Consider the following 40,659-nt stretch of genomic DNA (forward strand, 5'->3'; position numbering starts at 1 on the left):
TCAAGCACCGGCGGATTCCAAGGTCCCCTTCGGAAAGTTTTCTCCTTCCTTCCCCCGGGCAGGTTGTCGACGGGACTGAAGACTCAGGGAAGGTTGTTGCCCCGTCCGCCGGCTTCAGGGGCTGATTGTCTCTTTCGTCAAATGGGGGGAAGGTATTGTCGCGGCCACTATGTAGTTGCGAACTCTTTACATTTTTTAGGTATTTAGGACTGAATTCAGTGAAAAATCCAGAGATCATTTTAATGATTAAATTTAATCATTGAATTCTATGATTGAATTATTAAATTTCGATGTGACATTCAAGGATATATAGAGAGCTAAAAAGCAGATCATAATTTAAAATGAAAAAGAAGACATTCTCGCGGCATACGAAGAAACGTAGTGACCGCGAGAATGTCTTTTCCCGTTTAAAAAAATAGAACAAATCAGTGGCCGCAGGCCGGGATTCGGGATGGCGAAAACCTTCGCGTCTTCAGTCCCGGGTCATAACCTTCTCGTGGGGAAGGAGGGAGAAAAAGATTCCGGAGGGAACCTGAAGTTCATCGGCACTTACCGAGGTTTTTTCGAGGTTAGTACCGTTATGCACTTCGAAGAGCGCAAGCGTTTCCCGCAGGAACTTTTTCTGCCCGGATTCTCCACCCGCGACAACCTAAAATCCGGGACTGAAGACTCATAGTCTCCTCTCACCATTCCGAACTCCGTCCGTCCCGGCGCAGTTCTCTTTCCTAAATTACAGTGCGAAAACAGGCGCCAATGCGATCCCTGCGGCTGCTGAAGACGCAATATACACGATGGGATGCTTTTTTAATTTTTTGATTAGAATAAAAATAATGATAAAGTAGGCAATTTTCCCCCATGAAATCATGGAAAGAACATTTATCAGTGTAGGGACGGCGGCGGATGCCTTAAGCATTGCTATTTTGAAGACATCAAATCCAGCGGCCGCGATTAGTCCCGTGACTGCGGGGCGCAGACCGTAAAAGATATTGTCTATCTGCCGGTTATTGCTGAATTTCTCCAGTGATTTTGACACGAGGGTGACGATAATCATGGCCGGGAGGATTTCTCCCAGGGTGGCGGTTATGCCTCCGGCGATGCCGGCTATATTGTAGCCGACATAGGTTGCCATATTGATTCCAATCGGGCCTGGGGTAGATTCTGAAATTGCAATCATATCGGTTATCAGTTCCATGGGAAACCATCCCGTATTAAGGCTCAACTGCTGGAGAAAGGGGATGGTCGCCATGCCTCCGCCTATGGCGAACAGGCCGATCTTGAAAAATTCTAAAAATAAGTTGATGAAAATCATTTTACCACCTCTTTTTTGGTCAGTATCCAGTTTTTAAGGATTACTCCCGTCAGACCGGCGCCCACGATCACAAGGATCGGGGAGATGGGACTGAATTCGGTGAGAATAAACACGAGCAGACAGATGGCAAGCCCCCAGACATCCCTGACGCCTTTTTTCCAGAGTCCCAGGACAGCGTCCAGGATCAGAGCCACCACACAGATGGAAACACCGGTCATGGCCTGCTTTATAAATATGTTATCCTGAAAATTGGACAGGAAGGCGGCTATAATACTGATTATGATAATACAGGGAGTCACACAGCCCAGGGCTGCGGCAATACCGCCGAGGAATTTTTTGCGGTGGTATCCGATAAAAACAGATACATTCACAGCAATGATTCCCGGAAGCCCCTGGCTGACGGCATAGTAATCCATCACCTGTTCTTCGGTAATCCATTTTTTATTTTCCACACATTCCTTTCTCAGGATGGGGAGCATGGCGTATCCACCGCCGAATGTAACGCTTCCCATCTTGAAAAAGGAGATAAAGATTGAAATTAATTCCTTCATAATTTTTCTGCAGCTCCTGTAATGGTTGCTTCTGTTGGTTGATTTTAAAGCTGATAATATTTTTTAAAAAATTTTACCAGGCGGCGACTGTTCCGTCCGTCCGGGGTTCGGTTGCTCCGGTCAGTGTTCCATTTTCGTCTCTCCAGATAATCTGTCCGCGGCCAAAATTCAGCGATTCCGGCAGTACCTTAATATTATGGCCTCTTCTGACCAGTTCCTCGGTGAGGGCGTACGGGAATCCGCGTTCCACTTCAATATCCTTTCCGCCGGTCCACTGCCATCTGGGAGCGTCGAGCGCCTCCTGCGGGTTCATATGGAAATCAAGCGTATTGGTAATTACCTGTAAATGCCCCTGAGGCTGCATAAAACCGCCCATTACTCCGAACGGGCCGACGGCCTCGCCGTCTTTAGTGAGAAATGCAGGAATAATGGTATGGAATGCTTTTTTACCCGGTGCGAGACAGTTGGCGTCTTCTTTGTTGAGAGAGAAGCTGTATCCTCTGTTCTGGAGGCTGATTCCGGTTCCCGGAATGACAATGCCGGATCCGAATCCCCAATAGTTGCTCTGGATGTAAGAAACCATATTGCCCTCGCCGTCCGCAGCGCACATATATACGGTACCGCCGCATTTAGGATCGCCTGCCGACGGCATGATGGCATTGTGGCCGATCAGGGCGCGGCGTCTGGCAGCATATTCTTCGGACAGCATTTCTTCGGTGGTAACTCTCATGGCCGTTTCGTCGGATACGTAATGTTTACCGTCGGTGAAAGCGAGTTTCATGGCCTCTAACTGTTTATGTATGGTTTCTGCCGTATCTCTCTCGGTAAATTCAAATCCCTTTAAAATATTAAGAGCCATCAGTGCGATAATACCGTTGCCGTTGGGCGGCATTTCCCAGATATCGTAACCGCGGTAGTTGGTGTGGATTGGTTCCACCCATTTGCACCAGTAGTCTTCCAAATCCGATTTTCTGATATAACCGCCCGTTTTTCGGGAAAATGCATCGATGGCGTCGGCCAGTTCTCCCTGATAAATGGCCTTTGATTTTGTGGCGGCTATTTTCCGGAGCGTACCGGCCAGTTCGGGGGAGTTCCACACTTCACCCGGTGCCGGCGCATGGCCTTTTGGTGCGAATGTTTGAAACCACGGTTCATACTCTTCACCGGTAAATTCGGCTGAGAATTCACGGTAGGAATTGTCCCAGAGCCTTGAAATAATCGGGGAGACGCCATATCCTTCTTCTGCATAGGCGATGGCGGGTTTCAGAACTTCCTCAAAGGGGAGCCTGCCGTATTTTTCCGATAATTCGGCCCAGGCCGATGGAGCTCCGGGCACCATTACCGGGATCCATCCTCTTCTTGGCATGGAGTTATGGCCGAGACCTTTCACCGTATCAATATCCAGGGACATGGGGGCTTTGCCGCTGGCATTTAAGCCGTGCAGTTCTCCCTTTGTCCATACAAGGGCAAAGGCGTCGCTTCCGATTCCATTGGAGGTTGGTTCCAGCACGGTCATACAGGATGCCGTTGCAATGACTGCATCGATGGCGTTTCCTCCCTTTTTTATCATATCAAGTCCGGCCTGGGCGGCGAGAGGCTGAGAGGTGCATACCATTCCTTTCCTTCCATATACCACGCTTCTTCTGGATGGGTAGCTGTTTTTTAACGCATCGTAGTTCATAAGATTCTCCTTAAAATAAATATTTTTTATTATGTTAAAGCCGGATTAAAGGAAGTTGACCAGGACTCCGGCAATAATGATGGACAGGGATGTGACGGAAACAAACCCTGACACGACAAAGGCAGGCGTCAGCTTTGTAATCACATAATTTTTTTCTTCTTCGGTTTCGGATACAGCCAGGGCCACCTCGTTAACAATTAACTGTGTGGCAGGGAAACCTAATAACTGGGCCATAGCGCAGCCCATTGCCTTATTCTTGGAACCCACGATTTTCCATAATGGAAGAACGCGCAGGCAGAAAACGCTGAAAATAAGTACGGCGGCAAATACCAGGACGGTCTGAAAACCGATCTGTGCGATATTTCCCAGGTTTACATTGGCAAGGGCTGGAATGATATCGGCAAACATGGCCATCATTACAATTCCCATAGAGTTCCCGTAATTTAAAATACGGGTCGGGATAAGTCCGAGGCAGTTAGCCCCGCATCCGAATATAAGTGCCCAGATTCCGTAGTTGATGCCGGGGGTGTGCGCCGCAACCAGATAGGAGAGGAAACCGCCGCAGGCCGTGATGGCAAGACAGGTATAATCGGTATAATATTTTTTGTGTTTCTGGAAAAAGGTCTGTTTGTGGCCGTTTGCATCATCGCTTTCCGATGAAACATCTTCAAGGCCTTTTAAAAGATCGATTCCCTGGGACTTCTTTTCGCGGTATTCATTAACCAGGAGAAATCCCTCCTGACGGCCGAAATAGGATGCAGGAATGGTTCCCACAAATTTCTGGATGGCATAGATAAATGCGCCCAGAGCCGCTGCCGTGGTGAGGCCCTTTTCAAGCGCTCCCTCGGTCATAATCTGTGTTGCATTGATTCCTCCGTTTACAATCGGAATTGATACAAGGGCAGACTCCCTGCCGATGAACGGGATAATCACAAGGACGCCGACGAGCGCTACGGCCATAGCTACCAGGGACATGATAACGACGCGCCATTCCTTTTTCAACTGTGCCAGGTTGATTTGTGAGCCGATACTGAAAATGATGAAACATGCCGACCAGCGGCTGAATTCAGTAAGTCCCGCCTGATCGATGATATCTTTTGGAAAGATACCCGACATGAACCCGCCCAGAAATATCATGAAGATAATAAATACGGATGATATTTTTGCTTTGGTGAACACCCCGAAAAAATCACCAATGGCAAAGCAGAGCAGGACAATAAACAGATACTTGGTCATTACTAACATGATGGAACCCTCCTCAAATAGTTTTATACCGTTATATAAAGCATGAACCGTGCCAAAAATTAAAAAATGGGGGAAAAATTAAAAAATAGATGAAATTTTCCGCTGATCCGAAAGAAAAAGCTGTTTTTATAAAGCTATTTTATATCATGTATGGGTTAAAGTTCTACCTGAAAATAGATAAATTAATAAAAGATGGGGATTATAAAATGGTTTTATAATAATTGAGAAGTGAAAATATGATTATAATAAAACTATTTTAATGTTAATATTGTTATGTTTTGAGCTTAATGTTATAGTGAAGGTAGAAATATACTGTCATTAAATGGTACATTTCTATAATTCTGTTTATCGTAGAGTAAACCGATATTTGGAGTAAGGGAGGGGAAAATTATATATGGAGATTTTTAATATGACGCGGGAACGCATTCCTGCAGTGGCAGAGCTGATGAGCACGATAAAACCGGAGTGGTGGGATTATGAAGGCGCCTATGGGCAGCTGAGTGATATCAATGAGTCCATTAAAACAATCGGATGGTATATGGGGGAAGATGCAGAACATCCCGCGGGCTGGATTCTCTGCAGGGAGCTTGTGGGACTCCGGGCAATCGAGCTGGAATGCAGCGGTTTTAACGACAACGGGGTATTTAAGCTCGAACATAAACTGGGACGGCTGATCGATACGGCGGCAGGATATGCAAGGGGAAAGGGGTATTTGACATTCAGAAACGGCATCAGTTCCGTTGGTTTTAATATTCATGGAAAGAAGATTGATAACATTGCCGATGCCATCCGTGATCTCAAATGTGACAGAGTCGATTACAGGTGGATGCTGGATTATGGATTCAGGGTGATCGGGATTCAGCCTAATGCCTATGAAAAGGGGTTCCATCTGATTATGATGGCAAAGGAGATATAAACCATATGAAAAAAATGGTACTATTTACATACCGGCCGGAAATAGGGAAAATTTATTATGATGATCTCTGCACTCTGTTTGGCGAATATATGGAGATTCACACATGCTCCCTGAATAAGGAAGAACCGTCCAGGGAACAGCTCGCCCATGCCGATATTGTGCTGGTAAGCAATGCGGAGATCATCAATAAAATCCACTATTTGATCGAAGAGCAGACAAAGATTGTGACGATTGATTTCAGTTACCCGGAGATGAATATTGAACAGATGAGAAAGTACCCGGCCGGCACCTATGCCCTGATGTGCTTTGATCTGTTTGTATGCAGAAAAATGGTCAGTCTGTTATATGAGCAGGGAATCAATAACTTTATCTGGCTTTTTCCCCAGGAAAACGGCGAGGTTCCCACTTCGGGGTATGATGTCGTTGTAATGGATGACTATTCCCCGCATCTTGTGCGGAAGGATAAGACGGTCATGAGTCTGGGAAAGAGGAAGATTGCGTTTTCAACCCTGCTAAAAATTGCCCAGGAGGCGGATATCTTTAATAAGGATCTGGAAAATGAGTTATTTCGGTACAGCTACAGTTATAAAGGGGCGTCGACTCTGGTTAATACGATATACAGTGATATGTCCTCCTTCCATTTACAGATAAAAATGATACTCAATTATATCGACAGCGGAATCGTGATCCTAAGCGACCGGCACGAGATTATTGAATATAACACGCGGTTTATGGATATGTTTCATGTTACCGGAGAACTGTATGGGAAAAAAATCAGGAGCGTGGAAGGAACGGACGAATTTCTGCCGTATCTTGACAAAGGAAAAGCCGTCCGCAATGAACTGATCGTTTATCCGGACGGAAAATCCTCCCTTGTTTTCAATATGGAATGCATTGTAAAGGGAAATAACCAGGGCTGTATTTATATGCTGATCCTTCAGGAAGCGGAGGAGATTGAGAACAAGAGCCATTCACTGAAACGCCAGCTCAGCATGAAGGGATACACCTCCAAATACCGGTTTTCCGATATCAAGACGGAGAGTCCGGTCATGATTTCCTGTATTAAGAAAGCGGAGAAGATTGCCAGGATTGATAAAACCACGCTGGTGATGGGAGAGAGCGGAACGGGAAAGGAACTGATGGCCCAGTCACTCCATTCGGCGTCCAGCAGAAGAAATTATCCCTTTGTCAGCATCAACTGCGCGGCAATTCCGTCTTCCCTGCTGGAGAGTGAACTGTTTGGCTATGTGGAGGGTGCGTTTACCGGTTCTAAAAAGGGCGGCAAAATTGGGCTTTTTGAGATGGCGAATTATGGGACCCTGTTTCTCGATGAGATAGGGGAGGCCTCCCTGGAAGTACAGTCTAAACTATTGCGCGCCATTGAAACAAAGGAGATTATGCGTCTTGGGGGAGATAAAATTACTTCTGTGGATGTGCGGATTATCGCCGCGACGAACCAGAACCTGAAAGAACTGGTGGATAAGAAGGAATTCCGGCTGGATCTTTATTACAGGCTGAATTCAATCATTATTAAAATACCGCCGCTGCGGGAAAGAAAAGAAGATATCCGTTATCTGGCCGAATATTTTATTTACAATGAAATTCATAAGAAACGGCAGGTGGAAGCCGAACTGTGGAATTTCATGGAGCGCTATGCCTGGGAGGGAAATGTGCGGGAGCTGAGAAATGTCATGGAATATATGGTAAACATCACGGATGCGCCGCTTAAGATATCCGATCTCCCTGACTATATCAGGGATGAGATGGAAGAGAGCCGGACCGCTCATGATGGGGCCTCCGATTCAAAAAGGGGTATGGCAGATGGGAAAGCCGGTAAGGAAGAAAATACAGTTACCAATATAGAAGAAAAGCCGGCTGAAAATACAGCAGAAAATATAGAAATGATCCTGTCCAACCAATATTCCCTGAGAGAAAAAAGAATGATAATGAGAATATTGTCCCTGATAGAAAGCGGAGTGAAAAGCAGGAAAGAAATAGGAGCCGGACTGAATGCTGCAGGGGACGGATGTACCGGCTATAAACTGAAGAAAATCCTTGAAAATCTGCGAAGTTTGGGACTTATTTCCTTTTCCAGGGGTCCGGAGGGGATTATTCTGGAAAAAAAGGGCCGGGAATTTATAAAAACACGCGAAAAATCTTGATTTTCTTATTGACGAAGTGATTTTTCTTCTATATAATTGAGAAGATGTTTAATTTAGAATAGTCTAACTATGTTAAGATGATTTTTCTGAAGATATATTAGAGTACAAGGAGGTGTTTGCAATATGAAGATGACATTTCAGCCTAAAACAAGACAGAGAGCGAAAGTTCACGGCTTCAGAGCTAGAATGAGCAGCGCAGGCGGAAGAAAGATTCTGGCTGCAAGAAGAGCAAAAGGAAGAGCAAGATTATCTGCTTAATGAACCAGGGCCGCAATTTTGATTGTGGCCTTTTGTTTATTGAATATGAAAATATGAAAAATGAAGAAATTTAATTCGATTAAAAAAAACAACGATTTTCAGAAAGTGTACAGGACGGGGAGATCATTTGCCAACCGGCTTTTAATCATGTATGTAATGAAGGCGGAGAGGGAAGACACAAGGATAGGAATATCCGTGAGTAAAAAGGTCGGGAACAGCGTTGTGCGCCATCATGTTACAAGACTCGTAAGAGAGAGCTACAGGCTCAACAAGAACAAAGTTAAGACAGGGTTAGACATCGTCGTTGTAGCGAGAGCTGCAGCAAAAGAATCAGATTTCAAAAAAATCGAAAGTGCATATATGCACTTGTGCGGACTTCATAACATATTAGAGAATCGAAGTGAGAATATTGATTAAAAAGATCTTTATAATGATGATTCGGGGGTATCAGAAATTTATTTCCCCGCTTACAGGACCTCACTGCAAGTACACGCCTACCTGCTCTCAATACGCCATTGAGGCAGTACAGAAGTACGGCGCGTTTAAAGGTATGATTTTGGCCTGCAAAAGGATACTGAGATGTCATCCATTTGCAGAAGGCGGTTATGATCCAGTTCCGTAGAGGATGAGGAGGTAATTCATTGGAATTTATAGTAGCTACTAAGGCGGGGTCCATCATGGGGCCGATTATCAGCCTGTTTGGGTACATCATGGACTTTCTGTTTCGGATCACCAGTTCTTTTGGTATCTTAAATCTCGGTCTTTGTATTATCCTTTTTACAATTATCACAAAATTGCTTTTATTTCCGCTGACGATTAAGCAGCAGAAATCGTCAAAACTGATGTCTCTTATGAATCCTGAAATTCAGGCGGTTCAGAAGAGGTACAAGGGTAAAACAGATCAGACATCCATGGCAAAGCAGCAGGTGGAGATGCAGGCCATCTATGAGAAATATGGTTCCAGTCCGACCGCGGGCTGTCTTCCCATGTTAATCCAGTTTCCAATCATCATTGCATTATACCGTGTTATCTATAATATTCCCGCCTATGTTCCGTCGGTAAGGGTATTCTTTGATAACGTAGTGGAACCGCTGCAGAAACAGCCTGATTTTATTAACAAGATTTCAGAAATCGCCAGCGGCTATGGTTTGGCAATTGATAAAATAGACTATACAAATGCAGATAAGGTCGTAGATTTATTATATAAATTTACACCCGCCAACTGGCAGCACCTCGGAGAATTATTCCCACAGATTTCAACTGTTATTGCCGACAATGCAGGCAAGATTGAGCAGATGAACTCCTTCCTGGGAATCAACCTGGCAACACAGCCGTTTACGGGATTCACCAACATTACAATTGCATGGCTTATCCCAATCCTGGCAGGCCTTACACAGTGGTTCTCCACAAAACTTATGAACACCAACCAGCAGATGGATCCTGATGCGCCTGGTGCACAGACAATGAATACGATGATGATGACAATGCCTCTGGTATCCGTATTCTTCTGTTTCACTTTCCCGGCAGCAATCGGTATTTACTGGGTAGTGCAGGGTGCATTCCAGATTGTACAGCAGTTAGCTGTAAATGCTTACATGAATAAAGTGGATATGGACGAGCTCATCCAGAAGAATGTTGAGAAGATGAATAAGAAGCGCGCCAAAAAGGGACTTCCTCCGGCAAAGGTGAACCAGAATGCCAGCGTTAATCTTAAGAATATCCAGGCTCAGACAGAAAAAGAAGAAGCAATCAGACAGGAAAAAATGTCAAAGACCGACAAACTGGTGAAGGAGTCAACGGAGTATTACAACTCCGATCCGAAACCGGGCAGCCTTGCATCCAAGGCAAAAATGGTGCAGAAGTATAACGAGAAGCACAACAAGTAGGAGGGGTGCCGTATGGATATGATAACAGTTACCGCAAAAACAGTAGATGAAGCAGTGACAAAAGCACTGATTGAACTTGAAACAACCAGCGATAAGTTAACATATGAGGTAGTTGAAAAGGGAAGTGCAGGGTTCCTCGGCATCGGTTCCAAACCGGCCATTATCCGTGCAAAGAAGAAGGAAACACTTCAGGATAAAGCGATTGAATTCCTTGAGCAGGTATTTGACGCAATGAATATGGCGGTTGATATCAGCGTAGAGTACAACGAGACGGAAAAAGAGATGAATGTGAATCTGAAGGGTGAGGATATGGGCATCCTGATCGGTAAGAGAGGACAGACTCTTGATTCCTTACAGTATCTTGTAAGCCTTGTTGTAAATAAATCCACCGGTGACTATATCCGTGTAAAACTGGACACGGAGAATTACCGTGAGAGAAGAAAAGAAACGCTGGAGACTCTTGCTAAGAATATTGCCTATAAAGTGAAAAGGACAAAACGTTCCGTATCTCTGGAGCCGATGAATCCTTATGAGAGACGTATCATTCATGCCGCTCTTCAGAACGACAAATATGTTGTGACGAGAAGCGACGGGGAAGAGCCGTTCAGACATGTTATTATTTCTTTAAAGAGAGAAAACAGAAGAGATAGAAATGACAGATATGACAGAAGCGACAGAAATGAAAGACCAGACAGAACTGACAGAAGTGAAAAGTAAGTTATAAGCTGTGATATAAAAAATGTTCAAATAGATGTCTTTTTACAAAAAAGCCCCTGTTTGAACATTTTTTTAAATCAGAATATAATCAGAATCAAAGTAAAGATATAAAGCAAGGATATAAAGTAAGGATATAAAGTAAGGATTTAATTTCGGCAGCTTCTAAAACCCAGTAAAAAATCGAGGAATGAAAAATATGATGACTTCAGATACAATAGCCGCCATTGCGACGGCGCTTACAAATTCGGGAATTGGTATCATAAGAGTCAGCGGAAATGAAGCATTTGATATAGTAGATAAAATATTCCGCCCCAAGAATGAAAAGAAAAAATTAAAAGAGGAAAAAACATATACCGTCCACTATGGCCACATCTGCGACGGTGATGAGATAATAGATGAAGTTCTTGCGATTGTAATGAGAGGACCGCACAGCTACACGGCTGAAGATACGGTGGAGATAGACTGTCACGGCGGTGTCCTTGTTATGAAAAAAATATTGGAGACGGTAATCAAATACGGCGCCAGGATGGCAGAGCCGGGAGAGTTTACGAAACGCGCCTTTTTAAACGGCAGAATTGATCTTTCCCAGGCCGAAGCGGTCATAGACGTCATCAATTCAAAAAATAATTATGCCCTGAAAAGCTCGGTCAGCCAGCTCAGCGGCTCGATGTCGAAGAAAGTGAAGGAACTCAGGGAGAAACTTCTTTATGAGATTGCCTTTATCGAATCGGCGCTGGATGATCCGGAACATATTTCCCTGGAGGGATATCCGGAAAAACTGAAAAAAACGGTTACAGACCTGGAGGGAGAGCTTCATAAAGCGCTTTCCTCATTTGACAGCGGCAGAGTTCTGGCCGAGGGGATCAGGACCGTAATTCTCGGCAAGCCAAACGCCGGTAAATCCTCTCTGATGAACGTACTGGTAGGGGAGGAGAGGGCGATTGTGACAGATATAGCGGGAACGACCAGGGATACTCTGGAGGAAAATATCCGCCTGCATGGAATCAGCCTGAATATTGTGGACACCGCGGGAATCCGTGACACAGAGGATGTCGTGGAGAAGATTGGAGTGGACAGGGCCAGGGCCAATGCGGATGACGCAGACCTGATTATCTATGTCGTAGATGGTTCATGTCCTCTGGATGAAAATGATTATCAGATTATGGAGCTGATTAAAGGGCGCAAATCGATCGTTCTTTTAAATAAGACGGATCTCGAAACGGTTCTTACACCGGAGGAGGTTGAGAGTAGAACCGGCAGTGAGGTGATTGCCGTGTCGGCGAAGGAGCAGAGAGGGATCGACCTGCTGGAACAGAAGGTAAAAGATCTGTTTTTAAATGGTGAGATCGATTTTAATGATGAGCTCATGATCACGAATGTGAGACATAAAACTGCTATGAGCGAGGCGTTAAAGAGCCTCGAACTGGTGGAGCAGAGTATCGAGGATCAGATGCCGGAAGATTTCTATTCCATTGATCTGATGAATGCCTATGAACAGCTTGGAACAATTGTGGGAGAGTCTCTGGAAGATGATTTGGTAAATGAGATCTTCAGCAAGTTCTGTATGGGGAAATAAAAGGATTTGACCGGGAAAGCAAATGTGGACGACAGAATTAAGAGACTGTTATTTATAGAAAAGAGGAAGTTAGATGCCGTGTTTAACAGAAAATTATGATATTGTGGTAGTAGGCGCCGGACATGCGGGATGCGAGGCCGCCCTCGCCGCGGCGAGACTTGGATTTGAGACAATTGTATTTACCGTAAGTGTGGACAGTATTGCCCTGATGCCCTGCAATCCGAATATAGGAGGAAGTTCCAAAGGCCATCTTGTCAGGGAACTGGACGCCATGGGCGGAGAGATGGGAAAGACGATTGACAAGACGTTTATCCAGTCGAAGATGCTCAACCAGTCTAAGGGACCTGCCGTGCATTCCCTGCGCGCCCAGGCGGACAAACAGGCATATACAAGACAGATGAGAAATACGTTGGAAAACACGGATCATCTGACCGTCAGGCAGGGAGAGGTATGTGAGATTCTGGCCGAAGATGGTAAAATTCAGGGAGTTAAAACGTTTTCAGGGGCAACCTATTACTGTAAGGCCGTAATCCTGGCTACAGGTACATATCTCAGAGCCAGATGCATTTATGGGGATGTGAGCAACCCGACGGGGCCGAACGGACTTCAGGCGGCCAACCATCTGACGGATTCGCTGAAGAGCCTGGGAATTGAGATGTACCGGTTTAAAACAGGTACACCGGCCAGAGTAGATAAGAGAAGTATCGACTTTTCAAAAATGGAAGAGCAGTTCGGGGATGAGAGAGTAGTGCCCTTTTCCTTCTCTACGGATCCGGAGTCCGTACAGAAAGAACAGGTTTCCTGCTGGCTTACTTATACAAATGACAGCACCCACGAGATTATAAGGGCAAATCTTGATCGGTCCCCACTTTTCTCCGGCGCGATCGAGGGAACAGGGCCGAGATACTGTCCGTCAATCGAGGACAAGGTGGTGAAATTTCCTGATAAGAACCGGCATCAGGTGTTTGTGGAGCCGGAAGGTCTTTATACAAATGAAATGTATCTTGCAGGAATGTCCAGTTCCCTGCCTGAAGATGTCCAGTTTGCCATGTACCGGACCGTATCGGGACTTGAAAATGTCAAAATTGTTCGAAATGCTTATGCAATTGAGTATGATTGTATCAATTCCAGGCAGTTAAAGGCTTCACTGGAATTTAAAAAGATAGAAGGATTGTTCAGCGGCGGCCAGTTCAACGGCAGCTCCGGTTATGAGGAGGCCGCGGTTCAGGGATTCATGGCGGGTGTTAATGCAGCCAGAAAGCTTCAGGGAAAGGAACCAATCGTCCTTGATCGATCACAGGCATATATCGGTGTCCTGATCGATGACCTGGTGACAAAAGAGAGCCATGAGCCTTATCGTATGATGACTTCCAGGGCCGAGTACCGCCTGCTTCTGAGACAGGATAATGCAGATCTGCGCCTGAGGGCCATTGGGCATGAAATAGGCCTTATAAACGATGAACAGTATGAGCGTGTCATCTGGAAGGAGAAAGCCATTGAGGAAGAAGTAAAACGGCTTGAAAAGAAAAGTATCGGTGCCACGAAAGAGGTTCAGGCCTTTCTGGAAAAGAATGGAAGCACGCTGTTAAAGACAGGTACTACGCTTGCAGAACTGGTGCGCAGACCGGAACTTGACTATGTTATGTTAACTGAATTGGATCCCGACAGGGCGGAACTTCCGGACGACGTGGTACAGCAAATTAATATTAATATCAAATACGACGGTTATATCCGCCGTCAGAAACAGCAGGTAACACAGTTTAAGAAGATGGAAGGCAAAAAGCTGGATGAGAACTTCGATTATTCAGAGGTAAAGAGTCTGAGAAGAGAAGCGGTCCAGAAGCTGAATCTTTATAAACCGGCAAATATAGGCCAGGCATCCAGAATTTCAGGGGTTTCTCCTGCCGATATCTCGGTGCTGATGGTACACTTGGAGCAGATGAGATACCAGCGGGATAAATAGATTGGGAAACGGTAAAAAGAAGGAAGCTGAGGATATTATATGAAAGATAAATTTGCTGTCCAGTTGAAAGAGGAAGTCGGACAGATAGGGATCGAGCTGACCGATTATCAGATTGATCAGTTTTATGATTACTATGAACTGTTGATTCATTGGAATTCCATGGTGAATTTGACGGCTATTACACAGATGGAAGAGGTAGTGACAAAACATTTTGTGGATAGTCTTACTTTGAAAAAAATAATTGTGGATATCGATCAGAAACCGCTCAAATTGATCGATGTTGGGACGGGAGCCGGTTTCCCCGGAATTCCACTAAAAATTGTTTTTCCGGAGCTGGAGGTAACACTCCTGGATTCACTTAATAAAAGAGTGAAGTTTCTCAATGAAGTGATAGAGAATTTGCAATTAAAGGGAATTACTGCCGTACACGGCAGAGCAGAAGATATGGGGCGTGATAAAGTTTCACGTGAAACATATGATCTCTGTGTATCCAGGGCGGTAGCGAATTTGGCCACATTATCGGAGTATTGTATGCCGTTTGTAAAAACCGGCGGCTACTTTACTCCTTATAAATCGGGAAAACTGGAAGAGGAACTGGAAAATGGAAAAGGGGCAGTCAGAAAGCTGAATGGCGAGATAGAAGATATTCTTACCTTTACACTGCCGAATGCCGATGAACGTTGCCTTGTTAAAATTCGGAAGACCGGAATTATGAGTAAGAAGTATCCCAGAAAAGCAGGAATGCCTTCGAAGGAACCGTTGAAATAAGAGAGTTGGCGATATCGAAATGTAATAATAAAAGTTCATGATAAAAATAGTGACGACTAAAAGGAGAGCAGAAAAGAAAAACTGCCTCCTTTTATTTATGGTAACCGAAATTCAAGAGTTGCTGTTCACAGGCAGTATTCCGCGAGGTGTTTTTTGTGAGTGGAGCAAAGCGAAAGTCACAGAAAACCCGAGGGTTACGGCGCGAAACGGTGCTTTTTGCCGTTTCTGTGCATCGCGAAGCGTGTTGCTGGGCACGGAGTGAACAGTAACATTCAAGAAGCTGCTGAGATATGAGGCGATATTTATTGATTGTATTTATTAGAAAAATTGGATAAAATAGCGGTAAGGTATTATTTGTATATGGATTTTATAGTTAAATGCCAGGTTTAGCAGTATTAAGTCAATAAGTACAATATCACAAGCCGGTTAAAAAGCGGAGCAGAGAGGAAAATAATATGTCGCAGAAAAAAGCCGATGTAGTAATAAGAGTTGTAACAGAAAATGATTACAGTGAAATATATGATTTTGTAGAGACTGCATTTAAGACAGCAGAAGTCAGTGACGGTACGGAACAGGATTTTGTGCTTGAACTGAGAAAAGGAGCCTATCTGCCGGAACTGGAACTCGTGATGGTGGACGAGACAGGAATTATCGGTCATGTCATGTTTACAGAGCAGAAAGTGAATGTTACGGATAAGAGTGGGGTAGAGTCTGTGTTTACCGGCCTACTTGTTGCTCCGTTGTCTGTAAAGTTGGAATACAGAAGCAAAGGCGTCGGTGCAGCATTAATGAATGAAGGATTTAAACGGGCGCTGGAGAAGGGATATAAGGCCGCCTTTTTGGTGGGAAATCCCGAATATTATAAACGGTTTGGATTTAAAGAAACGGGATGCTATGGAATAAAAAATGATTCTGAAATACCGGATCGGTTTGTACTGGGATGTGAGATAGTAGCAGATTCATTAGCGGGCTTGACCGGCAGTATAAAAATTGTCTAAAAGCTTGGTGTTAAATCTATAAGAAAAAAGAGAGGGGTAATGTTTCACGTGAAACATTACCCCTCTCTTTTTTTCCCAATTAAAGGAAGATATCGTATAAAGGAAGATATCGTATAAAGGAAGATATCGTATAAAATAAGATATCGTATAAAGAAAAAATTGTGTAAAGAAAAAATCGTATAACGAAAGATTAAATCCATACCATGTTAAAAATCCACAAATTCACATGTTCACTAATCCAGATATTAAGCAAAGAACATAGAGATAACATCCAGTAATTTACCTGGAGTTTCCAACTGCGGAAGATATTTTGTTTTACTGATAATGGAAGATTCAATTGCAGAGTTGTAAAGTTTATACTCCTCTATATTATCGGTGATACAGAGAACCTCGGCTCCTCCAACAATAAAAATACTGTTATCAATCTTCTTCAGCGCATTGATGATATTACATTTAGTAAATTTGCATTCCATACTGGAGAATACGGCTTTTGGACATTCCCCTAAATGAGCCGATTCAAAATAGTGGTCAATAAAGATTGGCTTTGCCGAATACGGATTATAAAAGTATTTCTCTTCAAAGGCTTCTTCGATCAGATTACGGCTGCTTGCAATGTGATAGAGAAGTGTACCTATGATTGGTAAATCCAGGATAAGTTTATACAGCTTTGCATTTTTCCCCGGAATTTGGCTGCAGTTCATCAGGCTGTCCGGGTTAATTAACATAAGCTGATCAAAAAGCTCAGGTGAGTTGTTGCATGCCATAATAGCCAAAGCGGCAGATTCTCCGGTAGCTATAATATTGGTTCTATGTCCAATTTCTGATTTGATAAAATCACAGATAAGCTGCACATAGAGATAATTGGTATAGGTAAGATTCGGTTTTTCCGAACGGCCGCAGCCAAGCAGGTCAATGGTATAAACGGTGTAGTTTTGTTTCAGCTTGTCAATCAGAAGACACCACTCATAGCCGCTGGATGAAAAATTGAGATCATGTACCAGTACAAGCGGTTTTCCGTTCCCGGTCTTAGTATAATGAATATTGCCGAGACGCCATTTATAGCAGAGTGGATGAGGCTCACTCATTAAGTTCTTTGAGACAGCGGAAAATTTAATGTATTTATTAAATAGAGCAGTGGCGGCGGCTCCACCTGCCGACAACGCTAACAAAGTCATTACTTTATTCTTTGTATTCATTGATGCCTCCTGACAAAATAGATAGTAGGTAAACTGTTAATATCACAGTATAAAAGCTGAAGCTTTTCGTAGAAATATCGTCAAAGCTCTTTCTGAACGTATTGCAGTCAATGGTAGTAAGGGCTTTATCTTTAATAAAGAGTATGTTAGAATCTACAGGTATTTTATACCACAAATTATACCACAAATATAGGTATATGTGCATTACAATATTCTTAAAGAAAAGGCCGTTATGACTAGTGTATGCAGCTTTGGTAAAATTAAAGATGTTTCACGTGAAACATTTAGAGCCGGTTGCCAAATTGAATATAAGCAATATTTACAAAAAAACAGATGTTTCACGTGAAACATTTTAGCAAAGAAAATGGACTTTTTTCTATAAAAAGTAGGAAATAGAATTTATCTGTGATATACTATAAAATGATGCGTAAGAGAAATACGTTTTAGAAAGGAAACATCATGGGACGTACAATTGCGATTGCAAACCAGAAAGGCGGTGTCGGAAAGACAACGACAGCGATTAATCTCTCTTCCTGCCTGGCCGAAGCAGGACAGCGGGTTCTGACGATCGATTTTGATCCGCAGGGGAATGCTACCAGTGGTCTTGGGTTAGAGAAAGGCCAGATTGAAGATACAGTATATGAAATGATGCTGGGAGACTGTACTTTTGAGGATTGTCTTCAGCAGGATGTTCAGGAAGATCTGGATGTACTCCCTTCGGATTCTAATTTATCCGGCGCTGAGATTGAACTTCTGGATATAGAAAATAAAGAGTTTGTTTTGAAAAATCATCTCGACAGAGTAAAGGATGATTATGATTTTATCATCATTGACTGTCCGCCTTCCCTGAGCCTTCTGACATTGAATGCATTGGTGGCAGCCGATACGGTGCTCGTTCCCATTCAGTGTGAATACTATGCGCTGGAAGGTTTAAGCCAGGTACTGCGCACGATCAATATTGTTAAGAGGAAAATGAACTCATCATTGGAGATGGAGGGCGTCGTATTTACGATGTATGATGCCAGGACAAATCTTTCTCTGGAAGTAGTGGAAAATGTAAAGAGCAACTTGAATGAGAAAATTTATAAAACGATTATTCCAAGAAATGTGCGTCTTGCAGAGGCCCCGAGCCATGGAATGCCGATCAATATCTACGACAGCAAATCCACAGGTGCGGAGAGTTACCGGCTTCTGGCCGCAGAAGTGATAAGCAGAGGAGAAGAACTGTAAGATACATAAAAACAACCTGCGGAATGCGGTCTTCTGAATAGTTATGCATAAACTTACATTTGTTACTTCCCGGTACAGGAAAGCATATAGTAAAATAAGATTAATTGGTATGAAGGTATTACAGCACGATTGGAGGAAACAATGTCGAAAAGGACAGGACTTGGAAAAGGATTAGGAGCATTTTTTGGTGATGATTATGATATTTCCCAGACAAAGCCCAGAGCTCCGGAGGCTGCCAAAGAGGAGATAAATCCGGAAGGGCAGGAGGAACATGCGGAACACGCAGATAAAAAGGCTAACCTGAAGGAACTTGATATGATACTTCCCGTCGCTAAAAAGCCACAGAAAAAGAGTGTCACTGCCGCAAAAAAAACAGCAAAGCCGGCTCCAAAGGTAAAAATTGTGGAAGTGGAGAAGGAGAAATTCCTGAACATTACACAGATTGAACCAAACGGCAGCCAGCCGCGTAAGATGTTTGACGAAGAACAACTGAATGAACTGGCCGATTCCATAAAGTCATACGGCGTCCTTCAGCCTCTGCTCGTGCAGAAACAGACACAGGGTGACAATTATGAAATTATTGCCGGTGAGAGGCGTTGGAGAGCGGCAAAACTGGCCGGTCTTAAGCAGGTTCCGGTAATTATAAGAGAATATACCAGACAGCAGACAATGGAGATTGCGCTGATTGAAAATGTCCAGCGAGAGGATTTGAATCCGATCGAGGAGGCAAAAGCATATCAGATGCTCATCCAGGAATTTGGACTGAAGCAGGAAGAGGTAGCGGAACGAGTAGCAAAAAACAGGGCTACGGTTACAAACAGCATGCGTCTTCTGAAACTGGATGAGAGAGTGCAGGAAATGCTCATTCAGAACCGGATAACGGGAGGCCATGCAAGGGCGCTCCTTGCACTGGAAGACGGCGAACAGCAATACCAAATCGCGGTTAAAATTGTTAATAACAAACTGAGTGTGCGGGAAGTTGAACGACTGGTCAAGTTATTAGCAAAGCCGGCTAAGAAGAAAGAAGAAAAACCGGAAGAAAGAGACTTCAATATTTTTTATCAGGATCTGGAAGAAAGATTGAAATCGGTAATGGGTACAAAAGTAATTATTAATAAAAAGGACAAAAACAAGGGACGCATTGAAATAGAGTACTATTCATCTGCGGAATTGGAAAGAATAGCAGAGCTTCTCCAGTCTATAAATGGTTAATTATTAATTTGTTTGAATTTTCATGCAATCGTTTTTATTTTATATCAATCATAGAGATTAGAAGAACTGAAATGAGGACATAAGATGGAAAACAGTATTTTAAATAACCTGGGATTTGATCCCGGATTTTTAATCATCGGTTTAATCATACTCACTTTGATATCGCTTATCGCCACGCTAATCTGCTTATCACAGTATAAGAAACTGTATCGCAGATATGATATGTTTATGAGGGGAAAAGATGCGGAGACCCTTGAAGATACCGTACTGGATCTGATGGATGAAGCCGCATTCCTCCGCTCCGAAGACAGGGCTAATAAGGACTTGATCGAATCTATGGAGGAACAGGTAAAAGCCGGTTATCAGAAGACCGGAATGGTAAAGTACAATGCCTTTAAAGGAATGGGTGGAAACCTGAGCTTTGTAATTGCCCTCCTGGACGATAACAATACCGGTTTTGTTCTGAATTCCGTTCACAGCAGAGAAGGATGTTATCTCTATTTGAAGGATGTAGTGGAAGGAAAGACGGAAGTTCTTCTTGGAAGTGAAGAAAAGGAAGCGCTTGAGCAGGCGCTTGGTTACCACTAGTGCAGAGGAGCGCAGGAAGAAAAAACGGAATAAAGTTGACATAATATGGAAAACACCTGTGACAGACAGGAAAACTATTGCAAATTTCCTTGATTTGTAGTAAAAGTATTAGATACAATCGGACTCAACATAAATAAAAAGATAGAAGGTGAGAAAATGCATAAGTTTTTACGCGCTGCCGGATTCAGCATGTACCAGAGAAAAAAGGATATTAAGGCTCTTCTGCGCTGCCTTTCCAAGGAAGCGGCCAGATCCAAGTGTATACAGATAGACCGGGACACAAGCCTGTGTGAGATGAAGACAGAAGTGGCACCGGGAATCGGTCTTGCCATGTATGGCGAGCTGAATGAAAAAGAAGAACTGGATATTGAATATTACTATCCATACATTACGAGTGATACTGTTACAACGAAAGCCGAATGTTCAATACAGCGCCATGCGGAAAAGGAAACATATGCAGGTCTGCTGGATGAATATAAAGTCGGGATATCACTGATTTTTTACCTTCTTAACCCAATGGAGTACAGGGAAAGAGTTCAGAAAGCAAACGCACCGATCAAAATAGAGTCGGCAACACTTTCTGCCCTGTCGGTTCATGGAAAGATACTGCTCCCCATAAAGAAAACGGCCATGCAGATTGAGAAGGCCAAGGTAGCTTCACGTAACAGGGACAGTCTGTTGGAAGCCGCCAAGAACGGGGATGAAGACGCGATGGAATCGCTGACGATAGAAGATATTGATCTCTATTCACAGGCCTCCAGGCGTGTAATTAAGGAAGATATCTATTCCATCGTGGACACCTGTTTTATGCCAAGCGGAATCGAATGCGATCAGTACTCCGTCGTAGGGGAGATATGTGAAGTAAATTTAAAGAAGAACAGAATAACCGGTGAGGAAATCTATGATATGAAGCTGGAATGCAATGATTTGTTTTTCAATGTTGCAATCAACAAGCTTGATTTACTGGGCGAACCGTGCCCGGGACGCAGATTTAAAGGCCGCATCTGGATGCAGGGAATTGCAAATTTTAAAGACTGATTTTTTTATAAAGGGACTTGACTTAGAGTAGGAATATGAATTATAATTAACCTTGTGCCTTTGAGTATTTATGGGCATGGACGCAGTTATAATCAGGCTGTGTCATGAATTTATAAGATGTTTCTGTAGCTCAGCAGGATAGAGCGTCCGCCTCCTAAGCGGAAGGCCAGCGGTTCGAATCCGCTCAGGAACGCCAGTAAACAATGCCGCAAATCTTTATTAATAAGGATTTGCGGCTTTTTTGGACTTTTTATCTTTCAGGCAGGCACAGGTCAACATTTTTAGCCCTCTTCTAATCCGCCTCCCCCAGATACTGCATTTCAAATTCTTCTGCTGTGACAGGCTGTGAGTAGTAATATCCCTGTATGTAATCACAGCCCATCTCGGTGAGTTCGCGGACCTGTTCTGCGGATTCAATCCCTTCGGCCACAGTCACCATCCGGAGCTGCCTGGCCATTTCCAGAATGCTGGCAACAATAATGTGTTTGCGCTGTTGATTCGTCTTGTCACGGAAAAACATCTGATCCAGTTTGAGGATATCCAAAGGAAGGGCCTGCAGCACATTCAGCGAAGACTGGCCGGTTCCAAAATCATCCATGGCGCAGAGAAAGCCGTTGTCATTGAGCCTCTTAATGATTGTTGCAAAGTAGGACACATCTTCGACGACTACACTTTCCGTAAATTCCAGTTCGATCAGGCCGCTCGGGATTTGATAGCGGTTTTTGACAGAACAGTAGTACTCGATAAAATTCGGCTGGAGCATGGTAATTCTTGAAACGTTGACCGAGAGGATAAGACGTTTTTCAATCCGTGGAAGCGTCTTATTCAGGTACATGCAGACATGTTCAAACATGTAGTGGTCTAAATCCACAATAAATCCATTGCGTTCAAATAAATCCACAAATTCTCCCGGCATTGCAATAATAGTTCCATTTTGCTGCCAGCGGACCAGTACTTCGGCCCGAATGGACTGGTCCGGGGCAGCGCGGACACTGAGCTGGGGTTGGAAAAACATCTCGAATTCTTTCTTTCGGATGGCCTCGTGCATGTTGGCCACAAATTCCATTTCCCGCATCTCTTTTTGCCGCATGGTATCGGTATAGAAGCCAAGGTGGCTTCCGGGCAAAATTTTAATACTTTTTTGAGCCATATTGGCCCGGTTCATCATTTCACCAATTTGCCAGCAGACGTTGTCTTCGAGCAGATATACCCCGCAGGCGAGTTCTATATGGTGGCGTTTTTGACAAAGTTCCGGGTAATCTGAAATATGGACGGACATTTCCCTGAAATTCTTCTCCAGCTCGGATGGCTCATTCTCATAGTAGAGGAGATAGGTCAGTGTATCCCCGGAAATCCGGCAGAATACTTCGCCCTCACGGCAGACAGAGGCCAGATAATCACTCCAATATTTAAGAATGCGGTCTCCGGTGTCATATCCATAGGCTTCATTGATAAATTTAAATCTTTTTATATCACAGTAGTGAAGGGCGTATTTACGTCCGGATTTGTTTTTAAGAATATGTTCTACCCTTAATTTAAACCCCTCAAAATTCAGACGTCCGGTCAGAGGATCGGTATACTGGATTTTTGCTTTTTCTTCCTGAATGGTTATCCTCTGCACCGAGGCCGCAATATAGTCTCCCAGCACTTCCAGGAGGAAAAGAGAAGCCCAGCGCTGTTTCAGGTTGCCCAGACAGATCAGCCCTACCAGGTGTCCCCGGCAAATAATCGGAGCCAGGCATAAATTGTGAAGTCCGTATCCGGACAGAAAACGGTAGCTTTCGGGATCGCGGTCCGCAAGCTCATCTACGGAACGGATCAGGATTAGTTTATTATTGCCAATCAGGCGTTCCCAGCGTTCAAGCAGCCGGGAATCCAATTGATCGATATAGGGAATATCCGAACCGCAGCCGCCCTTTGAGAAAAACCGAACCGTCTCGATAGCCGTAAAGGAACGGATAAAGCCGGAATCCGCCTCAAAATAATTTTGTAAATCCTCCAGAATCAGCTCAAATGCCTCCTCAGGCGGTTCCTGTTTCAGAAGACAGCGCATCCAGTGCATCATCAGGTTCTGCTGGTTTGCATTTTCAATCAGCACTTTTTTAGCCTGTTCCGGTTTGGTGATATTCAGTGCAACCTCGATGCGCATTTTATGGCCGTTCCAGTCAAAGAGACGATCTTTGATGAGATAATTCTTTTTTGCCGCCGGATTGTAGTGTTCCCATATATAATACTGTTCCGTGGAAAGCAGGGAGTTGGTACAGAATGGGCAGGGAGAATTTCGGTTTTGGAGCAGTTCATAACACTTTCTTCCTTTACCGCCCTCAAGTTCGCCGCCAACGGTGCCGTCTCTGCTGATGAGACGGAGTTCATAGGTTTCCGGATCACTGACGTAAAAAATGTCATCCGGATCATCCAGCATGGTTATCTCGCTGAAGAGGACGGCGTATCTGCGCAGCAGAGTTTCAAAGTTATCTATCATCTCCTGATGTTCCTGTAACATGGATTCCACCTTTTCTTTCCTGGAAAGCTTCTGAGCTTGGGATGCACCGGGCCGCAGCGAGTGGAAAACCGGGCATAGCAGGCTGACTGTGTTGATGACATAATGGTGATTATGCCATCAGAACGGACAACTTAATACACACCCTGCTATCTGAGAGAATGGATTTTCCGGAAAAGTCATCTTATTTCAGATAAAAAGGCACCAAAACGGACCGGCACAGAAAAGGTTAAACCACTCCGGTCTGTTTTGGTGCTTTTTTCTTTCATCAAGCGGAATTCCGGATCATTATCAGCGACCGGATATTGTGAGATTGTATTTTTCTCCCATTTATGATAATATATTTGTATGTAAATTTATCCGAATGAAAAGCGGCATGATGGCATAATCACCATTATGTTGCTTTTTTACGTTACACTCAGGACAAGATGCATGAGATCCAGTTGTTTTGCGTGCTCTTCTCCGGAGTCCATTGTGTAAATGCGGGTGGTTGAGATGTTGGCATGTCCGAGCAGATCCGCCAGTCTGGATAAATCTTTTTCCATGGAATAGTAGGTTCGGGCGAACAAATGACGCAGGTTGTGGGGAAATACTTTTCCCGGTTCCACACCGGCGCTGCGGCAGAGAGATTTCATGTCCCTCCAGATATTATTTCTGTTCAACGGCCTTCCGTCCCGGGTGCAGAAGATGGGGCCGCGTGTGATGTTGTTTTCCCTGCAGTAGCAGCGAAGGGCGCGGCAAAGTTCTTTTGTCAGGAATACGACACGGATTTTCCCTTTACAGTCTACCTCGGCGCGTCCTGTATAGAGTGAATTGACGGTGAGGTATTTGAGTTCCGAAACGCGGATGCCGGTGGCGCAGATGCTCTGCATTAAAAGTGAGAGCCGCCGGTTTCCTTTTGATTCGGCTGCCCGGACAAGACAGATGTATTCCTCACGGGTCAGAACCTTTTCAGCCTTTAAAAATATTTTGCGCTGCATTTTGACCGGTTTTACCTTGCAGAGTGCCAAACCGCAGAAGTCCAGATATCCGTTGACAGCCGCCAGCATGGAATTGATACTGGCAGGTCTGTGGCTTTCGGCCAGACTCTCCTTCCAGCCCAGCACGGCTGCCTTATCGATTTCTTTCCCGCTGAGAAACAGAAAAAACGCGCGAAGATCGCGGATATATTTTTCTATCGTATTAGAGCTGCGCTCCTGTTCGTGCAGATAGGATGCATATTCTTTTAAAGATGCCGGAGATACGGCTTGATGCATAAGGGTATTTGTGTCATGTTCCATCTTTTTACTTCCTCTCTTCGGTTTGATATTTGTTATTTTACCGAAAATGAGGTGATATAATACCCTGAAAATTGTAAAATTAAAAATTCCATATTTTACCACGTTCTTCCATCGGAAATATTAATATGGAAAATCAGACATGGAAATATGATACAAAGAGAGTCGGGAAGATAAAAAATTTGAATTTTAGTAAGTTAAAAAGGGTCATACGCTGTTCTAATGACGGCGTATGATCCTTTATGCATTGATGCGGACGAACCGCTGAATACGGTTTAACAATTAAGACATTGATGGAGGGTAAGCAGCAGCTCCTCAATCTGTATGGGTTTAGAAAGATGGCCGTTCATTCCGATCTGCAACGATTTGCGGCTGTCCTCACTAAAGGCATTAGCCGTCATCGCGATAATCGGGATGGTTCGTGAGTCGGAGCGTCCCATGGTACGCAGCCGTTTGGTAGCTTCAATTCCGTCCATAACAGGCATATGGATATCCATCAGGATGGCATCATAATGGCAGGCGTCATGACCGGCAAACGTCTGGAGGGCGGCCTGGCCGTTTTCCGCCGTTTCCACGATAAAACCGTTCATCTCCAGGAGAGTCTGCGCTATTTCACGGTTCAGTTCATTGTCCTCCACGATTAAGAGGCGTTTTCCCTTAAAGCTGTCGGAGCGCATATCCGGCAGATGTTTCTTCACAAACGGAAGTGCATCGCTGTAAGGAAAGCTCAGGGTGAAGAAGAATTCCGAACCGCGGCCGGGTTCACTTTTCACTTTCAGTATCCCGCCCATCATCTGGACGAGGCGGCTTGAGATGGCAAGGCCGAGTCCGGTACCGCCGTAGTGGGATGAGGTGTCTCTGGCCGCCTGTTCAAAGGCGTTGAAAATATTCTGCAGGGCTTCCGGGGCAATTCCAATACCGGTATCGCTTACGGCAAAATGGAGGGTCAGGTGATCCTTATCCTCCTGTACGGGCGTAACGCGCAGGATAACGCGGCCTCCGGGCTCCGTAAATTTGACTGCGTTGCCGACGATGTTCAGAAGGACCTGTTCCAAGCGCAGTTTGTCGGCCAGGAGAGGATGGTTATTTTTATATTCATTGATAATGTCGAAAGACAGATTTTTGCCCTCGGCCTGAGGCAGCATCATTCCTTCCAGCGAAGAGAGGAGGGCCGCCAAATCGATTGTTTCGGGATTCAGCTCCATCTTGCCGCTCTCAATGCGGGACATGTCCAGGATATCATTAACCAGGTTTAAAAGGTATTGGTTGGAGGTGTCCAGTTTGTCCAGGCATTCCAGAACCTTCTCCTTATTGCCTGCCATGGAGCGGGCGATTGCGGTCATGCCGACGATGGCATTCATTGGTGTTCTTATCTCGTGGCTCATACGGGACAGGAAGTCCGTCTTTGCCTGGCTGAAGGCGTCGGCGCGTGCTTTCATGACAAAGGATGGGACAATTTTACCCATCTCCGCCAGTACGCGGCGCTGTTCTTTTGTCCAGGTGTAGTTATCCTGGCCGACTTCGAATCCCAGGGCGCCGATAAATGCGCCATGGTTCCAGATTCCAGCATGAAGGCAGGAAGGGAACGGGGAAATTTCCTTATTAGGACATAAGCCGTACAGACCGTCCGAGCCGTAGCAGCCGGCCGCCGCATCGTAGCTTTCCTTCGTTATGTAAATGGGCTTATTAAGATGAAGGAAGGATTTATCCCTGGCCCACTGGTAGGTGAAATGGCAGGTCAGGAAAGCCGGATCAATTTCCAGCAGTGATACGCGGTCCAGATGGTAAATTTTACCCATCCTCGCAAACAGCAGAGATACGGCATCCTCCAGGTTATTTGCCTTGCCGAGCAGATCTAGGGCAAAGGAGATCAGGTTTTCACCGCGTTCGGAGTCTTCCTGCTCAATCGTATTGACGATATATTTTTCGGTGTACAGGTTGGTCAGCATCACGCCGAGTTCGTTGGAGGTATCGAGATAACAGGCGGCGCGTCCCCGGCAGTTCTCTTTCACATACTTCAGCGTGCTTTCTGCGCAGCGGTAGAGGCCGCTGTATTCATTGACCACCTCGGTGGAACACATTCCGATGCTGACGGAAATAGGGGTGCCGCTGTCCGTCTGGGCCAGAAGATTTTGTACCTGCTCTGCGATATGCGGGCCGATGATGGTGGCCTGCTTCTTATCGCAGTTTTTTAGGAAGAGCATAAACTCATCGCCTCCGAGACGGATCTGGAGATCCTCTTCGCCGGTGCTGGTCCGGAGTACGTCCGCCACTTCCAACAGCACTGCGTTGGCAAACGTAGTTCCTTCCTCATCGTTGAGCCTGGAGAAATCGTCCATATCCAGGAGCATGATGACGCAGTTTTCATCATCCGACTTTGACTGCATATATTCCTGAGCAAGCCTCGTGCCGGTTTCTTTATTCCAGAGTCCCGTCATGCTGTCACGGGATCTGGCTTTTTCCAGCGCGGAGGCCATCTCTTTTTCTTTTGTTATATCTTCTATAATTCCCACTACAAAATCGGGTTTCCCTTTTTCATCCCAGCTTACGGTTGACATAATAACACGGCACCATACGCCGGTATTGGTCAGAAACTCGGAATTTGCCGTGCGGCTGCCCTGGTGGATGGCATCATACATCTGCCTGCAGACGGCGTGGTATGCGGGCAGGACGAGCTGCTCAAGAAAGCTGTCGGGCATCCGATCATACCGCCCGTTACAGTGATAGTATTCGCAGGTACGCTGTGGAATCACACAGTTGCGGATATCGGGATAATAATAGAATTCACAGATAGAAGTATGCTCCAGCGCTACTTTTAGAATCTCATTGCGGGCCTCAAGCTGGGCAGACAGTCGGTGATTCTGGAGAATCGCCTGTTTTTCATGATCGGCGGTAAAGAATATACTGTGGTTTACATGCTCTTCCCCAATAGAATCATTGGTAATGGAGGAGGAATCCTGCAGGATTCGCGGATCAGACACATGGAGGGCGGTGATTTTCCAAATCTTGTCCGAACGTGCACAGGAAGCGCTCAAACGGGCTGTGAGCGTATAGGACGGTCCTGAGGGCACGGGCCTCATCAGTTTGAGCTCTGTCATGAAAACAGCGTGATCGGGAGAATCTGCCGCCTCACACGGCTGAATCAGTTCCGTCATGTACGGATCGGGATCACGGGAGATTTCTTTTTCAAGAAGTTTTTCCACTTCGCGGATCCCGCAGAGAGCCATATCGTTCCCAACGCCGATCCACAGTATATTATCCGACAGAAACGAGAGTGCGTTGTCTATATTACGGTGTATTAAATAAGCATCTAAAAAGTCCCTGACGGTCTTTTCTGCTTGGCCTTTTCGTGTGTCCATTCATATCCTCCCAAACCCGAAGCGGGACGGCTTCAGGCCGTGTCATTAGCGGGCTTTTCAGTGTAGCAAAAGCAAATCTGTTTCTGCTCTAACAATACCATTTATAGGACTATTTTGCAACGGATATCAGGCGGTGGGAGGGGAATATATTTTTTCCATTTTATGCCGGAAATAAGATACAGGGGGCTTTTTTCGTGCCAATATTTCATTTGGTTTAAGCACAGTAGCGGAGTGTTTCAACATAATCCCCCAGACAGGGAAGAATGAAAAATGCATAATCTGCACACTAAAAAAAGAAAAGCACTTATAAAAAAGACTTCTGATAATAATTACAATAAATTCCACAAATAAATACACTATACAAAAAAACAAAATCGAATATAGTTTTTTGACTAATGATAAAAATGACAATAAAATACATGTAAATAAGGCAAAGTTAAACGTATTAAAAAATAATTGAGGAGGTAAGTTATGTTCAGAATTGGTATTGATGTAGGCGGAACCTTTACAGATGTAACCCTGCTGGATGCGGATACGGGAAAATATTATACCTATAAGCTGTCGTCCACATTGCAGGATCAGTCTGTTGCAATTGCCGACGGCACGAAGGAAACCCTGGATCTGTATGGGGTGCCTGTGGAGGAGATAGAGTATTTCGGACATGGAACAACGGTCGCTACCAACATGATTATCGAAAGAAAAGGTGCGAAGACGGCATTAATTACAACCAGGGGGTTCCGGGATCTACTGGAGATCGGCCGGCAGGTACGGCCGTCCCTCTATAATATTTTCGAAGATAAGCCTGAGACATTAATACGGCGGGCGTTCAGAAAAGAAGCGGATGAGCGCGTGATGTCCGACGGAACGATACTGAAAGATATCAGAAATGACGAAATACGTGAAATTATAAAAGAGCTGAAGGCACAAAACGTTGAGTCGGTTGCCGTATGCTTCCTGTTCTCATTTTTAAATCCCCAAAATGAAAAGATGGTGGAGGAAATAATCAGGGAAGAATGGCCCGAGGCATATATCTCCATCTCATCTACGATATTGCCGGAATTCCGTGAATTTGAACGCCTCAGCACTACCGTAATCAATTCATATCTGGGGCCGAGGATGAAAATGTATATTAATAACCTCCAAAAGCGGATAAAAGAGATAGGAATATCGGTGGAACCATATATCACACAGTCGAACGGAGGAGTTATGTCAATCAGCTCCACGATCGAAACACCGGTTCAAACGGCGCTTTCAGGTCCGAGCGCAGGCGTAATGGGAGCCATTTATGTGGCGGGCAAAGCCGGATATAAAAATATTATTACATATGATATGGGGGGAACCAGCACGGATGTCTCCCTGGTAAACAATGGAATCGCAGAGTACACCACAAAGCGGAAAGTGTGCGGCCTGCCGTCGGGTGTTCCCATGATCGATGTACATGCCGTTGGCGCAGGCGGAGGCAGTATTGCTTATATCGACAATGCGGGGGCATTAAAAGTGGGACCGGAAAGCGCAGGAGCGAGTCCCGGTCCGGCAGCATACGGACTGGGCAATGAACAGCCGGTTGTGACGGACGCTAATCTGGTTCTTGGGCGTATCAATCCGGACTATGTGCTGGGAGGACGGCTGAAGATAAATGCTTCGCTGTCTAAAGCGGCTGTGGAAGAAAAACTGGCAAACTCTATGGATATGACGCCGGAGCAGGCCGCCCAGGGCGTCATCAGCGTTGTAAATTCCAATATGGCAAGGGCAATCCGGGTTATCACGGTTGAAAAGGGATATAACCCTTCGGATTTCATTCTGACCGCCTATGGCGGAGCCGGTCCGCTCCATGCCGTCGAGCTGGCGCAGGAAATGGGAATCGGCACGGTGCTGATCCCGCCGGCGCCGGGAGCTCTCTGTGCATTAGGCCTTTTGACTGCGGATATCAAAAAGAGTTATGTGAAGACGGCCCTGCTGGCCTGGGAGGAGGCCACGCCGCAGAAAGTAAATGAGCTGGTAAACGGGCTTATGGAACAGGGAAAGAAATGGCTCGTTTCGGAGCATGTGCAGGAAGACCGGCAGAAATTCCATAATATAGCGGAAATGCGGTACGTAGGGCAGAATTATGAACTTCAGATTGAAATTCCGGCGGCAGAGCTCACGGAAGCCGATGTTGAAAAGATGAAAAAAGACTTTTTCCTTGCCCATGAGATGAACTACGGATACTATAATCCGGATGCCCCCGTACAGTTTGTCAATTTCAGAAGCGAGGCGATCGGGCTTGTGACCAAACCGGAGCTTTCCGAGCTGGAATATGAGATGAACGATCCCGGGAAAGCGGTTATAAGCAGGAGAAATGTTTATTTTGAAAAGACCGGAAGAATCGAATGCCCGGTATACGGCCGTGAAAAATTTGGAAAGTGTGAAAGAGTGGAGGGACCGTGCATCATTGAGCAGATGGATTCCACAACGGTCATTCCTCCTGGTACTTGGTTCAAAGTAGACAAGTATGGAAATCTGATTGTGAAAGTATTTGTACAGGAGGAGGCTGAAACATGAAAAAGATAGACGGCATTATTCTTGAGGTAATAGGAAACACGTTCATGTCTATTGCCGAGGAAATGGGCGCAGTGCTGGTAAAGTCGGCATATTCTACAAATATTAAAGAGCGTAAAGACTGTTCCTGCGCGCTGTTTGACGCATCGGGCAATACAATCGCACAGGCGGAACATATACCGATGCATCTCGGATCCATGCTCGGCATGGTGGAAGAAATCAGAAAAAAATACAGGCCGGAAGAAATTAGGCCGGGGGACATGTTTATAGCAAATGATCCTTATAACGGCGGAGGGACGCATCTGCCGGATATTGCGGTGGCTTCTCCTGTTTTCCACGAAAATGAGCTGGTGGCTTTTGTAGCCAATATCGCCCATCACAATGATGTGGGAGGCCGGGTACCCGGATCCAATGCCGCGGATTCGGATTCTATCTATGCGGAGGGGATCCGAATTCCGGTGATTAAAATATTTACGGAAGGAACGTTAAATACGGATATCCTGGATATGATTCTGTTAAACTGCCGGGTCAACCATATACGGCGGGGAGATTTAAATGCCCAGTTTGCCTGCAATAAGAAAGGAGTCCAAAGAATGGAAGACGTATGCAGGCGTTACGGCAACAGGCTGATAAGGGATTGCATGGCAGAACTGCTGGACTACTCCGAGCGCAAAATCAGAATTGCATTGAAAGAAATTCCGGACGGACAGTATGAATTTTCCGACGTTCTGGATTCGGACGGAGTCGGAAGCGGCCCAATTCCGCTCAATGTAAAAATCGAGGTGAGAGGAGAAGATATTTATCTGGATTTTACAAATAATACCGATCAGGTAAAGGGGGCGATTAACCTTCCCGTGACGGCGCTCTATGCCTCGGTTTACTATGGAATTAAAAGTATTGTGGATCCCTCCCTTCCGGCAAACGGCGGTTATTACCGCGCCATACATATCACCAGCCGTCCGGGATGCATACTCGGGTGTACGGAACCGGCCGCCTGTGCCGGCCGCAGCGATACGGCACAGAGGGTAGCGGACATGGTTTTCGGGGCAATGGCCCAGGTGGTGCCGGAAAAGGTAATAGCAGGAACAAACAGCGCCATTACCGGAATTTATTTCGGAGGAGTGAGTCCGATCGATCATCAGTATTACGTCTACATGGAAACCTTCGGCGGCGGATCCGGAGCCAGATTCAATAAAGATGGGCTAAGCTGTGTGCAGGTTCATATGTCGAATACCTCGAATCTTCCGATAGAAAGCATGGAAATCGAGTTTCCGTATATGGTTGAGCAGTATACTCTGGTTACAGATTCGGGCGGCCCGGGACGGTTCAGAGGCGGCCTGTCCATGATGAAGGATATACGGGTACTGGGACACAACAGCGAATTTTCAGTCAAAGCGGACAGGCAGAAGATGCCGCCATGGGGGCTTTTTGGCGGAAAACCGGGGCTTCCGGGGAAAATTATCCTCTATCCGGATACACCGGAGGAGCAGGTGATCGATTCCAAGAAATCAGGAACACCTCTTAAGGAAAACGGAGTTTTAAGATGCCGCATGCCGGGAGCGGGAGGATATGGCAATCCGCAGGAACGGGATAAGGCGCTGATCCGTTATGATCTGGAGGAAGGATATATATCCAGGGAAAGCGCGAAGCGGGATTACGGCATGACGGAGGCGGAAATTAACGGTATTGCAATTATGGAGGAGGATAACAGAATATGAATATAAAACTGCCGGCAGATCACTTTTACCATTATATAGACGGGGAATTGGAAGAGGGGCGTTCGAGAACGGAGCGGGTATGCTGTCCCGGAAATGAGGAATGGGTTGCCGATGTAAAGCTGGCAGACGGCGGACAGGCCGTCAGGGCCCTGGAGGCGGCTGAGAGAGCATTTCCAATGTGGTCGTCTCTTTCTCTGGAGGAGAGGGAGAGTTGGGTTAACAGGCTGCGGCAGGCCATTGCGGATGAAAAAGAAAATCTGCTGACGCTCTTGCTGCTGGAATCAGGAAAGCTCAGAAGTCATGCACAGTTTGAGACGGACAGCCTGATTAATTATCTCGGATTCTTTATGGAGCAGGCAAAATGCAGCCAGGAGGAAATCCTGCGCGATATCAGCGGCGGCCACGGAATGTATATGACGGTAAGGGAACCGCTGGGGGTGGTGGCGGCGGCCCTGGCCTGGAATTTCCCAATGCACAATGTTGCAACAAAGATTGGGCCGATTCTGGCCTCCGGCTGTACGGCGGTTATAAAACCGGCTACCAAAACGCCGCTGTCCACAATGTATCTGGGAGAAATTTTAAAGAAGATAGGGTTTCCCAAAGGAGTGCTTAATTTTATCGCCGGAGATGCGGGAGAGATCGGAAAGGTTCTCTGTGAGAGCAAAATTCCAGCCATGATCACGATGATAGGTTCCACCCAGGGCGGGCTGCACATGATAAAAGATTCGACTACATCCGTCAAACGGTTTTCTATGGAACTGGGAGGAAATGCTCCCGTTATTGTTACAGCCACAGCCGATTTAAAAGCAGCGGCAGCACATACAATCGGAAATAAAATGAGGTGTGCCGGACAGACCTGTGTTTCTCCCCAGCGTGTTTATGTACAGCGGAACGTATATGACGCATTTTTAAAGGAGTGTGTCGACATTGCGGAAACGGCCAAATGCGGAATGATGGATGAGGATGCCAATACGGGAGCATTGATCAGCGCCGATGCGGTGGAGCATATGGAAGCCATTGTGGCCGATGCGCTGGCAAAGGGCGCAAGAGTGGAGTGCGGTGGAAAGAGACCGGAGGAGAAGGAAAAAGGATACTATTATCTGCCCACCGTCCTGACGGAAGTCACGGATGACATGGAAGTGATAAAAGAGGAGGTGTTTGGCCCCATTGTGGCCGTTATCCCGTATGATGAGCAGAAGGAGGCTCTTAGAAAGGCCAATGACAGCCGGTATGGATTGACATCCTATATCTGGGCCCGGGATTATAACGAAATCGCGGCGCTTACCAAAGGCCTGGAGGCCGGAATTGTCAATGTAAACGGTCCGGGTACGGGAGCGCCTTATCCCCACGGAGGTTGTAAAGACAGCGGAATCGGCAAAGACGGAAGCAGTTTCTCGCTGGAGGAATATTACTACGTTAAGGGCATCCGTATAGCTCTGAAGTAAGAGAGGGCGGTTAATATGATCGTGGAAATTAAAAATAAACACCAGCTACTTGCCGCAGGTGTGCCGGAATCCAGACAAATTGTACTGGAAATCACGGAAGAAGTGCTGGGAAAATTGAATGCCTACGGCAGGATCCGATCCATTATGAGAATAGAGGGCACTTTTCTTAAGATTGGGGATAAAAGCTGGGATCTTTCTAAAAAAGACCATATATACCTGATTGGCGCGGGAAAAGCCTGCAATGCGATGGCAAAGGCCGTGGAGGATATACTGGGGGATTTTTTGACGGACGGCATTGCCGTTGTAAAAATACAGGAACCGGAGGACGGATTCGAACGGACCAGGGTGTACACGGGCGGTCATCCGATTCCCAATGAGGAGGGATACCGCGCCTGCATGGAAATACGGAAAATGATAGACCAGGCTTCCGCCGGGGATCTGTTCATCTGCGTGATGAGCGGAGGCAGTTCTGCACTGATGAGTTGCCCGGTGGAGGGCATCACGCTGCAGGAGGAGATGGAGACCACCGATGTACTTCTTAAGTCGGGAGCGGGTATCAGGGAAATCAATGCGGTCAGGCGCCACATATCCGGTATGAACGGCGGTAGAATGGCGGAGCTTATCAGGGACAGGGGGGCTGAGCTGATTGGGTTTAATATCAGCGACTCGGTGGGAAATCCGCCGACAGGTGATATTTCCGTACCATGGACCGGTTTTTACGGCACGCCTATGGGCCCGGATCAGACAACACTTAAGGACGCGCTCGGAATGATACGTGATTACAATCTCAAAAAGAGACTCCCCAAATCTGTCGTTGCATATCTGGAGACGCCGGGAGAGGGGAAGGAAACGCCGAAGGAGTTCCCGGAAAATACATATTATCAGATTAATACCCTGCCTGATTCCTGCGTCTATGCGATGGAAGCGGCAAAGAAACGAAAAATTCCGGCCATTGTGCTGACCACATTTATTGAGGAGGAGGCAAGGGAAGCGGGGGCGATGATGGCCTCCGTAGCAAGGCAGATCCAGGAATACGGCCAGCCGGTTCCACCGCCGTGCCTGGTATTTTCCGCCGGGGAAGCGGTCACGACGATTACCGATAACAGCAGAGTCAGAGGGCATGGAGGGCCGTCACAGGAGATGGCCCTGGGATTTGCTCTCAAAGCCTCTGAGGTCGGAGGCGCGTGTTTCCTTTCCATAGATAGCGAAGGAACGGACGGAAGTACCGATGCGGCGGGTGGAATTGCCGATTCTGAGAGCCTGGAGGCCCTGGCAGGAGAGGGAGTGGACATTTACAGGACATTCAGGGAACACTCCGGATTTGAGGCTCTGACGAAGGCTAGGGGCATTGTATATACGGGAAATACAGGGACGAATGTATGTGATTTTAACGTACTTTATGTACCCAAAAGATAATCCGAAGATAGAAAGAAGGAATATAAGGTGAAGACTTCAATTGAAACGATCAGGGCAAGGCAGATTCTGGACTGTAAGGCAAGGCCGGTTTTGGAGGTCGATGTAATTACACGGGGAGGATGTCAGGGAAGGGCGGCTGCTCCCACCGGGACCTCGGTGGGCATGTATGAGGCCTTTATACTCCGTGACGGGGATGAGAGCGAATATGAGGGGCTCGGAGTGCATAGCGCGGTGAGGATGGTGGAGGACATTATTGCCCCGGCGCTTCAGGGGATGGATGTCTGTGATCAGGAAAAAATTGACCTCCGGATGATCACGCTGGACGGTACGAAAGACAAACATAAACTGGGAGGAAACTCAATATACAGCGTCTCCGCAGCCTGCCTGAGAGCGGCCGCAGCCTGTGCTGGGCAGCCGGTTTACCGGTATTTGGCCGGACATGAACTGAAAACAATTCCTCTCCCGACGTTCAATGTTGTGAATGGCGGAAATAACCGGGGAATCAGGCAGGCATTTAACGAATTTATCCTGGCGCCGTATAAGGCGGAATCGGTAGATGAGGCGGTTGCAATGGCGGTGCAGGTCTACCGCCGCCTGGAAAAAGTGATTCCACACTATTGCAAAAACGCAGAGCCGTTTTTAGGCGGTTCATACGGATGGGCGGCTCCCTCGGAAGATCCGGAAACCATTCTGAATCTGATGCAGGAGGCAGTGGAGCAATGCGGATATACCGGGCGCATGGCGTACTGCCTGGATTGCGCATCCAGTGAGATGTATGACAAAGAAAACGGGACGTATGAGCTGAACGGAAGCAGGGTAAAATCAGAAGAACTCATTCAGTACATGAAAATGTTAACTGAGAAATTTCCGCTTCTTTTTGTAGAGGATCTGCTGGATGAGAATGACTGGGACGGATTTGAAAGGGCGCATAAAGTTTTGACAAGGACAAACCTGATTGGAGACGATTTTATCGTTACCAACAGAGAACGGCTGGAGGAGGCCTGCAGGAGAAACGCCGTCGACGGCTTCATCCTGAAACCGAATCAGGTAGGGACACTGACGGAAGCGCTGGATACGTACCGCTTTGCACAACAGAAAGGACTTCTTACGATTCCCTCAGGCCGTTCCGGCGGTGTGGTGGGAGACATAGTGGCGGATCTGTCCCTTGGCCTGGAAACGCCCATTTCCAAAAACGGTGCGCCAAAATCGGGTGAGCGTCTGGATAAAATGAATTCCCTGTTAAGGGCGTCCAGCGAGAATCCGGGCAGCAGGCCGGCTGATTTATCCCGGTTAATCCATTTTTAAGAGCAGGGGGCGGAGTATGAAGTTTGAACCGATACCATTCAAGATTCAAGGAGATATGGAGGACTGCCTGCCTCCAATGATCCGGGTCCGGCAGAACTTTTCCGGAAGGAGAATCCGGGATGTGGAAAGAGAGACACTGGACACGTTAAGACGCCTCCCCTTAGAAAATATTGAAGATAAAAGAATTGCGATAACGGCAGGGAGCAGAAGGATTGCCAACCTTCCTGAGATTCTGAGGATTCTGGGGGGATTTCTCTGCTCACGGGGAGCCCGGCCGTTCATCGTCCCGGCCATGGGCAGCCACGGTGAAGCAACGGCAGACGGTCAGGCCGAAGTTCTCAAACAACTTGGGATTACGGAAGAAAGCACCGGTATGGAAATTATATCCGACATGGAGACGGTATGTTTGGGGATAACAGACGGCGGATGCCGCATCTATTGTGGAAAAACAGCGGCCGAAGCGGATGGAATTGTGGTTTGCGGCCGGATCAAGCCTCATACCAGCATCAGTGGCATCATAGAAAGCGGCCTGTGCAAAATGATGGTGGTCGGTCTCGGAAAACATAAGGGGGCGGCGGAGTTTCACAGGCAGGGGTATTCCAGCCTGGCGGAAATCCTGCCCGAGGGCGGCCGGTTGTTTCTCAGGAAAGCGCCGGTGCTGTTCGGATTGGGCATTGTTGAAAATGCCTGCGATGAGACAATGGAAATCGAGGCAATGATGCCCGGGCGGCTATTGGAGCGGGAAGCGGCGCTTCTTCAACTGGCGAGGAGGAATATGCCCCGTTTTCTGGTGGACGAGATAGATGTGCTGATTGTGGATCAGCTTGGAAAGGATATCTCGGGAGGCGGCATGGATCCCAATATTACAGGGCGCGCCATCACTCCCCTTCCGAGATTCCCGACCGTGCCGGTTCACTGCATTGTGGTGCTCGGCATAACCGTCCCATCCCATGGAAACGCCAATGGAATCGGAGCCGCAGATCTGACGACGTGCCGGGTGGCGGAAAGCATAAATTTTAACGCTATGTATACCAATATACTGACGTCCGGCGCCTATATGGCCGCAAAACTGCCTGTTATCCTGAAAGACGATGAGACTGCAATACGCGCCGCTGCGTGCTGTACTCCAAAAAGAGGAAAAAAGTATGTAAAAATGGTTCATATCAGAGACACCCTCCATTTATCGGAAATAGAGATATCCGACAACTATCTGGAGGAGATAAAAAACGAGGCCAGAATAGAAGTATTGTCGGCGCCAGAACAGTTGAAATTCGATGGGGAGGGGAGGATAGTCTCTTTTGTCAAGTGAGAGGCGGTATTGGCGCGGGCCATCACAGATAGTCCAGAAAAATTTCTGAAATATACGCCAGTTCCGTATCAGGAATTTTAGTATTAAACAGCTTCTCAAGGACTTCTATATTTTTACGGACAGTGTTAAATAACTGTTCGTGTCCCCGGATAAATTCTTTTGTTCTCTTATAGGGCAGGGTCTCCCGCTTGATGGAGCGTTCTACCATAAAGGAGGCATGCACGATAAAACGGACGGTGAGATTGTCATTATCCCCGATTTTTAACCCGGTCTGTATGTCGTTCAGGGTGTTGGACAGGAGGCTGTATAATTTATCGGAGTCCAGGAAGGTCAGGGAGTCGTGGATAATGTTTTTTACTATGGTGGAGATCTTATTCTCAGGAGTAAGATTTCTGCCATTATTCAGGTTGGAGGAACAATAGCGGGCAAAATACTCGATGGAATTAAAGGGATCATCGGAAAAACTGACGGCCTGTGAGACAATTGCCCTGGTGAGCTGGTCAATGTAGTATACGTTGTTATCCAGTTTGCGGAATATCTGGTTGACCAGCTCGGGAGCCAGAGGGCCGTCGCTAATCAGGATGACGCCTTTGGAATTATAATGGGAGGCCAGTTCGTCTACAATGGGGGAGTATTGAACATGCACACTTGTATCAGGAGCCGCATTTTCGCAGGTGAAAAAAAGAGGTCTGTTTTCGGCAGACAGCGAGGCGGTAAATTCCTCATAGACTTCCGTGATGCGCTGCCATCGGCACAAGATAAAGACCTGGATTTTGGTCTGTGTCTGCAGCGTCATTGCCATAGTGAGATAAAGACTACACCACGTCTTTTCGTATTCGGGAAGTGTAAAGTCAAACTCTCTTGAAATGATATCGGCAAATGCATTTGTGGCGGGAAAGACCGCTTCGTTTAGAGTAAGTTCCCCGGGAACGGAAAAAGACTCCGGATCATATGCCTTAGAAAGGCATTGCTCTATCACGGTTGCCATGTGCGCATACAATCCCAGGTAAACGGCGGGAGGATTCTGCACGGGCAGAAACTGCGAAAACGAGGCAGCAGGAAAGACACTCATTAAAATCTGGTAAGTTTTCGAAGTTTTCATTACTTCACGCGCGGATCGGGAAGTATGCAGCGCGTTTTCACACTGGTGCACTATATCGGTATCACCGGTTCCGGAGGAGAATGGTTTTGCGCTGTATTTCAGAAAATCCCCGTTCTTGTCAATCGGAAGTTTTTTCACCTGTTCAAAGGTAAAGTTATCCTGGGAAGGATAAAAATAAACGGTAGAAAAATTTACCCGCTCGCCGGCTGTGTTCATGTTGGAAAGAATCACGGCGTGGTTTTCCGTCTGGCTGAAAATACGGCTGGAAATGTCGTCAAGCTGTATACGGACCGTATCGGAGGCCGGATAGGAATTGGCATAGGCGTTTCTGCACACAAATGCCACCTCACCTCTCAGGGAAGCGAGATTGCGCTCATATTTACTGCAGAGCAGGTTATTAAAACAGACTTTGCTGAGTTCAATGGGCTTTTTTATAATGTCACACTGCTCCTGGAATGCCTTGAGGATCAGCATCATTTTTTCTTTCGTCGTTCTTTCCGACCAGGAAGGCAGGTGGATGCTTACAGCGGCATAGGCCAGCTCCAGTTTTAATTTTTCCTGCATATGTAAAGTATCACAGATGACGATAAAGGCTGAAATACCGGATATATGTCCGCTTAAAATATGGTGGAGCGTGTCCGAAAACAGGGAGTAGCTGTTATTATCCAGTGTATCGGGGGAACGGAATACAAGAATGCAGGGAGGCGTTTCCACATCGGCAGGAAAGCGGTCGGAAATATCCACATCGGAATTTTTTCTGAAATCCAGATAGAGGATTTGTTCTCTGAGCGTATTCTTAATCTGGATTTCGGCATCCAAAATCGCATGTAAAAAAGCAGTTTTTCCGCTCCCGGGTTCACCGGACAGAATAAATCCGTGGACGGGAGACGGATAAATAAGTACATTTTTAACAGTAGTTACCAGTCCGCATAAACTTTCATTGGTTCCGGTGCCGATTAATGAATGAAAAGCAGTGACGGAGGAACGGATATCATCGGGATGACTGGAGAGAAGGGCACGCTTAAGCTGCTCCGAGTTCTCAAAGGAGGGAGGCAGTTGTGAGAGAGAAAAATAATCACACAGGGTCTTTTTATCAAAATACAGGGTAGGGCGTCCCTGTACCTTAACAAGGATACCATCCTGAAAGAGCTGGTTAAGGCTTCGGGAAATATTGCTTCTGTCATACTTCATGTCAATACTGAGAGCCAACGCATAAGATTCGGCAGAGGCAAAATTTCTGGAAATAGCGGCTTGCAGAGTTTTTCTCTGTATGATTGTGATAAGCCTTGAATTAAGTGTATTTGCATAACTTGTTCCCATATGGTGCTCCTTCTTTTGAAAATGAGGATTTAATTGAGGAATGAGAACGCCGCCGGGACGGTCGGGGTTCGGGATG

At 46.1% G+C, this 40,659-nt stretch carries 30 protein-coding genes and 1 tRNA gene; 22 read left to right on the plus strand and 9 right to left on the minus strand.

Translation table 11 applies throughout. The features are described 5' to 3' along the window. Positions 1-730: 730 nt before the first annotated feature. The 4 genes from QZT18_RS15310 to QZT18_RS15325 form a co-directional block, all read right to left on the minus strand. On the minus strand, positions 731-1,309 hold the full coding sequence (locus tag QZT18_RS15310) for a chromate transporter (RefSeq protein WP_294148982.1): 579 nt from the start codon (positions 1,307-1,309) through the stop codon (positions 731-733). Beyond that, entirely contained in the window at positions 1,306-1,860 is a 555-nt protein-coding gene (locus tag QZT18_RS15315) for a chromate transporter (RefSeq protein WP_294148984.1), read from the minus strand. Before QZT18_RS15315 ends, QZT18_RS15310 begins: the two co-directional genes overlap by 4 nt. A gap of 73 nt (positions 1,861-1,933) precedes the next feature. Then, positions 1,934-3,541, minus strand: a complete 1,608-nt coding sequence (locus tag QZT18_RS15320; protein ID WP_294148986.1) for a gamma-glutamyltransferase family protein — start codon at positions 3,539-3,541, stop codon at positions 1,934-1,936. A 45-nt stretch (positions 3,542-3,586) separates the two neighbouring features. Beyond that, positions 3,587-4,786 carry a permease gene (locus tag QZT18_RS15325; protein ID WP_294148988.1) on the minus strand — a complete coding sequence of 400 codons (1,200 nt, stop codon included), beginning with the start codon at positions 4,784-4,786 and terminating at the stop codon, positions 3,587-3,589. A 394-nt stretch (positions 4,787-5,180) separates the two neighbouring features. Here QZT18_RS15325 and QZT18_RS15330 point away from each other — a divergent pair, with 394 nt between their 5' ends. The 11 genes from QZT18_RS15330 (at position 5,181) to QZT18_RS15380 (ending at position 16,030) form a co-directional block, all read left to right on the plus strand. Then, complete coding sequence (locus QZT18_RS15330; protein WP_125141551.1) at positions 5,181-5,702, plus strand: hypothetical protein; 522 nt, start codon at positions 5,181-5,183, stop codon at positions 5,700-5,702. Positions 5,703-5,707: 5 nt separating this feature from the next. Further along, complete coding sequence (locus tag QZT18_RS15335) at positions 5,708-7,864, plus strand: sigma-54-dependent Fis family transcriptional regulator (protein ID WP_294148993.1); 2,157 nt, start codon at positions 5,708-5,710, stop codon at positions 7,862-7,864. 123 nt (positions 7,865-7,987) lie between these two features. Continuing rightward, entirely contained in the window at positions 7,988-8,122 is a 135-nt protein-coding gene (gene rpmH, locus QZT18_RS15340; protein WP_125141553.1) for a 50S ribosomal protein L34, read from the plus strand. Between the two features lie 60 nt (positions 8,123-8,182). Continuing rightward, entirely contained in the window at positions 8,183-8,539 is a 357-nt protein-coding gene (gene rnpA / locus QZT18_RS15345) for a ribonuclease P protein component (RefSeq protein ID WP_294148996.1), read from the plus strand. Then, a complete protein-coding gene (gene yidD, locus QZT18_RS15350; protein WP_125142119.1) occupies positions 8,535-8,744 on the plus strand; it encodes a membrane protein insertion efficiency factor YidD in 210 nt (69 codons plus the stop codon). Before rnpA ends, yidD begins: the two co-directional genes overlap by 5 nt. Positions 8,745-8,763: 19 nt before the next feature. Further along, positions 8,764-10,008, plus strand: coding sequence for a YidC/Oxa1 family membrane protein insertase (locus QZT18_RS15355; protein WP_294148997.1), 1,245 nt, complete (start codon positions 8,764-8,766; stop codon positions 10,006-10,008). A gap of 12 nt (positions 10,009-10,020) precedes the next feature. Continuing rightward, positions 10,021-10,725, plus strand: a complete 705-nt coding sequence (jag, locus tag QZT18_RS15360) for an RNA-binding cell elongation regulator Jag/EloR (protein WP_294148998.1) — start codon at positions 10,021-10,023, stop codon at positions 10,723-10,725. 196 nt (positions 10,726-10,921) lie between these two features. After that, positions 10,922-12,301 (plus strand): tRNA uridine-5-carboxymethylaminomethyl(34) synthesis GTPase MnmE, encoded by a 1,380-nt coding sequence (mnmE, locus tag QZT18_RS15365; protein WP_366925898.1) that lies wholly within the window; start codon positions 10,922-10,924, stop codon positions 12,299-12,301. 73 nt (positions 12,302-12,374) lie between these two features. Further along, on the plus strand, positions 12,375-14,264 hold the full coding sequence (mnmG, locus tag QZT18_RS15370; protein ID WP_294149000.1) for a tRNA uridine-5-carboxymethylaminomethyl(34) synthesis enzyme MnmG: 1,890 nt from the start codon (positions 12,375-12,377) through the stop codon (positions 14,262-14,264). Positions 14,265-14,303: 39 nt separating this feature from the next. After that, on the plus strand, positions 14,304-15,032 hold the full coding sequence (rsmG, locus tag QZT18_RS15375) for a 16S rRNA (guanine(527)-N(7))-methyltransferase RsmG (protein ID WP_294149004.1): 729 nt from the start codon (positions 14,304-14,306) through the stop codon (positions 15,030-15,032). Between the two features lie 455 nt (positions 15,033-15,487). Further along, on the plus strand, positions 15,488-16,030 hold the full coding sequence (locus QZT18_RS15380; RefSeq protein WP_294149006.1) for a GNAT family N-acetyltransferase: 543 nt from the start codon (positions 15,488-15,490) through the stop codon (positions 16,028-16,030). Between the two features lie 245 nt (positions 16,031-16,275). Here the strand turns inward: QZT18_RS15380 and QZT18_RS15385 are convergent, their stop codons facing one another. Beyond that, on the minus strand, positions 16,276-17,226 hold the full coding sequence (locus tag QZT18_RS15385; RefSeq protein WP_294149008.1) for an alpha/beta fold hydrolase: 951 nt from the start codon (positions 17,224-17,226) through the stop codon (positions 16,276-16,278). A gap of 459 nt (positions 17,227-17,685) precedes the next feature. Here QZT18_RS15385 and QZT18_RS15390 point away from each other — a divergent pair, with 459 nt between their 5' ends. From QZT18_RS15390 to QZT18_RS15410, 5 genes are all read left to right on the plus strand, one after another. Further along, positions 17,686-18,456, plus strand: a complete 771-nt coding sequence (locus QZT18_RS15390) for a ParA family protein (protein ID WP_294149010.1) — start codon at positions 17,686-17,688, stop codon at positions 18,454-18,456. Positions 18,457-18,597: 141 nt separating this feature from the next. Next, positions 18,598-19,668 (plus strand): ParB/RepB/Spo0J family partition protein, encoded by a 1,071-nt coding sequence (locus QZT18_RS15395; RefSeq protein WP_294149012.1) that lies wholly within the window; start codon positions 18,598-18,600, stop codon positions 19,666-19,668. Positions 19,669-19,752: 84 nt separating this feature from the next. Further along, the gene (locus tag QZT18_RS15400) at positions 19,753-20,256 is read left to right on the plus strand and encodes a DUF4446 family protein (protein WP_125141564.1); all 504 of its coding nucleotides are present in this window, start codon (positions 19,753-19,755) and stop codon (positions 20,254-20,256) included. A gap of 156 nt (positions 20,257-20,412) precedes the next feature. Further along, positions 20,413-21,294, plus strand: a complete 882-nt coding sequence (locus QZT18_RS15405; RefSeq protein WP_294149015.1) for a DUF3881 family protein — start codon at positions 20,413-20,415, stop codon at positions 21,292-21,294. Between the two features lie 119 nt (positions 21,295-21,413). After that, a tRNA-Arg gene (locus QZT18_RS15410) sits at positions 21,414-21,490 on the plus strand. A 96-nt stretch (positions 21,491-21,586) separates the two neighbouring features. Here QZT18_RS15410 and QZT18_RS15415 read toward each other — a convergent pair. From QZT18_RS15415 to QZT18_RS15425, 3 genes are all read right to left on the minus strand, one after another. Next, complete coding sequence (locus QZT18_RS15415; RefSeq protein WP_294149016.1) at positions 21,587-23,797, minus strand: sensor domain-containing phosphodiesterase; 2,211 nt, start codon at positions 23,795-23,797, stop codon at positions 21,587-21,589. 404 nt (positions 23,798-24,201) lie between these two features. Beyond that, positions 24,202-25,074 carry a tyrosine-type recombinase/integrase gene (locus tag QZT18_RS15420; protein ID WP_294149018.1) on the minus strand — a complete coding sequence of 291 codons (873 nt, stop codon included), beginning with the start codon at positions 25,072-25,074 and terminating at the stop codon, positions 24,202-24,204. Between the two features lie 272 nt (positions 25,075-25,346). Next, positions 25,347-28,430 (minus strand): ATP-binding protein, encoded by a 3,084-nt coding sequence (locus tag QZT18_RS15425; RefSeq protein WP_294149019.1) that lies wholly within the window; start codon positions 28,428-28,430, stop codon positions 25,347-25,349. Between the two features lie 471 nt (positions 28,431-28,901). Here QZT18_RS15425 and QZT18_RS15430 point away from each other — a divergent pair, with 471 nt between their 5' ends. The 6 genes from QZT18_RS15430 to QZT18_RS15455 are packed head-to-tail and all read left to right on the plus strand — an operon-like array spanning position 28,902 to position 38,161. After that, positions 28,902-30,971: a hydantoinase/oxoprolinase family protein gene (locus QZT18_RS15430; RefSeq protein ID WP_294149022.1), complete on the plus strand. Its 2,070-nt coding sequence runs from the start codon at positions 28,902-28,904 to the stop codon at positions 30,969-30,971. Further along, positions 30,968-32,686, plus strand: a complete 1,719-nt coding sequence (locus tag QZT18_RS15435; protein WP_294149024.1) for a hydantoinase B/oxoprolinase family protein — start codon at positions 30,968-30,970, stop codon at positions 32,684-32,686. The genes QZT18_RS15430 and QZT18_RS15435 overlap by 4 nt, the downstream gene beginning before the upstream one ends. Beyond that, positions 32,683-34,131 (plus strand): aldehyde dehydrogenase family protein, encoded by a 1,449-nt coding sequence (locus QZT18_RS15440; RefSeq protein ID WP_294149026.1) that lies wholly within the window; start codon positions 32,683-32,685, stop codon positions 34,129-34,131. Before QZT18_RS15435 ends, QZT18_RS15440 begins: the two co-directional genes overlap by 4 nt. A gap of 15 nt (positions 34,132-34,146) precedes the next feature. Then, positions 34,147-35,547: a glycerate kinase gene (locus QZT18_RS15445; protein WP_294149028.1), complete on the plus strand. Its 1,401-nt coding sequence runs from the start codon at positions 34,147-34,149 to the stop codon at positions 35,545-35,547. A gap of 27 nt (positions 35,548-35,574) precedes the next feature. After that, positions 35,575-36,852, plus strand: coding sequence for an enolase C-terminal domain-like protein (locus QZT18_RS15450; protein WP_294149030.1), 1,278 nt, complete (start codon positions 35,575-35,577; stop codon positions 36,850-36,852). Positions 36,853-36,868: 16 nt separating this feature from the next. Further along, positions 36,869-38,161, plus strand: a complete 1,293-nt coding sequence (locus QZT18_RS15455) for a lactate racemase domain-containing protein (RefSeq protein ID WP_294149032.1) — start codon at positions 36,869-36,871, stop codon at positions 38,159-38,161. 22 nt (positions 38,162-38,183) lie between these two features. On the opposite strand, the gene QZT18_RS15460 is transcribed toward QZT18_RS15455, so the two are convergent. Beyond that, the gene (locus QZT18_RS15460; protein ID WP_294149034.1) at positions 38,184-40,583 is read right to left on the minus strand and encodes a PRD domain-containing protein; all 2,400 of its coding nucleotides are present in this window, start codon (positions 40,581-40,583) and stop codon (positions 38,184-38,186) included. Between the last annotated feature and the right edge of the window lie 76 nt (positions 40,584-40,659).

The sequence above is a fragment of the uncultured Clostridium sp. genome, from assembly GCF_900547735.1.
Taxonomy (GTDB): domain Bacteria; phylum Bacillota; class Clostridia; order Lachnospirales; family Lachnospiraceae; genus Otoolea.

What these genes read in the sequence shown, in the direction of transcription:
- QZT18_RS15310 (WP_294148982.1), bottom strand. Translation starts at nt 1,309, where the DNA reads ATGATTTTCATCAACTTATTTTTAGAATTTTTCAAGATCGGCCTGTTC.
- QZT18_RS15315 (WP_294148984.1), bottom strand. Translation starts at nt 1,860, where the DNA reads ATGAAGGAATTAATTTCAATCTTTATCTCCTTTTTCAAGATGGGAAGC.
- QZT18_RS15320 (WP_294148986.1), bottom strand. Translation starts at nt 3,541, where the DNA reads ATGAACTACGATGCGTTAAAAAACAGCTACCCATCCAGAAGAAGCGTG.
- QZT18_RS15325 (WP_294148988.1), bottom strand. Translation starts at nt 4,786, where the DNA reads ATGTTAGTAATGACCAAGTATCTGTTTATTGTCCTGCTCTGCTTTGCC.
- QZT18_RS15330 (WP_125141551.1), top strand. Translation starts at nt 5,181, where the DNA reads ATGGAGATTTTTAATATGACGCGGGAACGCATTCCTGCAGTGGCAGAG.
- QZT18_RS15335 (WP_294148993.1), top strand. Translation starts at nt 5,708, where the DNA reads ATGAAAAAAATGGTACTATTTACATACCGGCCGGAAATAGGGAAAATT.
- rpmH (WP_125141553.1), top strand. Translation starts at nt 7,988, where the DNA reads ATGAAGATGACATTTCAGCCTAAAACAAGACAGAGAGCGAAAGTTCAC.
- rnpA (WP_294148996.1), top strand. Translation starts at nt 8,183, where the DNA reads ATGAAGAAATTTAATTCGATTAAAAAAAACAACGATTTTCAGAAAGTG.
- jag (WP_294148998.1), top strand. Translation starts at nt 10,021, where the DNA reads ATGGATATGATAACAGTTACCGCAAAAACAGTAGATGAAGCAGTGACA.
- mnmE (WP_366925898.1), top strand. Translation starts at nt 10,922, where the DNA reads ATGATGACTTCAGATACAATAGCCGCCATTGCGACGGCGCTTACAAAT.
- mnmG (WP_294149000.1), top strand. Translation starts at nt 12,375, where the DNA reads ATGCCGTGTTTAACAGAAAATTATGATATTGTGGTAGTAGGCGCCGGA.
- rsmG (WP_294149004.1), top strand. Translation starts at nt 14,304, where the DNA reads ATGAAAGATAAATTTGCTGTCCAGTTGAAAGAGGAAGTCGGACAGATA.
- QZT18_RS15380 (WP_294149006.1), top strand. Translation starts at nt 15,488, where the DNA reads ATGTCGCAGAAAAAAGCCGATGTAGTAATAAGAGTTGTAACAGAAAAT.
- QZT18_RS15385 (WP_294149008.1), bottom strand. Translation starts at nt 17,226, where the DNA reads ATGAATACAAAGAATAAAGTAATGACTTTGTTAGCGTTGTCGGCAGGT.
- QZT18_RS15390 (WP_294149010.1), top strand. Translation starts at nt 17,686, where the DNA reads ATGGGACGTACAATTGCGATTGCAAACCAGAAAGGCGGTGTCGGAAAG.
- QZT18_RS15395 (WP_294149012.1), top strand. Translation starts at nt 18,598, where the DNA reads ATGTCGAAAAGGACAGGACTTGGAAAAGGATTAGGAGCATTTTTTGGT.
- QZT18_RS15400 (WP_125141564.1), top strand. Translation starts at nt 19,753, where the DNA reads ATGGAAAACAGTATTTTAAATAACCTGGGATTTGATCCCGGATTTTTA.
- QZT18_RS15405 (WP_294149015.1), top strand. Translation starts at nt 20,413, where the DNA reads ATGCATAAGTTTTTACGCGCTGCCGGATTCAGCATGTACCAGAGAAAA.
- QZT18_RS15415 (WP_294149016.1), bottom strand. Translation starts at nt 23,797, where the DNA reads ATGTTACAGGAACATCAGGAGATGATAGATAACTTTGAAACTCTGCTG.
- QZT18_RS15420 (WP_294149018.1), bottom strand. Translation starts at nt 25,074, where the DNA reads ATGGAACATGACACAAATACCCTTATGCATCAAGCCGTATCTCCGGCA.
- QZT18_RS15425 (WP_294149019.1), bottom strand. Translation starts at nt 28,430, where the DNA reads ATGGACACACGAAAAGGCCAAGCAGAAAAGACCGTCAGGGACTTTTTA.
- QZT18_RS15430 (WP_294149022.1), top strand. Translation starts at nt 28,902, where the DNA reads ATGTTCAGAATTGGTATTGATGTAGGCGGAACCTTTACAGATGTAACC.
- QZT18_RS15435 (WP_294149024.1), top strand. Translation starts at nt 30,968, where the DNA reads ATGAAAAAGATAGACGGCATTATTCTTGAGGTAATAGGAAACACGTTC.
- QZT18_RS15440 (WP_294149026.1), top strand. Translation starts at nt 32,683, where the DNA reads ATGAATATAAAACTGCCGGCAGATCACTTTTACCATTATATAGACGGG.
- QZT18_RS15445 (WP_294149028.1), top strand. Translation starts at nt 34,147, where the DNA reads ATGATCGTGGAAATTAAAAATAAACACCAGCTACTTGCCGCAGGTGTG.
- QZT18_RS15455 (WP_294149032.1), top strand. Translation starts at nt 36,869, where the DNA reads ATGAAGTTTGAACCGATACCATTCAAGATTCAAGGAGATATGGAGGAC.
- QZT18_RS15460 (WP_294149034.1), bottom strand. Translation starts at nt 40,583, where the DNA reads ATGGGAACAAGTTATGCAAATACACTTAATTCAAGGCTTATCACAATC.